The organism is Neorhizobium alkalisoli, from assembly GCF_002968635.1.
Classification (GTDB): domain Bacteria; phylum Pseudomonadota; class Alphaproteobacteria; order Rhizobiales; family Rhizobiaceae; genus Neorhizobium; species Neorhizobium alkalisoli.
Genome location: NZ_PVBN01000009.1, coordinates 1 through 56,329 on the forward strand (window position 1 = coordinate 1; position 56,329 = coordinate 56,329).

Here is a 56,329-nt window from a genome sequence, read left to right on the forward strand (position 1 = left end):
CCGAACGGCAGTTCTCACCGGCCACAACCGCCGCCACAACACGCTCGCGAAGATCATTCGAAAGAGCTCGTGTCATCAGATGCTGGCCTCCGCCCAGCCAGCACCTTGAATCACAAAACCGGCCCACAGGGAATCCCATCAGATTCAGTCAAGCGATGAAACGCTCTAGAACGCAAAAACCGGCCGCTTGGGCCGGTTTTCTGCCGTCGATCGGTCCGCGTCACGGTCTGCGGAAGAGCACCAGGCTGCGGCCTTCGAGTTCGAAGTCCTTTTCCTTGGTGATCACCTGCCCGCGCCTTGCGGTATCGGAGGTCGTGAGCTCCAGCACCCAGCCGCCCTCGCCGAATTGCGGGATACGGAACGGCACATTGCCTTCGAACGGGTTGAAGAGCAGCAGGACGTCGTGCCAGATGCCTTCCTCTTCCCGAAGATCGGGCCGGCCGATATAGAGACCAAGTGTCGAACCCTCGTCCCATTGCTCCGGCGTCTGGAAGCCGCCGCCGGCATTGAACCATTTGATATCCAGGCCGTCGCGCCAGTTCTCGCGCCGCAGCAGCGGCTGCTCCTTGCGCAGCTTGATGATGTGACGTGTGAATTCCCGCAGCGCTTCGCAGGTTTCCGGCAGATCCTCCCAGTGGACCCAGGATATCTCGCTGTCCTGACAATAACCGTTGTTATTGCCCATCTGGCTGCGGCCGAATTCGTCGCCGGCAAGCAGCATCGGCGTGCCGTGCGAGAAGAACAGGGTTGCGAGGAAATTGCGTTTCTGACGGTCACGAACCGCGTTGATGCCCTCGTCCTCGGTGGGACCTTCCTCGCCGTAGTTGTAACTGCGGTTGTCATTGTGGCCGTCGTTGTTGTCCTCGCCGTTCGCCTCGTTGTGCTTCTCGTTGTAGGAAACGAGGTCATTGAGGGTGAACCCGTCATGGGCAGCGATGAAGTTGACGCTGGCCCAGGGGCGTCGGCCCCGCTGGTCGTAGAGGTCGCCTGAACCGAGCAGGCGGGCCGCAAAATCGGTGGAGACGTTCGTGCCCTTCCAGTATTCACGAACCGTGTCGCGGTACTTGTCGTTCCATTCGGCCCAGCCCGGCGGGAAACCGCCGACCTGATAGCCGCCTGGACCGATATCCCAGGGCTCGCCGATCAGCTTCACCTTCGAGAGAACCGGATCCTGCGTCACGGCATCGAAGAAGCCGCCACGCTGGTCGAAACCCTCCGGCTCGCGGCCGAGGATCGTTCCGAGATCGAAGCGGAAACCGTCGACATGCATGTGTTCCGTCCAGTAGCGCAGCGAATCCATGATCAGCTGCAGCACCCGCGGATGGGACGTGTTGACCGTGTTTCCGGTTCCGGTGTCGTTGATATAGTAACGGTGCTGGTCCGGCATCGTGCGGTAATAGGAGAAATTGTCGATGCCCTTGAGGGAGAGCGTCGGCCCGAGTTCGTTTCCTTCGGCGGTATGGTTGTAGACCACGTCGAGAATGACCTCGATACCGGCGTCGTGGTAGGCGCGCACCATGTCGCGAAACCCCTGGATGCCTCTTGGGCCATAATAGCGGGAGGCGGGCGCAAAGAAGCCGAGCGTGTTGTAGCCCCAGAAATTCTTGAGCCCCTTGTCGAGCAGATGCTGGTCGTCCGGGAAGTCGTGGACGGGCATCAGCTCGACGGAGGTGATGCCAAGGCTTTTGATATATTCGACCGAAGCCTTGTGGCCCATGCCCTCGAACGTGCCGCGCAGTTCTTTCGGGATGGCCGGATTGAGCTGGGTGAAGCCCTTCACATGCGTTTCATAGATGACGGCGGCGGGCCAGGGAATGTTCGGTCGGTTCTGGTCCTTCCAGTCGAATTCGCCGGGATCGATCACCCGGCATTTCGGCATGAACGGCGCGCTGTCGCGCTCGTCGAAAGTGAGATCCTTGTCCTCGTGCAGGAGGTCATAGCCAAAATGGGCTTCATTCCATTTGACGTCGCCGACCAGTTCCCTTGCATAGGGATCGATCAGCAGCTTGTTCGGGTTGAAACGGTGGCCGTTTTCAGGATCATAAGGGCCGTGGACGCGGTAACCGTAGAGCGTGCCGGGCTTGAGGCCCGGCACGTAGCCGTGCCAGATCTCGTGGGTATATTCCGGCAGCTCCAGCCGCGCGATTTCGATCTTCCCGCTGTTGTCGAACAGGCAGAGCTCGACCCGCTCCGCATGGGCCGAGAAGATGGCGAAGTTAACCCCGTCGCCGTCGTAACTGGCTCCCAGCTGATGCCAGTATCCCGGCTCCACTGTGAAATGGTTCGATTTCGTGTCCATGCGGCACCCTTCCAAGTTTTCGCTTGATAATGGTGCGGCACAACAAATCGTTCCCTAGAGCTTTAAAATCTACGGATTGCCCGTTCCTGGCGGGGGAGGGGTTACGGGCGGATTGCTGGTTGTCCCGGACGGCGAGGTGGCGGGACTCTGGCCGCCGGTGCTTGTCTGAGGCGTGGGGTCCTTGTCCGCGGGTGCCGTGTTGTTGGATTGCTGCGGCGGTGTGTTGTTGATCGGGTCGCTCTGTTTTTCATTGCTGTCGCTACAGGCGCCCAAAAGAACCACGGTCGAAAGGGCGAGGATCAGACGTTTCATTTCTTCTCTTCTCCATCGGATTTGCTGGCGGCGGCGCGCCGCCGATGGGCGTCGAGCGCGATGACCTTTTCCACCGCAGCCACGTCTTCCGCCGCCGCAACGGGAACCGGATCGCTGGCGATCGCTTCCAAGACCTCGGGGGAGATCGCGCCTTCGCGGATCACATATTCGAGCGCTTCCCGCGTCTGCCGCTCCGCCTTCAGCTGGGCATAAAGGGCGAGGATCAGGCGATCGCGTACGTCCCGTTCTCCGTGTCCTGTCCCTGATCTGACGAAGTCTGCCATGGTCTTCTCCATATCCTTGTTGAGGGGTGAACTTTCGGTCCCGCCGATTGTTCCCTCCGTCGAACGGTCCCCTATCTCCCTGAGCAATGGAAATTCGCCAGGAGGATTAAGATGTCGGCGCTGACACCCGAGGAACTGGAAGGACGCCTGAACGCGCACCGAGAGCTGATGATCGAGCTTTTGGCGGCCATGATCGGCGGAGAGGTCACCATCTCCTCTTTCCTGAGACGGCTGAGGGATGATGCCACATTCAAGGACAACGAGGAGGACCCCGGTGTGATGCCTGAAGAAGCCTTCGCGATCGAGAACTCCGCCGCCCGCGAAGTTCGCGCGATCCTCGAAGCGGCCCGCGCCCGGGCCGAGGCGGACGACCGTTGAGACGCCGTTAACCGTAGCACTTCACATTTATGGCAATTCCGCCACGTTTATGGCCATTTCGTGGAACTAGAATGGTGTTTTCTCGTTCACTTGATAGGGAAGCGATGGAGGCGTCTATGGTCAGGGAATGGGTGGAAGCGGCAGGCTTCGTTCTCGTGATCGCGGCATGCTACATGCTGGTCATTCCAGTCTGATTTTTGAGAGCTCCTGGGGAGGAGAGAGTGGCCTTGAATTCAAAGGCCCCTGCTCTCGCGGCTTGCAAAAAAGGCCGCGAGAGCGGCAAAGTCCTCGTCCTTTAGACTTCTGGCTGCCTCGGTCATCAGGTGACTGAATGGGCCGCCGCCTCGGGCACCGGTATGAAAGAGGCGAAGTTGACGCTCCAGGTAAGGAGCGGTCTGACCCGATAGGCGCGGATAGGCCGGGTTGCCGCCGGCCTTTTCATGACAGCTCAGACAGGCCGGCACCTTGTCAGCCGGCCTTCCTCTTTCCGCCAGCTCCCGCCCCCTTTCGATCAGTTGCGGATCGGCTTCCCCTCGCTGCCGGACAGGCGGCGTCTGCTTGGCATAATAGCTCGCAAGCTCCGGCAGGCTTTCCTCCGAGAGCGTACCGATTGCGACCTGCATGATGCCGCTCGGGCGCTTTTCCTCCGCATATGCCTTGAGGCTGTTGAGCAGATAAGCTTCCGACTGGCCCGCGAGCCGCGGAACGATACTGTGTGGGGTAAGCCGCTTTTCCGCATGACAGCTCTCGCAGGTGATCGGCAGCGGCGAGACCTCGCCCGCATGGCCTATGCCGTGCAGGCCGGACACCTGCAGATAGGCGTTCGTGTCCATCTCCGGCAGCTTGCGCAGGAAGGCGACCATCGCCCAGATCTCGTCGTCCCGAAGCTCGGTCGGCCAGGCCGGCATACCTGTGAAGCGCACTCCGTGTTTGACGATCTCGAAGAGCTGGGCGTCGGTCCATGTCGGAGCGACCATCTTCAGGTCGGGCGGCTGCGGCAGCATGGCGAGCACGGCATCGGACCGCCCCTGCGCCGGCGAGCCGTGACAGATGGCACAGCCGGTCTCGTAGTGGCCGGCAGCGGGTGGCAGGAGCGCCGGATCGTCGAGCGGCGGAACCTCCACGAACAGTGCGGCGGTACGCACCGAATTCTTCATCACCCAGTGCAGGAACCAGTCCGTGACACCCCAGTGGCCCGTGCTGGCCCTGACGCTCATCAATCCCGACCAGGCGAAAACCATGCCGAGCAGCGGCAATATGACGATCAGGGCAATCAGATATTTCCGCGGGATCGTCATTGGCCTCTCCTCCCCAAAGGCTTTGGCGCATCAATGTTCAGCGTGCGCGCCAGGAGCGCTATGCCGCCGGCCAGATAAACCACCGCGCCGACGAGCAGCATCACCACGCCGCCTATCTGCTGGTCCGCCCCCGCACTCAGCACGACGCCGAAACAGCTTACCTCCTCGCCACCGTAAAGCGGTCGTGGCGAAAGCGCCAGAAGCGCGCCGAGCAATGTCATGTGCATCGAGGTGAAGAGAAGGCCAAACGTGCCCGCGAGCCGCCGCTCTTCCCGGCCAGCGACGGCGCCGCCGAGGCAGGTCAGCCAGAGCGTCAGCCCCGCAACCAGGAAGACGAGCTGTTCCAGCACCGTGACGAAGGTAGAGGTTTCCGAGAGAGCCCGCACTGCTGGCACATGCCAGCCCCATACGGCGAACAACTCGATCAGCGAGGCGAGCAAGGGGGTGAGCCAGGCCCGCCCGGCAGTGAAATCGAGGCGGGTTCCCGAAAGGCCGACGGCGATCAGTGGCGCACCACCTGCCACCACGCCCATATGCGCGATCATGTGGACGGAGAAGGAACCACGATCGGCAAAGGGGAGGATCGCCCAGAGCAGGAGAAGCAGGACAAGACCGAAAACGAGGGCGGTCCGCTTCACGGCTGGCACTCCGCGATGAAGATCAGCGGAATGGCGGCATAGACGACGGCCACGAAACTGAGGCCGGAGAGAAGCAGCGTCGCAAAACCTTGAAAATACTTGCGATCCTCCCGCGTCGCCGCGTCGTGTGGAGGATCTCCCGATCCGAAACCCCATTGCCTCCACGCGAGATAGGACGACAGCACGATCATCGCGAGCGCCAGCAGCGTGAAGATCCCCAACCCCAACCGCAGGGTGCCGAACGCGATCTCCTCGGCCATCCCCTTGGCGCAGAAGATTGCGACCGCCGCATAGCACACGACGAAATGCAGCGCCCAGACAGTGGGCGCGGTAAACAGCGTCCAGAGGGTTTCGACTTCGCGCGGAATGAAGCTCTTCATTCTGTTACCATCGGAAAGAGGCCGATCACGCCGAAGGTCACGACGGCGGTCACGGCCATGAAGTGCCAGTAAAGCGTGACGTTGCGGATATCCTGGTCATATTCGGACGTCATCCTGCCAGCAAAACTGCGCGCCAGGCAGTAGAGATGCATGATCCCGCCGACAACCGCATGCGTCACCGTCCAGATGACCAGGACCCAGACGATGGCGGGATAGACATTGGCGGTCGGATCCATGGCGTGGAAATAGGGACCTGCCAGGCCCGCAAGCAACGCCGCGACGGTGACAATGAAGCACGCGACGAGCGCCAGCCGCGCCCCGACCGTTCCCTTCTCGTTGAGCTCCCGCGCAAGCAGCGTCAGCACCCAGGCGACAACGAAGAGCACCAGGGCCACGATCGGCCACAGAATGCCCGGCCCTTGCGCTGCGGCGGTGAAGTCCTCGTGGATCGTCCAGTAGAAGAAATAGCCGAAGATCAGGCTGGCAAATGCCGTACCGTCGCCCACCATGGTGATGAACATCGCCCACCAGCCGACCGACGCCGGACCCGAGACATAGATCGGCAATTTCAGGCCGAGCCCGACATCGATCTCAGGCTCCTCCGGGATCGGCGCCGTCCCCGTCCACAGCCAGACGATGATGGCGACGAAGGTGATGACGGCACAGATGATGGTGGTGATCCACCAGTGGAAGGTGAGCGCGATGAAGACGCCGCCGAGCCCAAGAGCCGAGATGATCGTCACATAGGAGGTGCCGCCGACCCGCAGGCACTGGATCGGATCGGCATCCAGCACCGAAGTGACCAGCGTCTCGCGTTCGCCGGACGTCGCATCCGGCAGATAAAAGCGGCCGGCCTCCATGTCGCGCTGCAGGTTCGGCTGGTCCCAGAGCGGATAGCGGCTGGTGATGATCGGTACCGAGCGCATGCCCCAGCTTTCTTCCGGATCGTTCGTCCATTCCAGCGTGCCGGAATTCCAGGGATTGAGATCGCGCGCCGCCGGCTTGGGCTTTGGCCTCAGAATATCGATGACGACAGTTGCGACGCCCGAGGCGAAGATGAAGGCGCCGATCGTCGAGACGAGGTTGAACCAGTCCCAGCCGATGTCTCCGGGATAGGTGAAGACGCGGCGCGGCATGCCGCGCAGGCCGGAAAAATGCATCGGGAAGAAGGCGATGTTGAAGCCGCAGAACATCAGCCAGAACGCCACCTTGCCCCAGGCGTCGCTGAGCTTCTTGCCCCTCACGAAGGGGAAATAATAATAGATGCCGGCGACGATCGGAAACAGCATGCCGCCGATCAGCACATAATGGAGGTGCGCGACGACGAAATAGGTGTCATGCGCCTGCCAGTCGAAGGGGACCAATGCCACCATCACCCCGGTCAGTCCACCGACCACGAAGATGATGACGCCGCCGGCGCCGAACAGCATCGGTACCGAAAAGATCACGCGGCCGGCAAGCATGGTGGCAATGAAGACAAAGATCTGCACGCCCGTCGGGATCGCCACCGCTTCCGACGCAGCGGAGAAAAAGGCGAGCGAAATCTGCGGCAGGCCAGTCGCGAACATATGGTGCACCCAGAGGCCGAAGCTCAGGAAGCCGGTGCCGACCGCCGCCAGCACGATCCAGGAATAACCGACGATCGGCCGCTGCGAAAAGGTCGGCACGATCATCGCCATCAGCGCGATCGCGGGCAGGAAGATGATGTAGACTTCAGGGTGGCCGAAGATCCAGAAAAGGTGCTGCCAGAGCAGCGGATCTCCGCCCCGTTCCGCATCGAAGAACGGCCAGTCGAACATCCGCTCCATCTCGAACAGGATGTCGCCGGCAATCAGCGGCGGGAAGGCGAACAGGATCATGCCCGCGACGATCAGGAGATACCAGGCGAACATCGGCATGAGATTGATGCGCATGCCGGGCGCCCGGCATTTCATGATGCCGACGATAATCTCGACGGCAGCCGCGATCGAGGCCACTTCGATGAAGGAAAGCCCGAGCAGCCAGATATCCGCACCTATGCCCGAAAACTCCTCGCTGGTGGCAAGCGGCGGATACATGAACCAGCCGGCACTCGGTGCCGCGTTGAAGAAGATCGAGCCGCAGACGAAGATCCCGCCGAGCACAAAGCTCCAGAAACCGAAGGCCGACAGCCGCGGGAAAGGCAGCTCGCGAGCGCCCAGCATCGACGGCAGCAGGAAAATCGCGATCGCCTCGAAAATCGGCACCGCAAACAGGAACATCATCACCGTGCCGTGCAGAGTAAAGGCCTGGTTGAAGAGGTCCGCGGAGATGAGATCGTTGTTCGGCACCGCGAGCTGCAGGCGCATCAAAAGCCCGAGCAGGCCGGCAAACAGCATGAAGACAAACGCCGTCACGCCATACCAGAGGCCGATCTCGCTGTTGTTGACCGATGTCCAGTAACGAAGCCCCTTCGGCGTCTCCCATACCTTGCGGAGCCGTTCTTCCTGGGCCGCCCTTTCTTCCGCTGAGAAATTGCCGAGCTCTGCGGTCATCGTAGCCCCTTCAGGTAAGCCGCGATCCGTTCGACATCCGCATCCGCCAGCATGGAGAAATGAGGCATCCGGACCTCCGGCTTGACCCCGTCCGGGAAACGGATGAACCGCGCGATATGTTCGGCCGTATTGGCGAGTGTGCCGGCGCCGACGCTGCCGCGCTCCCCGAAGCCCGTGAGGTCGGGACCGATCGTGCCGCGCGCTTCCGTGCCTGAGATCGCATGGCAGGCGGCGCAGCCGTGTCTGAGAAAAAGCGCCAGGCCCTCCGCGTCCCCGGCTCCCGAGGATGTTTTCCGCGCCGAAAGCCAGGCCTCGTAATCCTGCCTCTCCATGACATGCACCGTGAAGGCCATCAGCGCGTGGGACGGGCCACAGAATTCGGCACAGACCCCGCGATAGGTCCCCGGCTTCCCGGCGACAAGCGTCAACCGGTTTTCACGCCCCGGAATCATGTCCATCTTGCCTCCGAGAACAGGAATCCAGAAGGAATGTATGACATCCGGGGACTTGAGCAGGAAGGCCACCCGCTCGCCGACGGGGATGCGCACCTCATTTGCCGTTTCGAAGACCGGCTTGCCGTCTTCGCCAAGATACCGGACCCGCCACCAGAATTGCTCGCCGGTTACTTCGATACGACGCATGCCGCGTGCATCGTCCTGAAACCAGGGCCGCATGGCCGGCATCAGCCAGACGCCATAGCCAAGAAGTGCAGCAAGCACGACGGTCGGGAAAACGGCTCCACCCCACAGGATCAGCCGACCCGCCGTCTTCGTCGAGTGGACCTTCCTCTTGCGCACGGCGTAGAAGAACAGACCGACGACGCCGGACCAGATGACGACCCCGCCGATCAGCATCGTGTAGAAGAGCGTCGCGACGCCCGCCGCCTCCGGCCCCGCCGGATCGAGCACCGACTGCACCCCCGAGCAGGATGCCAGCAGAGGAAAGACGAGAAGGAGGAGATAATCGTGGCGGCAGATGCCGTTGTGGCCCGGGCGTGGTCCTGATCGAATTGGCTGGCCGGAGGCAGCCAAGCGGTCATCATTCATTCGGCCAACACCTGGCAAGTGTTTTGCGGCAGCGCCGCGAACATCCGGCCGAAAACGCGGTATGCCGAGTTTTGTTCCAAGCCCCTCGATAACTTTACGTAACGCTCTGAGAAAAACTTGGAACGATTCCCGACCGCATGGGTTTGCCATTCGTGAGAGGGCAGAATGCCCTTGCTTCGCGACGGGAGAAATGAACATGCGACACTTTTTCAAAATGCTTCGGAACAGGCTTACCGGACTCCAGCACGAGAAGAAGACATTTGCTGTGGCACATCCCGAGGAACTTCAGGTGGTTGTGCCAGAAGCGGTGATCCTGCCTCTACCGAAGTCGCCCCGCGACGAAATCAGCGTTCCGGCCTCCATCAACGGCCGCGACCTCTCCACCGGCAGATTGTAAGCCGCCCCAACGAAACTCGTAAGGAGTAACGAATGACCGCTATCGATTCCGCTTCCATCCTTATTCTCGCCACCGACGGCTACGAACGGTCGGAACTGCGCGTTCCCCTGGAGGAGTTGAAAAAGCGCGGCGCCAACGTCAAGATCGCATCGATCAAGATGGGCGAAATCAAAAGCTGGGACGAAAAGGACTGGGGCGATACCGTGTCGGTCGATCTCGAGGCGAAGGACGTGAAGGCCGAGGAATTCGACGCTCTCGTCTTGCCCGGCGGCCAGATCAATCCCGATCTTCTCCGCGTCAATGAGGAAGCCGTGAAGGTGGTGCGCGACTTCGTGAAGAGCGGCAAGCCGGTTGCCGCGATCTGCCATGGCCCCTGGCTGCTGGTGGAGGCGGATGCGCTTCGCGGCCGCCAGGCGACATCCTATCATTCCATCCGCACCGACATCAGAAATGCCGGCGCGTCATGGAAGGACGAGGCGGTCGTCGTCGACAACGGTATCATCACCTCTCGGTCCCCAAAGGATCTTCCCCAGTTCATCGACAAGATTGTCGAGGAAGTCCAGGAAGGCCCCCACGATCGCCGCGCGGCCTGATCTTAAGCCAATTCTGCAACGGCCGCCCGCAGTGCTTCGCGGGCGGTCATTGGCGGGTTCTCCCGGGAAGCCTCTCTCAGAAATGTCACCAGACGGTACTCGCTCGCCCTCAAGCCTCTCGGTCCATTCATGACCGTCTTATCCCTCATGACCTTTTCCAGCAGCGCCGGGTTTTCAGAAAGCCCCAGAATGCTCGGATGGATATAGCTGGAGCGGCAAACCGCAGGCGTATTGTGCAAGGCGTCCGACGCCGCCTGCGCCATCATTTTTATCTTCGGAGGCTTTCCTTCCGCTTCCATGAAATCCCACGCAGCATTGAAGGCGGCAAGACTCCCTCCCCAGGTGCGGAACGTCTTTGCCGACACGGGAAAACCGGCCGCCTTGGCAAGGTAGGCGTTCAACCGGCCCGAATCCACCGGATGCGGCACACCCTGTTCATCCGGCCAAGAGAAGAGCTGCCGTCCGGGCAGATCCGCTATTTCTTCGAGGATTCGCTGCAGGCGCGGATGCTTCAGGGTATGCCGCACCCTCTTTCCGCCCTTGGCTGTGAAGCGCAGGAGGATCGCGTCGTCGGAGAGTGTCATATGGCGCTTCAAGAGGGTCGTTGCGCCGTAGGTCCTGTTCTCTTTTGCATAGGCGCGGTTTCCCACCCGCAGATGCGTCGCATCCAAGAGTGCGACCAGCGCAGCAATCACCGCATCGCTCTTATCAAGACCAAGCGCCAGATCCCGTTTCGCTCGGCTTCGAATCCGCGGCAGCGCCTCGCCGAACCTCAAGAGCTGGTCGAACTTCCGCTCGCTGCGGAAATTCTGCCAGTCGGGATGATATCGGTATTGCTTGCGACCCCGGGAGTCATAGCCGGTTGCCTGCAGGTGGCCGCGAGGATCCAGGCAGATCCAGACATTCTCATAGGCCGGCGGCAGCCCGAGTGCTGCTATCCTTTGCTGCTCCCGCTTGTCCGCCAGCAGCGCCCCATCGGGCAGGCGGTAGCAGAATCCCTTGCCGCGCCGAAGCCTGCGAATGCCCGGTTCCGTATCGCTGACATAGGTGAGGCCGATGGTGTGAAGGGTATCCTGATCGATGTCGATCGTGATGAGAGTCGCGTCCATGGCCGTTTTAACGACAAAGCAACACCTTCGTTCCGGCCCGCAGCTAAATCGCTATGTCCTTCAGGTCGTCGGCGCCCTCGCCCCGCTCGAAAGCAGCGCGCGGCGCGGTCAACCTCCAGCAAAGCCCCTGCGGATTGAAATCGATCTCGACCTGCCCGCCAAAAGCCGCCGCCGCGTGACGCTTGACGATGGTGGTGCCGAAGCCTGTGCGTGACGGCGCATGAACCAGAGGCCCGTCCTTTTCCTCCCATACCAGGCGGAGCTTCACCTCGTCGGCTTCGTCCTCGAGCAGGTCCTTCCAGGCGATCCGCACCTTGCCGTGCGGCGTCGAAAGCGCACCATATTTCACGGAATTCGTCGCGAGCTCATGGAGGATGAGGCCCAGATTCTGCACGGCTTCGGCCTTGAGGGTGAAATTCTCTCCCTGAACTTCGACCCGTTCGGCAACGTCGCCGAAGGTGCTCATATGAATTTCGACCACCCGGCGGATCGAGACCCCCGACCACTGCTCTTTCGCGAGCGCTTCGATGGACTTGCCAAGCCCCTGCAGACGACCGCTGATGGCCTTCTGGAACTCGTCCATGGTGGTGTCCTGCCGCGCCAGCTGGCGCATCATGGCCTGCACCAGAGTGAGGATGTTCTTCGTGCGATGCACGAGTTCATGCAGGATCAGATGGATGCGATCCTCCGCCTCGCTACGGTCGAAGGACGCATTCGACAGCGCCACCGCCACCTGATTGGCTTCCCGGATTTTGGTTTCGACGGGGGAAACGATCTCGCCCCTGCCCATGCGCTCAGCCATTTGCGCAAGCTGGCGGATGGGAATCCGAAGCTGACGCCCGACGAGCCAGGCGATCAGCATGGCGACCGCGAGAAAGACCGCGCCGCCCCCGATCAACTGCCGCCATGTGGTGAGAATGCTTGCCTGCGCCGTATCGATCGGGCCCCAGACGACCGCCTTCCAGGTCCAGCCGGTGATCTGCGAATAACCGTATATCTGCCTGCGATCGCCGCTCATGTCCTCGATCGTCCCCTTGAAGCCCGTCATCAGCTTCAGGGTGTGGGCCGGAAAAGCAGAGCCCGAGGCGAATGTATCCGCCCCGACGGACGTAACCACATTACCCATGCCGTCGACGATGGCGACGGACCAGCCCGCGGCAAGCCCTTCCGCCGAAACGAGCTTCTGCAGATCCTCGGCATTCTGGGTGATGATCATCGCTGCGCCGGCAGCAGAAACCTCCTTGGGCAGGGGCATCGTTATGTTGAACACATGCTTGCCGCTGGTTGCCCCGTAGAAGACACTGGACGCCTCTGTCACACCATTGCGCAACACCGACTGAAATTCGGACAGGTTCGACACCTTGGAGAGCGGCGTTCCGAAAGGCACACGTGTATTGAGCTTCTGCTGACCATCGGAATCGACCACCAGCACATAGAGCGAATTCGAGCGCAGACTGTTCTGCGTCCTGTTGTGGAATGCCTTCAGATCCCCGTTTTTGAGTTCCGGCGACGTCACGAGGATCCGCAGCGTCGTTGCCATGTCCTGCAATTCACGGTCGACGGAGCGGGCAATAAGCTGCGCGTCCTCGGCCGTCTCGTTGGCAAGAATCGCGCGCTCGTTCGACTCGAGTTCCGTCATCAGATAACCGACGAAAATCAGCAGGGGCAAAGCCACGCCGGCTGCAAGCGCAACCAGGTACGCGCCGATGGGCGCAATCGGGAAAAACCGCGAAATCTTCAACATTTCCTGGAGTTAGCCCGAAAAGACAGCGCACGTGCCGTGCCGCCCGCCCGCATGTTCATTCATATATCCGCCATTTACTAATATAAGTAACGCACGACTTCTAACTGGTTTTGAACGTCGGGCCAAGGATTGATTGCGGACAATATGTCTCTGCCGCGAGGGCTCGCCCAAGGGTTTTATCAGGGATCTGGAGGACTGGACCTCTCCGCAAAGCGGTCCAGTGGCGTCCGCTGAATCGGGTCAGATGGTCGTGGATCCCGTCAATGTGTCGGTCGGAGCGTTGTTAACGCGCAGGTTGTTCTGCACATGCCGGACACCCGAGACACTGTCCACCAGATCCTCCGCCCGGCGTTTGTCCCAGCGGCTCGAAACGAAGCCGTCGAGGGTGACTTCGGCGCTTTTCACCGTGACGGAGATGTTCGATGCATCCAGTACCGGATCGTCGCTCAGCCGATCGTTGACGTCCTCCTCGATCCTGCTGTCGGAACGCTGATAACCCTTCGGCCCCTTGCCGCGGTGTTCATCCATTGCGCGACGCTGTTCGGCCTCCTCGTCCCCGAACCAGGAAGCGACCTCGTCGCCCGCCCGTTCCATGAAGCCACGTTTGCGGCCATGGCCCTCTTCCTCGCGGAACCGGTGCTCCTGACCGTGGCCGGACCGACTCTCGCCGCCGTAACCATAGTCCGAACCGTAGCGCTCGCCGTAGGCCTGGTTCACGCGACCGTGGCCGGGCTCATAGCTGAATGAAGACGGCCTGCCCCGATAGGATTCGCGCGCCCAAATCCGCGAGCGGTCCGTATCGCCGTAGCCCGACTCATAGCCGTAGTCGTCGGTGGCCCATTGATCGGCCCGACCGTAGCGGGAGAAGCGCGAGCGATCGCCATCTTCCCGGCCATACTCGCGGTCTCCGGAAAAATTGTCGCCGCTTTGCTGATTGTCGCCAAAGCCGCGCACATAACCGGTGTCTCCCGGGCGGTAGTCACCGGAGGGTTCGCGGGGAAAATCACGTTCGCTGCGCATCCGGTCGTTTCGATACCGGCCGGACTGGGAATAGTTTCCGTTTGCCATTGTCTGTCTCCTCGACCTAGTGGATTGGTTCCGTACCGGACGGAACACAAACACAACCCGGCCTCCCCCGGATTGTTCCGGGTTTTCGAAGAGCTTCAGGGATTGAGCGCGGAAGACGACAACGGCGCGGCCTCGACGAAAACAGCTCCATGAGGAGCTGTGATCCATTGACCGCTTGAGGCAAGAATTCGGCTCACGCGGAGTGCCACGACGGACGTGCGTTAGCCGATGCGGCTGCCGCTCTCGGGATCGAAGACGACGGCCTTGTCCAGGTTGAAGGAGAAGGGAAACTTCTCGCCGAGCCTCACCTGCACGTCGGAACGGGTGCGGGCGGTAAAACTCGCGCCGTCCAGCTTGCCGGTCACGAATGTATCCGAACCGGTCGGCTCGACCATGATGACGTCGGCGGCGATCTGGGCCGTGGCGCGAGCGTCAGGGTCCACCAGACCGGCGTCGGTGATCGTCTCCGGACGCAGGCCGAGAATGACATCCTTGCCCTCAGGGAGAATTGTCGTGACCGACGGCGGCATGGTGACCTGGACGCCTTCGTTGCCAAACAGCGAAATGCTTTGCGCCCCGCCGGCGGACACGACCTTGCCCTTCAGCATGTTCATTGCCGGCGAGCCCATGAAGTCGGCGACGAACAGGTTGGCCGGGTGATTGTAGATCTCCGCCGGCGTACCGACCTGCTGCACCATGCCTTCCTTGAGAACGACGATCTTGGTTGCGAGCGTCATCGCCTCGATCTGGTCGTGGGTAACATAGACGATGGTCGCGTTGGTGTTCTGATGCAGGGCCTTGATCTCGGCACGCACCTCGACGCGAAGCTTCGCATCCAGGTTCGAGAGCGGCTCGTCGAACAGGAACACGCGCGGCTGGCGCACCAGCGCACGGCCCATGGCGACGCGTTGGCGCTGACCGCCGGAAAGCTGGCTCGGGCGGCGCTTCAGAAGGTGTTCGATCTGCAGGGTCTTGGCGACCTGCTTAACCGCGGCCTCGCGCTGAGCCTTCTCGACGCCGCGCATTTCCAGCGCGAACGCGATGTTCTGTTCCACCGTCATGTTCGGATAGAGCGCGTAGGACTGGAAGACCATGGCGATATCACGCTGCGAGGGATGCAGATCGTTGATCACCTGGCCGTCGATGACGATATCGCCGGAAGACGGCGGCAGGAGGCCGGCGATGGCATTCAGCAGGGTCGACTTGCCGCAGCCGGAAGGCCCGACGAGAACCAGGAAGCCGCCCTTTTCAAGATCGATGTTGATACCCTTCAGGATCTCGACATTGCCGATCTTCTTGCGAATGTTCTTGATTTCAAGAAAGCTCATTGACGGTTATCCCTAAGTCAGCCCTTGACCGCGCCGGCCATCAGGCCGCGCACGAAGTAGCGTCCGGCGACGATGTAAACGAACAGCGTCGGCAATGCCGCAAACACGGCGGCAGCCATGTCGACATTGTATTCCTTGACGCCGGTGGAGGAGGAAACGAGGTTGTTGAGCGCCACCGTCATCGGCGAGCCCTCACCGCCGGCGAAAGAAATGCCGAACAGGAAGTCGTTCCAGATATTGGTGAACTGGTAGATGATCGTGACGACGATGATCGGTCCCGAGCTCGGCAGCAGGATGCGCCAGAAAATACGGAAGAAGCCGGCGCCGTCGATCATTGCCGCCTTCACCAGCTCGTCCGGGAAAGCTTCGTAATAGTTGCGGAAGAACAGCGTCGTGAAGCCGAGACCATAGATCACGTGCACCATGACGAGGCCCGTGGTGGAGTTCGAAAGGCCGAGGAGGCCGAGAAGACGCGCCATCGGAATCAGAACCGCCTGGAACGGAATGAAGCAGGCGAACAACATCATGCCGAAGACCAGCTTGTGACCCGGAAAACGCCATTTCGTCAGCACGTAACCATTGAGGGCCCCGAGCAGTGTCGAGATCAGGACGGCCGGAACCACCATCTTGATGGAGTTCCAGAAATACCCCTTGATGCCGACGCAACTGACCCCGATGCAGGCCTCGCCCCAGGCCTTGACCCAGGCGGCGATCGACGGGGAGCCCGGGAGGGCCAGCATGTCGCCGCCGCGGATTTCATCGAGCGACTTCAGCGACGTGATCAGCATCACGTAGAGCGGCAGGAGATAGACGAGTGCGAGCACGATCAGGGCTGCATAGATGAAATAGCGGGCGACGCGGGCCTGGCCGGCGCTGACGGTTTCGTTGGCCGCGCTCATTGCTTTCTCTCCCGCAGTTCCGAATAGAGATAGGGCACGATGATCGCGGTAATGCCCATCAGCATCATCACGGCGCTCGCCGATCCGACATTCATCTGGTTACGGGTGAAGGTATAGGAATACATGAAGGTGGACGGCAGTTCGGTCGCATTGCCCGGCCCCCCGCCGGTCAGCGCGATGACCAGGTCGTAGGACTTGATCGCCATATGCGCGAGCACGATGAAGGCGGAGAGGAAGACGGGGCGCAAGAGCGGAATGATGATGCGGCGATAGATGGATATCGTCGAGGCGCCGTCGATCTGCGCAGCCTTGACGATCTCGCCGTCGATGCCGCGAAGGCCGGCGAGGAACATCGCCATCACGAAGCCCGAGGCCTGCCAGACGCCGGCGATGACGACGGTGTAGATCGCCATTTTCGGATTGACCAGCCAGTCGAACCTGAAGCTTTCCCAGCCGAGATTGTGCATGGTGTTCTCAAGCCCCAGACCGGGGTTGAGGAACCATTTCCAGGCCGTGCCGGTGACCACGAAGGAGAGCGCCATCGGATAGAGGAAGATCGGCCGCAGCACGCCTTCGGCGCGGATCCGCTGGTCCATCAAAATGGCGATGAAAAGACCGATCGCAATGCAGATGCCGATATAGAGAACGCCGAAGATTGCCAGGTTCTGCATGGCCACATACCAGTTCGGCTGCGACCAGAGGCGGAAATAGGCGTCGAAACCGCCCCATTTATAGACCGGCATGATGCGCGAGGTCGTGAAGGACAGATAGATCGTCCAGAGGATGAATCCGTAAACGAAAACCAGGATGACCGCGAACGACGGCGCCAGCACGATCTTCGGCAGCGTGTTGCGCAATCCGTCCGCAAAGGAGCGGCTTCGTCTCTGCGGCTCCACGAACGGAACCGGTTCGATTGTCGTCATCATGACCTCCGCTACACCATCGGCCCGAAAACGACTTCGAAAGCACGATGCGCAGATTGAACTAGCTGGAGCGCCCTTTGAGCCTTACGGGCACGCCGCGCTCCAGGAAAGATAGAATGGCGTAATTTGCAAAGTGGCCGGGAAAAGTCTCCCGGCCACTTGAACTTCGGATTTTCGCGTCAGGCGATCACTTGGCTGCAGCAACCGCTTCCGGCAGGCGCTTCAGCGCCGCGTCGGTGGTGAGCTGGCCGTTGAGATGCTGGGTGATGACGTCGAGCATGGCTTCCTTGATGGCGGCCGGCTGGGCATAACCATGGGCGAGCGAGCCCATCATCGTGCCCTTGGTGGCAGCTTCGGCCAGATCCTTCATGCCCTTCTTGCCGCAATCGTCGAACTTCTCGTCCGAGATGTCGGTACGGGCAGGCACCGAACCCTTGACCGTGTTGAAGGCGATCTGGAAAGCCGGATTTTCGACAGCCGACGCCATCTTGAGCTGCGCGGCGCGCTGGTCGTCACCCACGTCGAACATCATGAACTGGTCGGCATTGAAGAGCACCGAGCCCTGCGTACCGGGGAAGCGGATGCAGACGAAGTCCGTGCCCGGCTTCTTGTTGGCACGCAGCCATTCGCCCTTCGACCAGTCGCCCATCTGCTGGGCGCCGGACTTGCCCTCGATGACCATGGCCGTCGAGAGGTTCCATTCGCGACCCGAGAAGTTCTGGTCGAAATAGGTGCGCAGCTTCGACATGGTGTCGAAGACCTTCTTCATCGTATCGCCGGAAAGCGAAGCCGGATCGAGGTCGAGGACGGCCTTCTTGTAGAAGTCCGGACCGCCGACGGAAAGAACGACCGCTTCCCACAGTGTGCCGTCCTGCCACGGAACGCCACCATGAGCGAGAGCCGTGAGGCCCTGGCCCTTGAAGTTGTCGAGCAGGGCGATGAACTCGTCGATATTGGTCGGAACCTTGCCGCCGGCCTTGTCGAGGGCCGCCTTGTTGATCCAAAGCCAGTTGGTGGAGTGGATGTTCACCGGAGCAGCGATCCAGTGGCCGTCATATTTGGAAAAGTCCTGAAGAGCGGTCGGAATGACCTTGTCCCAGCCTTCCTTGGTGGCGAGCTCGTCGAGGTTTGCGGCAACGCCCATTTCCGCCCAGTCGCGGAGGTCGAAGCCGAGAAGCTGCACGGCGGTCGGCGGATCGCCGGCCGTAACGCGGGCACGCAGCGCGGTCATGGCCGCAGAACCCGCGCCGCCGGCAACCGGCATGTCCTTCCAGGCGACGCCGTCCTTCTGGAGGTTTTCCTTCAGCACGTTGAGCGCCGCAGCTTCACCGCCGGACGTCCACCAATGCAGGACTTCGACGCTTTCCGCTGCCTTGGCGGCACCGGCCGTCAAAGCGATGATCGCCGCGCCGGCGGCGAGTTTGCTGATCATTCGAATATTCATTGAGAATCTCCCTTTGCATCCGGGCTCCTCTCCGGATATTTCGATTTATAACGATATAAATGCCGTGGGTGTCAACCCGGACATGGAGATTTTTGCACAAGGCGGAAATTCACCTAGTGCATTGAATTCCATGTTATTTTTCGCAACCGACGAAATTTTTCTCTGGAATCGAGAAAAAAATCTCGCCAGCTCCGAAAAATTTGTAACGATGTAGATGAGGCTCGCACCCGGTTTTCGGGCGGGAACGGAGAAAGAGGAGATGTCGCTGGAGGACATGGAGGAGAAGGGGCGGCGGGCGATGCCGGAGCGGGAAACCGGGAGAGCCGGCGGAAACGCGAAGCCGACCTTGAAAACCATCGCCGAGTTGACGGGGCTTGCCGTCACCACCGTGTCGCGCGCGCTCGCCGATGCGCCCCAGATAGCCTTGGAAACACGTCAGCGCGTGCGGCAGGTGGCAAGCGAGATCGGTTATTTGCCCGACCGTGCGGCCCAACGCCTGCGTACGGGCCGCACCAATGTCATCAGCCTGGTGCTCGATCCCCATGAGGAAATTCTGAGCTATGCCACCTCGATGATCAAGGGACTGACGGAGGCTCTGCGCGGCACACCCTACCACCTCGTCATCACGCCGCACTTCTCCGACACGCCGCAGGTCGACCCGGTCCGGCATATCATGCGCAACCGCATGGCCGACGGCATCGTCTTTACGCGGACCGAACCCTCCGACGAACGCGTAAAACTGCTGATGGAAAACAATTTCCCGTTCATCTGTCACGGCCGGACGGAACTGGGAACCGCGCATCCCTATGTCGACTACGACAACTATGGTTTCGCCTATCTGGCGGCGCGGAAACTGATCGCGGCCGGCTGCAGAAAGCTGTTCATCATCCTGCCGCCCGAGCGCTTCACGTTCGCCCATCACATGCGGCACGGTTTCATGACTGCGGTGCGGGAGGAAGGGGTGGCGTTCGAGATCGCCATGGACGTCACGCTCGACAGCGAATCGGACGATATCCGCGATTACCTTTTCCGCCGCATGGGCGAAGCGGAACGGCCGGACGGCTTTATCTGCGGCGGCGAGGTCTCCGCTCTTTCGGTCATGGCCGCAGCCTATGACCATCATCTCGAACTGGGGAAGGATGTACGCCTGGTGGCGAAGCAGACATCGGGGCTCTTCGACCAGATCAGGCCGCGGGTCGAAACCATCTACGAGGACCTGGCGGAGGCCGGACTGCTGATGGGCCGCCTGCTTCTGAAGCGTATCGGCGGCCCCCAGCCTATCGACGAAATGCAGGTGCTCCAGACCGTCTGAGATCCGGAGCACCCATGATATCTCAATCTTCTTCGACGAAGACTTCCTCGCGTTTCTTCTTGACGCTCGGCAGGAAGACGACGACCAGGACCAGCGCTGCGATAAAGAGAAGGCCGGCGCTGATCGGACGCGTGACGAACGTGGTCGGATCGCCGCGCGACAGGATCATTGCACGCCTCAGATTCTCTTCCAGAAGCGGGCCGAGCACGAAGCCGAGCAGAAGCGGCGCGGGCTCGCAGCGGAGCTTGACCAGCACGTAGCCGATGAAACCGAAGAAGGCCACGGAGTAGAGATCGTAGACGTTCGAATTGACGCTGTAGACCCCGATCGAGCAGAAGGCCATGATGATCGGGAACAACACGTAATAGGGGATGGTCAGCAGCTTCACCCACAGCCCGATGAGCGGCAGGTTGAGGACGACGAGCATCAGGTTGCCTATCCACATCGAGGCGATGATGCCCCAGAAGAGGGCCGGCTGCTCGACCGCGACATTCGGACCCGGGACGATGCCCTGGATGATCATCGCGCCGATCATCAGCGCCATGACCGGATTGGCCGGAATGCCGAGGGTCAGCAGAGGAATGAAGGAGGTCTGCGCACCGGCATTGTTGGCCGATTCGGGGCCTGCGACACCGGCGACTGCGCCTTTGCCGAATTCCTCGGGATTTTTCGAGACCTTCTTTTCTACCGTGTAGGAAGCGAAAGCCGCAAGGATCGCGCCACCGCCCGGCAGGATGCCGAGGATCGAGCCGATGGCGGTGCCGCGCAACACCGGCGCGATCATCGCCCTGAAGTCCTCCTTGGTCGGCAGCAGGCCGCTGACCTTGGACACCAGCACCGACCGGCTCTTTTCGTTTTCGAGATTGCGGAGAATTTCCGCGATACCGAAGACGCCGACCGCAACGGCCACGAAGTTCAGCCCGTCCGCATATTCACGGATGCCGAGAGTGAAGCGCGGCGTTCCGGTGTAAATGTCGGTGCCGACGAGCCCCAGCAACAGGCCGAGCGCCACCATCGCCAGCGCCTTGACGATCGAACCGTGGGCGAGCGCGATCGAGGACACCAGGCCGACGACCATCAGGGAGAAATATTCGGCAGCGCCGAACTTCAGTGCGATTTCGGTGAGCGGCGGCGCGAAGATCGCCACCAGGAAGGTCGAAACGGTACCGGCGAAGAACGAACCGATCGCCGCGATCGCGAGTGCTGCACCCGCCTTGCCCTTGCGCGCCATCTGATAGCCGTCGATGGCCGTGACGGCGGAGGAGGATTCACCCGGCATGTTGATGAGGATTGCCGTGGTGGAGCCACCATATTGCGCGCCGTAATAGATACCGGCGAGCATGATCAGCGAGGAGACCGGCTCCAGTTGGAAGGTGATCGGCAGCAGCATGGCGATCGTGGCAGTGGCGCCGATACCCGGCAGCACGCCGATGAGGGTGCCGAGCAGCACGCCGATCAGGCAGAAGAACAGGTTTTCCAGAGAGGTTGCGGTCGCGAAGCCGAGCGCGAGATTATTAAACAGATCCATCACTCACACCTCAAAGACCGAGCCAGGGGCCGAAACTGCGGAACGGGAGGCCGAGGCCATAGATGAAGACCGCGACGGCGAAAACCGTCAAAGCGGCAGAGAGAACAACCGCCGTCAGGGGCTTCATGCGGCCGGATGCGAAGGCCGCGATCAGAGCGGTGAAGAACAGTGCCGGAACGAAGCCGAGTCCTCTGACGGTCAGCCCGAAGAAGATCGGCGCCGGCAGGATGAAGAGCATGCCGCGCCAGGCGATATGGCCGATCGGCTCACCATGGACGCGTGCGGCCTGAACGACGATGATCGCCCCAAACAGCATCAGCGCGCAGGCGAGAATGAACGGGAAGTAGCCCGGCCCCATCCTCAGCGCCGTACCGAGTTCGAGTTCGAACGCCTGATAGGCGAAATAGATGCCCGTCAGGATGAACAGCAGTCCGCAGATCAGATTGGTGGTGTCGAATTTCAGCGAATTCATGGTGTCTCCGTATGGATCGAAGAGCGGGATACCCAAGATCACTTGGTCAACGGATCCTCTTGGACGAGGATGACGAAGGCTGGCTTCAAATCATTCGGGCTGCCTTTAGAGAATCCCTCCCCTCCAAGATGGAGGAGAGGGATCGAAAGACGGCAACCGATGATAGGGAGCCGACAATGCGGCTTAGTCGGCGTATTGTCCAGCGGCCTCGATGATCGGCTTCCAGCGAGCGATTTCGCTTTCAAGCTTGGCCTTCAACGCTTCCGGGGTTGCATCCTGTTCGGACGACGGCTTGGTGCCCAGTTCGGCGAAGCGAGCGGCGACGTTCTGGTCCTTCAGCGCGACCTTCAATGCGGCGCTGAGCTTGTCGATCGCTTCCTTGGGCGTGCCCTTTGGCGTGTAGAGGCCGTGCCAGATGCCCACGGTCAGGCCCGGCAGGCCGGCTTCGGTGACCGTCGGAAGGTCCTTCAGAACGTCAAGGCGTTCCGGCGACGTGACGGCGTAGGCCTTCACCGTGCCGCCCTGGATCTGCTTGGTGGTGTTGGTCGTCTGGTCGCACATGATGTCGACCTGTCCGCCGAGAAGATCGGTCATGGCCGGACCGGTGCCCTTGTAGGGAACGGTCACGAGCGGTGTTTCGATCGCACTCATGAAGAGCATGCCGCAAAGATGCGAGGCGGCGCCGATGCCGGCATTCGCAACGGTAACCTTGTCGGCATTGGCCTTGGCGTATTCGATCAGGCCCTTGAGGTCTTTGGCTTCCATGTCCTTGCGGGCGAGCAGCGTCATCGGAACTTCGGTGACGAGACCGACATAGTCGAAAGCGTTCAGCGTGTCGTAGGAGAGCTTGCGGTAGAGGGTCGCGCTGGTCGCCATGCCGATGTGATGGAGCAGAACCGTGTAGCCGTCCGCGTCGGCGCTTGCCACGCGTCCCGCGCCGAGCGAGCCGCCGGCGCCGCCGACGTTTTCGACGATGATCTGCTGGCCGAGATTCTTCGACATGGATTCAGCCACAAGGCGGGCAACCGTGTCGGTCGGGCCACCGGCCGCGAACGGAACGATCATGGTGATCTGCCGCTCCGGATAACCGGCTGCGTTGGCGGAAGCGGAAAAAAGCGAAAGTGCCGCAAGAGCGGTTGCGCCGATAAAGGCGTTCAGGGTTTTCATCGGGGTCCTCCAGGATGAAATATAGAGCACAGTCGACGCTCAAATCTCCTCCGGCGCCAACCTGTTCGAAATCTGCGCCAATGCGCTTGGCAGGCGCAATCGTTTGGAAAGTACTAAATCGTTTTTTCTAGCCTTGATGCGTTGCAGCATGGGTGGATTAGGACACAAGGCACCCAAAGCGTGGGTGGATTTCCACCCATTACGCTCGACATCAGCCGTCGCGGTCGTCCTGCAGCAGGTGTTCCACGCCCAAGATTTTCTTGTCGAGCCCGTATTTCTGCATCTTTTCGTAGAGCGTCTTGCGCGAAATCCCGAGAGATTCGTAGACCGGCCTCAACGCACCGCCATGGGCGGCGATCTCGCCGGCGATGATATTTCGCTCGAAAGCCGCGACCTTGTCCGCCAGCCGCCCTGCTCCGTCCCGTCCCGGCGCGGCGGTCTCGCCGGGCCTCGGGTCGAGGCCGAGCACCAGCCGGTCGGCGGCATTGCGCAGTTCCCGCACATTGCCCGGCCAATCGCGCTGGGCGATCGCCGAGATCATGTCGGCGGGCACATCCGGATCCTCCCGGCCGTAGCGCGCCGCAGCCTCCCGGACGAGCTGCAGGAAGAGCAGCGGAATATCCGCGCGCCTCTGAGCCAGAGACGGCACGTGGATGGTCGCCACATTGAGACGGTAGAAGAGGTCAGCACGGAAGCGCCCTGCCGCAACCTCCGCCTCCAGGTCCACTTTGCTGGTGGCGATAAAGCGCACGTCGAGCGGCACGGTTTCGTTGGAGCCGAGCCTGGTGATCACCCGTTCCTGGAGGACACGCAGGAATTTTGCCTGCAGATCGACCGGCATCGAACCGATCTCGTCGAGCAGGATCGTGCCGCCCCGACCGTGCTCGAACTTGCCGTATCGAGGGCGCAGTGCTCCGGGAAAGGCGCCGGCCTCGTGGCCGAAGAGCTCGCTTTCGATCAGGTTTTCCGGCAGCGCTGCGCAGTTGATGGCGATAAACGGCTTATGGGTACGCGGGCTGACATCGTGCAGTGCCCTCGCCACCACCTCCTTGCCGACGCCCGTCTCGCCGATAACCAGCGTATCCGCATCTGCGGAGCCGATCGCGCGGATCTGGTAGCGCAGGTCGACCATGACCTGGGTACGCCCCGGAAGCCGCGCCTCGACATCGTCGCGCTTGCCGGCGACCGCCCGCAGCCGCCGGTTTTCGAGCACGAGACCGCGCCGGTCCAGTGCCCGGCGGATGATGCCGGCGAGATGCTGCGGCGTGAACGGTTTTTCGAGAAAATCGTAGGCCCCTTCCCGCATCGCTTTTACCGCGAGCTGAACATCGCCGTGGCCCGTCACCAGGATGACAGGGATTTCCGCATCCAGCTCTCGGATGCGGTGAAGCAGCGTCATGCCGTCGATGCCGGGCATGCGGATATCGCTGACGACCACCCCGTCGAAGCCGAACCCCGTAAGCTCGAGCACATAATCGGCATGGGAAAAGGTCTGGACCGAAAGACCGAAGAGTTCCAGCGCCTGCGCGGTCGAACGGCGCAATTCCTCCTCGTCGTCGACCAGCAGCACCCTTTGCGCGTTCACTCCGCAGCCTCCAGAAGATTGCCGTCGGCAGCGTCGAGCTCGATGATGAAGACCGCGCCGCCATCGGGATGCTCGCCGACGCTCAGACTGCCGCCGAAATCCTTGATGATATTGTAGGAGATCGAAAGGCCGAGCCCCAAACCCTTGCCCACGCCCTTGGTGGTGAAGAACGGATCGAAAATGCGCTCGCGGATGGCCGGAGGGACGCCAGGCCCGCGATCGCGAACCGACACGATCACCTTGTCGCCCTCCTTCGCCGCGGAGACGGTGATACGCCGGTCCTCGAGCCCTTCCACCGCATCGGCCGCATTGGTGATGATGTTCACCAGGACCTGCTGCAGGCGCACGGCCCCCGCCTTCACGGCCGGCAGCATCGGATCGATCTCCACGTCGAGGACGGCATCGGCGGTCTTGAGTCGCGCCGCGACGATCTCGAGCGTATCCCGCATCACGTCCTCGATGAGCACGGGGCCGAGCTTCTCGTTCGGCTTGCGGGCGAAGTTGCGCAAGTGCTTGCTGATCGACGCCATGCGGTCGATCAGCGCCGAGATGCGCCGGACATTGTCCCTCGCCTCGTCCGTACGGCCGAGATCCATCAGCACGCCGCTCGTCTCGGCATAGGTCTTGGCGGCTGCCAGGGGTTGGTTGAACTCGTGGGAAAGGGCCGCCGACATCTGGCCGAGACCGGCGAGCTTGCCGGCCTGGATGAGGTCCGCCTGCGTCTGCCGCAACCGTTGCTCGGTGAGCCGCCGCTCGGCGATCTCTTCCTCGATGCGGCTGTTGACGCGGGCAAGGTCGGCAGTGCGCTCCGCCACGCGCCGCTCCAGCTCGTTGCGGGCTTCGGCCTGGAGCTGCATGCGCTCGTCGAGCCGGGCCCGACGCTGCATCAGAACGGCAAGGGCCAGCCCCGCGAGACAAAGCGTCAAAAGAGCCGCGACCGTCGCGGTTTTCGCCTGGGTGCGCACCGAATTCGTGTCCATCAGGACGTTGACCGTCCAGCCCGCATCCGGCATCGGCTGGGAAACGACGAGATATTCCTTTTCGACGCCGGCGTCGGCAATGGTCATGACGTTGCGATCGGCAAATGTTCCGCGCTTCACCGGCAATTCCCGCAGCTTCGCATCCGCATATCGCCTGGAAGCCTCGGTATGCGCAATCCGGTCAGGCGTCAGCGGCAGAATGCTCGCATAAAGCCACTCGGGACTGCCGGTCATGAAGATGATGCCCTCTGGATCGGAGACGAAGATCCGGTCGTCGCCGCCGCCCCAGCTGTCCTCTATCGAGTCGATATCAACCTTGAACACGATGACACCGCGGATGACCCCGCCGACTTCGATGGGGGATCCGAAGTAATAGCCCCGTTTGAGGGACGTGGTGCCGAGCGCATAAAAGCGCGATTGCCGGCCAGCGGCTGCATCCTGGAAATAGGGCCGGTAGGTGAAATTCTCGCCAATGAAGCTGATCGGAGTGTCATAGTTACTCGCAGCGACGGTCTGCCCATCCATCGTCATCACGTAGATATCGGAGGACGTGAGAAGAGCATTGACCTCCTTGAGATAGGCATTCGTGGTCGACCGCAGCGTGTCGTTTCCCGGATCGAGGATCAGCGCCTCGACATTCTCCTGGTCGGCGATCAGCGCCGGCAGAGCCTCGTAGCGCTTCAGGTGACCGTCCAGCGCCGATACCGCCAGGCGCAATGTCGTGGCGGCCTGCGTCTCGGCTTCGCTCATATAGCCGCGCGCCGCGATATCGTTGCCCTTGAAGATCAAGGCCAGCCCAAGTGCCGCGAGCACGGCCAGGGGCAAAAGAAGGCGATATCTCAACAGGCCGGGTCCTCCGATCTCTCCACCCCGCCGAAAGGGGCGCGGCTATTGTAGTCCGTGGTGGAGCGATTTCCATCTATTCCTTTTGCGAACCTGAAGGTCCGACCGCAGCCGTCAAACGCATAATCGGAGACATGCTCGGTTTTATGGAAGTTTCACTTGACCTGCCGCTTGGGCGGGAACAATCTGGCAAGCGGGTATCGGCAGCCGGTTTCGGCGTTCAGGGGGTTCTTCATGGTCTACGTGCTTGCGCTTCTTATCGGCATTATCGCTGGCCTTCGCGCCATGACGGCGCCTGCCGCCATCGCCTGGGCCGCTTATCTCGGCTGGCTCAATCTTTCCGGCTCCTGGCTCGCCTTCATGGGCTCGGTCTGGGCAGTCGGCATCTTCACCATTCTCGCCGTCGTGGAGCTCGTCACCGACCAGCTTCCCTCGACGCCCAGCCGCAAGGTGCCGCAACAGTTCGGCGCCCGTCTCCTGATGGGTGCCCTCACCGGTGCCGCGATCGGCACGCCCTATGGCGGCTGGATCGTCGGGCTCGTCGCCGGCATCATCGGGGCGGTCATCGGCACCTATGGCGGCGCAGCCGTGCGCGCCAAACTCGCCGCGAACTTCGGCAAGGATCTGCCCGCAGCCCTGATCGAGGACGCCGTCGCCATCATCGGCGCCTATCTGATCGTTGTGTCCTTACCAATTCCGGTCGCCGCATGACGGCTTTCGACGCGATCATCATCGGTGCGGGACAGGCCGGCCCTTCGCTTGCCGGACGTTTCAACGATGCCGGCAAACGGGTCGCCATCGTCGAGCGGAAGCATGTGGGCGGTACCTGCGTCAACACCGGCTGCAAGCCGACCAAGACGCTCGTCGCCAGCGCCTATGCCGCCCATCTCGCCCGCCGCGGCAGCGAATACGGCGTGATGCTCGACAGTTCCGTAAAGATCGACATGCCGACGGTGATGCGCCGTTCGCACCAGGTGACGCTCGATTCCCGCCACGGCAACGAGAGCTGGCTGGAGGGCATGCCGAACTGCACGCTGATCCGTGGCCATGCCCGTTTCGAAGACAAGAACACGGTACGGGTCGGCGACGAAGTGCTGACCGCACCGCAGATCTTCATCAATGTCGGTGGACGCGCCGCGATCCCGGATTTTCCGGGCATCGGCGACGTGCCCTTCATGACCAACAGCGACATCGTGATGCTCGACCGGGTGCCGGAACATCTGGTCGTCGTCGGCGGCAGCTATATCGGCCTGGAATTCGCGCAGATGTATCGCCGCTTCGGTGCCGAGGTGACGGTCGTGGAGAAAGGTCCGCGACTGGTCGGACGCGAGGACGAAGAGATTTCCGAAGCCATCCGCGGCATTCTGGAGGCCGAAGGGATCAAAATCCGCGCCGGTGCCGAATGCATCCGCTTCCGCAAGGATGAGGCGGGCGTCGCCGTCGGCGTCAACTGTACCGAAGGCGACCCGGAAGTGATCGGCTCCGATATCCTGCTTGCTGTCGGCCGGCGACCCAATACCGACGACCTCGGCTTGGACAAGGCGGGCGTCGAGACCGATGGAAAGGGCTACATCAAGGTCGATGACTATCTGGCGACCAATGTCGAGGGCATCTGGGCGATCGGCGACTGCAACGGCCGGGGCGCCTTCACCCATACCGCCTATAACGACTTCGAGATCGTCTCCGCCAATCTGTTCGATGGCGAAAACCGCAAGGTCTCCGACCGGCTGCTCGGCTACGCGCTTTATATCGACCCCCCGCTCGGCCGCGTCGGCATGAGCGAAACGGAAGCCCGCAAGACTGGGAAGAAGGTTCTCGTCGGGCATCGGCCGATGACGCAGGTTGGCCGCGCAGTCGAAAAGGGCGAGACGCAAGGCCTGATGAAGATCGTGGCCGACGCCGACACCAGACAGATTCTGGGAGCTGCCATCCTCGGCACGGGTGGCGACGAATCCATCCATGGCGTCCTCGACATGATGAATGCCGGCGCCACCTTCGACACGCTGCGCTGGGCGGTTCCCATCCATCCGACGGTGTCGGAACTCTGGCCGACGGTGGTCCTCGGCATGCAGCCGACCTGAACCTCTTTTGGACACATCTAAATTTTTACCAACCGCTTAAGGAGAGCCTCAAGCATTTCCGTCTATGACCGGCATTCCAGGTCCTGTTCATGATGGAAACAGATGTGCGGTTTTGCTGGCTTCGTTGGTGAAGCATGTGGCTCCGGTAATCCGGAAGCTCTCCTGTCGTCCATGGCGGCCGCGATTGCCCATCGCGGACCGGACGGACAAGGCGTCTTCGCCGCGCCCGGTATCGGGCTTGCCCATGTGCGCCTGTCGATCGTCGGGCTTGCCGACGGCCAGCAACCGATGACGAGTGCCGACGGCCGTTTCGCCATCGTCTTCAACGGCGAGATATTCAACTATGTCGAATTGCGCGACGACCTGAAGGCCCGTGGCGTTGCCTTCCGCACCGGCAGCGATACGGAAGTGCTGCTGCAGCTTTATGCGCTCCATGGCGAGGACTGCCTTTCACGCCTCAACGGCGACTTCGCCTTTGCTATCTGGGATGCCCGCGACCGTCGACTGATGCTTGCCCGTGACCGGATGGGCGTGCGGCCGCTCTTTCATACCCGACACAAGGGCGCACTCTATTTCGGTTCCGAAGTGAAGGCCCTGCTCCAGGTGCCGGGCATCGAGGCGGAACTCGATCCTTTTGCGCTCGACCAGATCTTCACGCTCTGGGCGCCGATCCCGCCACGCACGGCTTTCAAGGATATCTACGAACTCGAGCCCGGACATCTGCTGATCGCAGAGGGCGGACGCACCGAAGTCAGGCCCTATTGGTCGCTCGACTTTCCCGACGCCGACGACCGGACCGAAACGGACCAGGCGGCAATGGAAGAAGAGCTGAGGGCGATCCTGACGGACGCCACGCGGCTTCGTATGCGCGCCGACGTGCCGGTCGGCGCCTATCTTTCCGGCGGCCTGGACTCCTCGCTGATCACCGCTCTGGCCGCGCCGATGGCGCCGAGCGGATTGAACACTTTCTCGGTGACCTTCGACGACGCCGAGCATGACGAAAGCGCGTTCCAGATGGAAGTTGCCCGCGCGCTCGGAACGCATCATCGAGCAGTCCCAAGCGGCTCGGCCGATATCGCGGCGAGCTTTCCGGATGTGATCAACTTCACCGAGCGGCCGGTGCTGCGCACCGCGCCTGCCCCGCTCTATCGCCTTTCCAGCCTCGTACGAGATGCCGGCATGAAGGTCGTGCTGACCGGCGAAGGCGCCGACGAGATCTTCGCCGGTTACGATATCTTCCGGGAGGCCCAGGTGCGGCGCTTCTGCGCCCGCCAGCCGGGCTCGAAGATCAGGCCGCACCTCTTCCGCAAGCTTTATCCCTACCTGCCCGGCTTGAAACAACAGTCTTCAGACTATCTTGCCGCGTTCTTCGGCGCCTCCAGCGACATTGCCGACGATCCGCTTTTCTCGCACCGGCCGCGCTTTCGCTCGACGGCTTCGGCGAAGATCTTCTATTCCGACGATTTGCGCGCCACCCTTGGTACCTATGACGCAGCGGAAGAGCTTGCCTCGCGCCTGCCCGGAAACTTCCGTCGCTGGCATCCGTTGCATCAGGCTCAATATCTCGAAGGCCGTTTCCTGCTGCCCGGCTACATTCTCTCCAGCCAGGGAGATCGTGTTGCGATGGCGCATGGCATCGAAGGCCGTTTTCCCTTTCTCGACCATCGCCTCGTCGAATTTGCAAGCCGCCTGAGGCCGGAGATGAAGCTCAAGGGCCTGGAGGAGAAACATATCCTCCGACGGGTGGCGAAAGACCTGCTGCCGGACGTGATCAGCAAGAGACCCAAGCAGCCTTATCGCGCGCCGGACAGCCGTTCCTTCGCCGGCAACGATGAACAAGCCTATGTCGGCGAGATGCTCGGCGAACAGGCGATCGCCGCCGCGGGACTGTTCAACGCCCGCGCGGTCGCCAAGCTGCATCAGAAGTGCCGAACGCAGACGGTTTCCGGTTTCCGCGACAATGCCGCCTTTGTCGGCATTCTTTCGACGCAGCTCTGGCTGCAGAATTTCACGGCCCGTGACGCAGCCGGTGCCGATCACATTGCCATGGCGGCAGGAAGCAAAGCATGACCGTGCCCGGATCGATCCAGAAAATGGCACGCCTTCGCGGTTTCCTGCCGATGTTCATGTCCTATGCGGCCTCGGGCGGCAGCCTGATCGTCAGTTCCTTTGCCCAGCTCCTGACCTTTGCCATCCTCGCCCGCTTCCTCGGCGTCCACGAGTTCAGCCTGTTCGTGGCGATCACTGCGGTCTCGGCGATCGCAGTTCATCTCTGCGGCCTCGGCGCCACCGAATGCCTTGTGCGCCGCGTCGCCCGCGACCACGCCATCTACCCCCTGATGCTCGGGCACAACCTGATCCTGATTTCGGCAAGCGGCGTGGCTCTCATCGTGGTCGGCGCCGTGGCACTGCCCTTCTTCTTCGAAATCTCCACAGATCCGGTGGTGAACGTCGTCGAGATCACCCTGATGCTCGTCACGAATATCGTGCTCGTCCGCTGCATCCTGTTTGCGGAGCAGGTATTCATCGCCTTTTCGGACTTCGGCTCGGCCAACAAGGTGGTGATGGGTTTTGCGCTGATCCGCACCGCCGCGGCCGTGCTCGCCTGCCTCGCCTTCGGCGTATCGACGCTTTCGGGCTGGATCCTCTGGCAATTCGCGGCCCATCTCCTCATGCTGGCTTTCTGCGTCCAGGCGCTGCGCCCCCTCGGCCGGCCCCGATGGGGGCTTGTCCGCGAGGAACTTCGGCTCGGCCTGTTCTTCAGCATCCCCTTCATTCTCAAGGCGGCGCGCCAGAATGCCGACCTCCTGGTCCTGAGCCTGGTCACCACAGCCGAGATCGTTTCGAGCTACAGTGTCGCGCGTCGCATCATCGAAAGCAGCTATCTTTCCGTCGATGCGCTGAACCGCATCGTTTATCCCGGCACCGCAAAGGCGAGTCAGGCCGGGCTTCACCACGCGGCAGAACGGGTATCGAAAATCTTCGCCGTGGCCTTCACGATCAGCGTTGGCGCCGGTGCCACCGTCTATGTATTCGCACCGCTGCTGCCTTTTCTGTTCGGGCATGATTACATCTCGCTCGTGAGTTTCGTCCGCGTCCTCTGCTGGGTCGTGGTGCCGGTCGCCTGCTGGGCGATCGCGCTCGAGGCGCTCGGCGCAGCCGGCCATCAAGGCGCACGCGCTTCCGTTCTCGGAACCGGCAGCCTGCTCGGCGCAGGTATTGCTGCATGGGCCACCTGGTATGCCCCGCCCCTCGGCACCTTTGTCTCCTATTACGTGATCGAGACGGCCATGGCGGTCGCCGCCTGGGCCGTTTATCTAAGCGTCGTGGCGAGGAGCAGGCAGACGAGTTTTGCCGTGAGCGAGCCCGCCGAATGAACCTGCCGTCCAGCCATCTGGCCGCGGAGGCTCCTCCTGTCCCCCTCATCCGCAATGCGTCCCATGGCGTGCGTCCGATGGAAGCCGCCGACCTTCAGGCCGTCGGCCGGCTCTTCAACAAGGCGTTCCGGAACAGGGACGAGGCGCCGCAGCAGGATCTTCTGGATTATCTCGACCGCGTTTTTCTGAAATGTCCGGGTTATGCCCCCGACAACGGCAGCATCGTCCACGAGGATCATCACGGCCGGATCGACAGCGCGTTGCTGGCGCTTCCGATGCCCTTCCTCGTTTGCGGCCGGCGAATTACCGCGCGCCTCCTATGCGCCTTCATGGCGGACAAAAAGACCGGCCTTGCCGGTGCCGCAAGACTGGCGCGTGCGATCCGCCTCTCGCAACCGGACCTGTGTTTCTCCGACAATGCCTCTCCCGTCAGCGCCGATCACTGGACGACCGGCGGCGGCTTCATGCTTCCCGTTCAAAGCCTCGAATGGCGCCGCACCTTCCAGCCGTTTCAGGCAGGATTCGATCGACTGAGGGAAAAACTGCCGGCCGGCAGCCATCTTCCACTCTCGATGTCGCTCAAGGCGGCAGATTTTGTCGCCCGGCGTTTCTTCGAGGCGTTCACGCCGCCGGAACCCGCCGGAGTGACCTCGATCGAAGCGGATTTCGATGATTTCTTCACTTGCGCCGCAACGATGACCGAGCGCTTTGCGATCCGCCCCGACTGGTCGCGTGACGATCTTCTGTGGCTGATGGATACCGCCGCCTCGAACATGTCGCTCGGCCGGCTCCGCTGCAAACGGGTCTTCAACGCGAAGGGCACGACGATCGGCTGCTACCTGTTCTTCGGCAGACCGGGCAGGATGGCGCACGTCCTTAATATCCTTTGCCGCGAAGGACACGAATTCGACGTGGTCGGGCATATGTTTTCAGACCTTTCGGCCTCCGGCTATTCAGCGGCCCACGGAATGGCGCAGCCCTTCCTGATGAACGCGTTGATGCGCCAGCGACAGATGAATTTCCGGCACCGCGGCTATTTCTGCATGGTAACCCGGCATCAGGACATCCGCGCGGCTGCAACCGGAAACGATATTTTTGTCGGAGGCCTCGCCTCCGAGAGCTGGAGCCGTCTCCTTACGGACTTCGCATAATGAGAGATTAACGCGATATTCACCGTACTGACCTAGTGATGAAGCCTGATATTGGCGAAATGCGGCGCGTTCGATGCTTCGGCCGCATGGCTGGAGGTGTGCATGTACCGGCCGAGGGAGCCTGAGAACCGACGACCGGCGTCATCGTCCGTGCCTGCAGGCCAGCGCGGCGGCATGCCCTATCGCGGCTCGCTTCTTGATCGGCTGGACGACGAGCGCTTCCAGGAAACCTACCAGGACGAGAACGATCCCCGCGCGGGCGACAGGGACGACTACTGGCGTCGTCCGAGCCGGCAACCGCAGCCCGCCCCGCGCCATGCGGAGGAACCGGCCGCGACCTACTCTTCCTCGTTCAACGGGGTCATAGAAGCGCAGATCCGTAGCCTGTCCGAGATCGGCGTCGGCGACATCCTCTCCTGGCTGCGCAAAGGGCTGCCCTGGATCATTTTCTTCGTCGTCCTCGGCGTGATTGCAGCCTTTCTTTATTCGGCGACCGCCACGCCGCGCTACACCGTCTATACCGATATCATCATCGATCCTCAGAACCTCAACGTCGTGACCGACGACGTGTTTGCTTCGAACCCGCAACGGGACTCCCAGCTTTTGGAGGTGGAAAGCAAACTGCGCGTGCTGACGTCCCGCAATGTCCTGAAACAGGTCGTCGCGGACATGAACCTGACGCAAGATCCGGAATTCACGAAGCCTAGCGCGCTGGAACCGATGTTCCGTCTGTTCTCCCCCGGCCGTCCGGCCGGCGATAGGGAGCTCGGCGTGCTGATGGAACTCGGCGAGCGGGTCAAGGCCGCCCGTGAAGAGCGGTCTTTCGTGGTGACGCTTTCCGTATGGTCCGAGGATCCGGAAAAATCGATCCGGCTCTCCGAGGCGATCGTCCGCGCCTTCGAGACCGAGCTCTTCGAATCGTCCGCCGACAGCGCCGGTCGTGTCGCCGCCACGCTCACCAGCCGCCTCGACGAACTTCGCGCCCAGGTGACGGACGCCGAGGAAAAGGTCGCCCAGTTCAAGCGCGACAACAATATCCAGGAATCCAATACCGGCGAGCTTGCGAGCAGCCGGATTTCCAGCGCCCTCGACACCCAGGTCCTCGATGCGCAGCAGCGCCTGATCCAGGCTGAAGCGCGCTACAACCAGATGCGTTCGGCCGTTGCCGACCGGCGGACGGCGACGGCGACCGTTTTCGATTCTCCCGGAATGCAGACGCTTCGGACCAGCTACAATACTTTGCAGCAGCAGATCGGCTCGCTGACGCTTACCTACGGCGCGCGCCATCCGCGGCTGGTCTCGCTGCAGTCCGAAAAAGCCGCCATCGACAAAGCCATAGCCGACGAGGCGAGCCGCATCCTCGAGACGGCCAAGACCGACGTCGACCAGGCGCGCGTGACGCTGAACCAGCTCCGTGGCAAGGCCGACGCCGAACGTTCCACCGTCTTCACCAACAACGATGCGCAGATACGTCTGCGCGAACTGGAACGGGATGCGCGCGCCAAGGCGGCGGTCTACGAAACCTATCTCGGCCGCACGCACCAGATCACCGAACGCCAGCAAATCGATACCAGCAACGTCCGGGTCATCTCGCCGCCCGTGCCGCCCAAGGCGAAGAGCTGGCCGCCGCGCACGGTCATCCTCCTTGCGGGCGGCGGTGTCGGCGGCTTCATGCTCGGCACCGGAGTGGCTCTTCTGCTCGGGCTCGCACGACATCTGGGCGATGCCCGCCGCCGCTTCGCTTACACGCAGAGATACGCTTAAGGGGTTGAGCATGCGCAACCCGACAGCCGTAGCGACAGGCCCCGCCGATATCGATCACCGCAACATGATCGGCTCGATGCTGTTCCTCGGCCTGTTCCTGTTCTTTGCGATATCGATCGACCCCTTCTACGATCTGACCTTGCCCTCGTCGGCGAGTATCGAGACCGACAATTCCAGCCGGCTGAACCAGATCCTGTTCATTTTCCTGCCATTCGGTGCGGTTTTGTGCACCATGGCGACCTCCATGCGCAGCACTTTCCTGCAGCCGCGGTGGCTGATGCTGTCGATCTTCCTCTGGTTGCTGTTTGTTTCGCTCTTCTCGAACCACGGTTCCAACAGCTTCAAGGCGCTGGTTCTCACCTCGCTGGTGGTCATCGGCGCCAACGCCAGCGTGCTGCTGCCGCGTTCCGAGACACATTTCGCCAAGCTGCTGGCGATCGGAACGCTCGCCTGCATCGGGCTCTGCTATTACGGCATCGTTTTCCTGCCGTATCTTTCCATTCACTCGGCGGCCGAGGTCACAGAACCCATGCACGCCGGGCTCTGGCGCGGCTATTTTCCCCACAAGAACAATGCCGCCGCCGCCATGGTGCTGTTTGCCTTCTGCGGCATATTCGTCATGCAGGTCTGGTCGCGGCTCGTGGGCCTCGCCATCTTCGCAGGCGCCGCCTGGTTCCTGATGCACACCGGCGGCAAGACGGCGTCGGCAATGCTGCCGGCAGTTATTCTGCTCTCCTGGCTGTTCGAGAAATTCCGCTTTCTTCGCATCCCGCTTTCGATAGGCGGCGTCGCAGCGTTCAACCTGCTTGCCGTCGGTGCCGCAATCTCGCCGGGCCTGAGCGAACTGGTGAAGAGCTTCGGCGTGGATGCCACCTTCACCAACCGCGCCGATATCTGGCGGATCGCGATCAATGCGATTTCGGAATTCCCGATGACGGGTTTCGGCCTGAAGTCCTTTTGGCGCACCGAGGAACTGGTTTACGGCGGCCAGGGAATGGCAACCTGGGCAATCTCGGCTTCGCACGCTCACAATTCCTATGTGGAGATCCTGCTTATCGGCGGGATACCCGCCCTCGTGTTTTCGCTGATCTGGTTTTTCGCCGTACCGCTGCGGAGTTTTTCGAAGATCACCGCTCAAGGAAAGATGACCCATAGCGGCCGGCTTTTCCTGCGCATCTGGCTTTACATGATATTCACCACCTGCCTCGAAAGTCTCTTCTACGAAAGTTCCTCGGGCTACATTGTCGGCTGGTTCCTGTTCTGCATGGCACTCTTCGGAATCCGCTACGAAGCCAATGCCGTCCATATCGAGGAGAGATCGTTGGAAAGAGGAAAAGAGGCCCATGCCTGACGCATTCAAGGCAATGGAGGGATTGATCGATCGGATAAGCAATCGGCTTATCTGGAAGATGGCCCGGCGGACGCGTACCGTCGCAACCGACGTGCCGATCATCTCCTTCACCTTCGATGACGTACCGGATACCGCCTTGACCAACGGCGCCTCCATCCTCGAAAAATATGACGCTTCCGGCACCTTCTACATCGCCGGCGGCCTTGAAGGGCGCGTGGAGCCGGACCGCAGGCTGATCAGCGGCGACGGCTGTCTCGAACTCTTCCGGCGCGGCCACGAGATCGGCAGCCACACCTTCACGCACCACCCGCTCCGTTCCTACGGCAAATCGCTTTCGGCGGATCTTGAGAGAAATGCCGACTACCTCCGCGACGCCGGCATTACCCGCCCCGTCAGCAATTTTGCCTTTCCCTACAATGCCGCCTGGCCGCCTGCCCGCCGCGAACTCGCCAGGAGATATCAGACCTGTCGCGGTGCCGGCGAGGCCATCAATCGCGGTCCGGTAGACCCATTGATGCTGCAGTCGGTGGAGATCCGCCAGCCCGAGGACCATGTGCGCGGACTGACGGCCTGGATAGACGATGCCGTGAAGAACCCGGGATGGCTCATTTTCTTCACCCATGACATTGCCGAAACCCCGACCCCTTACGGCTGCACGCCGGGGGCTTTCGAGCATCTGGTGGGCTATGCCCGCAAACGCGGCTGCAGCATCCTGACCGTCGAGGCGGCGACGCGCACCCTCGGTTGGGAGGCCTCTGCCCAATGAATGTCCATACGACAGCCGTGGCGGTGCCTCGCCTCCTGAACATCAACAACTACTTCTACCGGCGCGGCGGTGCAGAAACCGTCTTCTTCGACCATACGGCGCTCTTTGAGGAAATCGGTTGGGATGTCGTGCCTTTCGCCATGCAGCACGAGAATAACCTCCCCTCGCCCTGGTCCGACTATTTCGTCTCGGAGATCGAATATGGCCGCGAGATCGGGCTGAAGGACAAGGTCCTGCAGGCGACCAAGGTCATCTATTCCTTCGAGGCCCAACGGAATCTGAAGCGCCTCATCGACAAGACACGGCCCGATGTGGCCCACGCCCACAACATCTATCACCACATTTCGCCCGCGATCTTTTCCACCCTGAAAGATGCCGGCGTGCCGGTGGTGATGACGGCCCACGACCTCAAGCTCGCTTGCCCTTCCTACAAGATGCTGCGCGACGGCCGCATCTGCGAGGACTGCAAGGGCGGTCGGATCCATAACGTGGTGGTTAATCGCTGCGTCAAGGATTCGCTGCAGCTGAGCGCAGTGGTCTTCGCCGAGACGCTCCTGCATCGGTCGCTCGGGCTCTATCGCAACAAGGTCGACCGGATCGTGGTGCCGAGCCGCTTCTACCGCGAAAAGCTGATCGAATGGGGCTGGCCGGCCGAAAAACTCGTTCATGTCCCGAATTTCGTGGACGTCGACCGGTTTTCCACGACATGGCACGAGAGCGATTATTTCGTGTTCGCCGGACGCCTGGCCCCGGAAAAAGGCATCGCCACGCTGATCCGCGCCGCAGCCAAGGCACGGCAGAAGCTGATCATAGCCGGAACTGGGCCGGAAGAGGCCGCTCTCAAGGCGCTTGCCCGATCCGCTGGGGCGGAGGTCGTCTTCGCGGGCCATCTGTCGGGAGACGTCCTGTTTCGCCTCATCGGCCAGTCTCTCGCGCTCGTCCTGCCTTCGGAATGGTACGAGAATGCACCGATCAGCATCCTGGAAGCCTATGCGCTGGGACGTCCGGTCATCGGCGCTGCGATCGGCGGCATCCCGGAAATGGTCCGCGAAAGAGAAACCGGGCTCACCGCCGCCCCCGGCTCGGTCGATGACCTGGCAAGAACACTCGCCGACCTCGCCGCTCGGTCGGTGAAGGAACGGGCACAGATGGGACAGGCCGGTCGTGCCTGGATTTCCAACGAATTCTCGCGCGCGGCCTACCGGCAACGGATGTTTGATCTTTACCAATCCCTTATCCGCCGCTGAACGGGAAAAGCCCGATCCCGAAACCGGTCAGCCGTCCAAAAATTTTTTCGCCGCTTTGCTCAAGAACCGCACAACTCCTTTAAAATCTTAACTTTTTTCTTACCGGTATGAGAAGGTTCCTTCCATAGAACGGCATCAGGAAATGAATTTCTGGTGCCGGTGATGGACGAGAACACCAATACTCCGCAGAAGCGGCATGCGCAGTCCGCCCGGACGCGCCCGGGCGACATCACGTCGCTCGAACACATCCCTGCGCAGCTGCTGCAGGCCCAGGCTGTTTCGCACAGCGATCAAGCCGGGCAGAGCCGCATCGAGCGCGTCGTTCTGAGCCAGACGCCCCGGCTGTCGCCGGTGCTGCCGGACATCGGATCCACTCCCGGCATTCGTATCGGCCGGGAATCCGTTCGGCGCCGCGTCATGATGCTTGGCCTTCGGGGCATACCGAATGTGCAGGGCGGCATTGAAAAGCATGTCGAAATGCTGAGCCAGGAACTCGCGGCCCGCGGTTGGGATGTCGAGGTGCTTGCCCGCCGCCAATACCTGCCCGACCCGACCGTGGCGGGCTGGCGCGGCATTCGCGTAACGCCTCTCTGGGCGCCGAAGTCGATGCTTCTGGAGGCCTTCGTTCACACCCTGGCCGGCGTTCTCTACGCCGCCATCCGCCGCCCCGATATTCTTCATATCCACGCGGTTGGCCCGGGCCTGCTCGCACCGCTCGCCCGTCTGCTCGGGCTGAAGGTCGTCATGACCCACCACGGATACGATTACGACCGCGAGAAGTGGAGTATTACGGCAAAGCGGGTGCTGAAGCTCGGCGAACGGCTCGCCATGCGGTTCGCGAACGCCAGGATCGCAGTGTCGCGCGACGTGACGGAAACCATGAAAAGCCGCTATGGCGCGGATGTGGCCCATATTCCGAATGGCGTGACGGTGACGCCGAGCCTGGTCGGCAAAGCGACGCTGGACCGGTTTGGCCTGCAACGCCGCCGCTACATCGTCATGGTCGCCCGTTTCGTGCCGGAAAAGCGCCAGACGGATCTGATCGCCGCCTTTGGAAAATTGAAGCAGACCGACTGGAAACTGGTCCTGGTGGGTGGCGCCGATCACAAAGGCATGGCCTATGCCAAGGAAATCGAGGCGGCCGCGGCCCGGGTGCCCGATGTCGTGCTGACCGGGTTCCAGAGCGGTGAAGACCTTGCCGCGCTCTTTTCCCAGGCCGGCCTCTTCGTTCTGCCCTCGCTTCACGAGGGCATGCCGATTTCGCTTCTTGAAGCCATGAGCTATGGATTGCCTGTGCTGGCAAGCGACATCGTTGCCAATCACGAGGTCGATCTGCCGCCCGAGGACTATTTCCCGCCCGGCGATGTCGACGCCCTTGCCAGAGCCCTGGAGCGCAAGATGGCCGAGCCTTTCGGTCAGGAGGTCGCCCTGTCGCGCATCCGCAAGGTGGAACAGACCTATGCCTGGCCATCCATCACCCGAAGCACGTTGGCGATCTACCACTCGGTTGCGACGCGGAAGAAGGTGAAGGAACTGCTGTGAGCGTATCGGTCATCATCAAGACGCTGAACGAAGAGAAACGGATTGCCCGCACGATCGAATTCGCACTCGCCGGTCTGCCCGGCGGGCAAGGCGAGGTGATCGTTGCAGACAGCGGCTCGGCGGATTCAACGATAGAGATTGCATCCCGTTATCCGGTTCGGATCGTCCAGATCCAAAACCCTGCCCGCCCGAGCTGCGGCATCGGCCCGCAGCTGGGCTTCCAGTATGCGCGGCATGAGTTCATCTGCCTGCTCGACGGCGACATGGATCTCGATCCCGCATTTCTGTCCGCAGCGACCGCCTATCTGAACGCCCACACCAGAGCGGGCGGTGTGACCGGCCATGTCGAGGAAATGATGCTCGACAATCTGGAATATACCCGTCGGGTCCAGCGAAACGCCCCGGAAAACCGCATCGGCACCATCGACAGGATGAACGGCGGCGGGCTTTACCGCTGCACTGCGATCGAAAGCATCGGTTATCTGACGGACCGCAACCTGCACGGTTACGAAGAGTTCGACCTCGGCATCCGGTTGCGCAACGCCGACTGGGACCTTTACAGGCTCGACCGCCGCTTCGTCCGCCACTATGGCCACAGCGTCAATTCCTACCGCCTTCTCGTCCGGCGCTGGAAGACCAAATATCTTTTCGGGGTCGGGGAACTGCTGCGGGCCTCGTCGGGAAAACCCTATTTCCGCCAGATGCTGCGGGAATTGCCGGAACTGAAACTCTGGGCGCTGGTCGCGGGCTGGATTCTCTTCTCGCTCGGATTGATGATTGCCATCCCGGACAAGCTTGCCGCGCTTGCGGTGGTGCTGGGCCTGTTCGCAAGCGTCGTCGCGCTGATGTCCTGGCGAAAGGGAGGGCTGTCGCTCGGGCTTTACACCGTCGTCGCCTGGCTGTTCCATACGGCAGCGGTGCCCTTCGGCTTTTTCGCCCCGCGACGCGATCCTCGTGGATGGGTGGAGAGCCGTGAGTTCGGAGACACTGATGAAAAGACTGATCCGCGCCCTGGCAGCGACACTCGCGCTCACGGCTTCGGCGCCCGTAGCCTGGCCGGCTGACTGGCTTCCTGTCCGCGAGATATCGCTGGCCGTTGAGCCCGGTAGTCCACTCGATTTTTCCGGCCTCCTCCCGAACGGCTCCATCGACGCAAACAGCCGCCTCGTCGTCGGCACGGACGGCCATCTGGCGACAGCCGGCGCACCGGATGCACAGGCCCGCATGCTCTGCGCTTCGCTCGCCTGGAGCCCGGCATCCGGCGGCTTCCCGAACCATGCGGACGCCGATGCCTATGCACGGCAGCTCGCCATGCATGGCTATAATATCGCCCGCCTCCATTTTACCGATGCGGCCCTGATGTTCGGCCGGCAGAAGGATTTCGATTTCGATCCGGAGACCCTCGACCGCATCCACTATCTGATGGCCGCGCTGAAGAAGAACGGCATCTACTGGATGGTCGACGGGCTGACCTCCTGGCGCGGCGGTTCCGGCGCCTACGACGATCGCTGGGATCCGTCGGAAGGCCTCAAGCTGGAGGTGAGCTATGAGGAAAAGGCCTTTGCCCACTGGAAAAGGCTGGCCACGGATTTCCTCACCCGGGTCAATCCCTATACCGGTATTGCGCCGATCCGCGACGAGGCCCTCGGCCTCGTAATCCTGGTCAACGAAAACAGCATGGAATTCGAGACGGTCGTCCATGACAGGATCGGCCGGCCTTACCCGGACAGCCTGCGCCAGCCGTTCAACACCTGGCTGCGCAAGCGCTACGGCTCGACGCAAGCGCTACGGACCGCATGGCCCGACCTTCGGGCTAACGAGCGACTGGAAAACGCCTCCGTACGCCTGCCCACCGACCGGTATGTCGACAGCCCCCGGCTGCGCGACCTGCAGGCCTTCTTCGTCGAGACCGAGCGCGGGACCATGGCCCGCATGACGGAGGTGCTGCGGGACCTCGGCTATCGCGGCCTCATCAGCGACTACAACAACTGGCCGACGGTGCAGACGGGCCTGACCCGCCAGAACCTTCAAGCCGTCACCATGAACACCTATCACGATAGCGTAAACAGCTACGAACCCGGCGCGAAGATCGAAAACAGGAGTTCGCTTGCCGACGCCGGCGCATATATGCGCGTCGCCGCCGCGAGCCGCTGGCTCGGCAAGCCTTTCGGCATCACGGAATACGATCACCTGTTCTGGAGCAGATATCGATACGAGGCCGGACTCGTGATGCCGGCCTACGCGGCGTTGCAGGGCTGGGATATGCTTTGCCGCCACGGCCATGGCCCGATCGCCTTGCAATATGGCGAACCTTTTCCTCACAAGCGCGCGATGTTGCCCTATGCGATCGCCCTCGACCCGGTCGCCCGCGCCGGCGAAACACTTGCAGCACTCCTTTTCCGGCGCGGAGATGTCAAAGCCTCGTCCAACAGCATTCCTTTCCTCGTCCGGGGCGAGGAGGATCTGAGCGACGACATGCAGGCGGCCGAGCCGGATACCCTGACCATATTGTCGCTGGTCTCCCGTATCGGCCTCCGACAATCCGATGGGCTGCGCGAGCCCCTTGCGGTCAATCAGCCACGGAGCGAGACGGATGCAGGCAAGCTGCTGGCCGCGCTGGCCGACGCCGGCCTGCTGCCGAAAAACAATCGCACCGATCCATCCGCCGGAATTTTCCAAAGCGATACCGGCGAACTGCTGCTCGACAGCAAGAAACTCCGCCTGACATTGTCGACGCCCCGCACGGAAGCGGCCGCTTTCGCTACCCTGGAAACCCCTGCCGATCTCGGAACCGTGCGGATCGAACGCGGCGACGGAGGTGCGCTCTTCGCCGCCTCCGCTCTCGATGAAGCCGCTTCGCTCGCGGCAAGCAAACGCATGCTGCTGATCTTTGCAACCGACGCCCGCAACAGCAACATGCGCTTCAGGGATCCGCAGGAGAAGGTGATCGAGGACTTCGGGACTTTGCCGGTATTGATCCGCAAAGGTGTGCTATCGGTCGAGTTCAGGAACCGGTCCGGCCGCTGGCGGCTTTCCCCGGTGGGCCTTGACGGCGTCCTACAGCCGCCGCTCCGCAGCGGAAACGGACCGATGCATTTCGACCTCACGAACGACGCGCCGGCAGGCCCGACGACATTCTTCCTGCTCGAGACGGACTGACCCTCACCAATTGTCGAACCTCAAGGATCAAAAACGCATTTCGCAGGTTAGTCTCTTGACCCCAGGAGAGATCAGGAGAACCTCATGCCCAACGCCAGTTCGAAACACATGGGTTCCGGGACGCATGGAAAAAGCAGCGGGAATGGCGCCATGACGGATATCGACAAGAACATCCTTCCGGAGAACATGGTGCTTTCCAACCGCGACAAGGCGCAGCATTCACGAGAGCGCGGATTGGACAGCAAAACCGTCCAGACCGAGCAATTTCACGACCATGAGGCCAACCATCTGGATGATTGAAAAACGCTTCCAGTTCACGTCTCGTTGAGGGCGGCCACCGGCGGGCATCCCTCGAAAGATTGACTGTTCTTTTCTTGAAAAGAACGGAAGAAAGAGTAGTCTTGAGTTATTGCCAGCTATTAATAAGGGCGCTGGCGACTGGAAGACAGGAAGCGCTTTCGCCCCCCTTAGTGGAGGCTGAAAAGATGAATCCGGCAGTCCTCACAAATACACTCGAGCCAGGCGACCTGGCCTTCCTCAAGCGCTTTTTCGACGGCATTTGTGCCGAGCGCGGCTTGACCGGCGAAAGCGTCGCCGCCAACAATCTTGCCGCTCGGATTATCCACCTCTATCAGCAAGGTGTGAGAAACGAGAGAGAACTCGAGATTCAGCTCGATGGCGGCGAGATTACGAAAGTCTGATCGGATGCCGCCGTACGTGGCGGGCCGTTATCTCTTAGCCATAAGATCCCGCTCGTCGCGCATCAGGAAGATGCGCGTCAGCGGATCGAGATGAGCGCCCAGCCAGTCCGCCATCGCTATTTCCTCCTCCAGTATCCGCTCAAACACGGCTTTGGCCTCCCTCTCCTCCAGTTCGTCGGCCGCAGCGATCAGGACGCGATAGCTGGCAATTTCCAGATGCTCGAAGGCATAGCCTCCCATCGCTCCCTTGACGACTTCGTCACTGATCAGCATGCCGCCGACGCCCTGAGCCTTTGCCGCAAGCTTGGCCGCCACATCCTTCAGCGTCAACACCCCGCCCGCACCGGAAAACTGGTCGAGCAGGCTCTTCACCGCCTGTGCGTGACCTTCGGTCTCATGGAGGTGCCGGATGATCTGGGCCTTGAGATCCGGATAGCTTTCGATCCGCCGTGACTGATCGGTCAGCATTGTGATCGCCTGCTCCTCCATCGCGTGCGCGGCGCGAAGCCAGACGAGAAAATTGTCCCGGGCATGTGTCATTCGCCTCTCCTCCAAAAGATTGCCGCCCGGAAAGCATTGCTTTTGGGCCTGCGGACAATCAGGGTTCGGGCAGCGATCCGCGAAGGAACATTCGCAGATCCAATCCTGCATGAGGAAAACATGGTGCAGGTTCGCGAATTGTCCAAAGGTATATTTCCCGACCATAGAGGCGAGACCATGACCTAAAAATGCCACGCTGGACGTGTTGGCTCGAGCACTCATCGCCGCACGTCCGCTACTTTTGACCGACGGCCCACGTGATGGCACGCGGTTCCGTGCCGGTCGTTTGCGAGGAACAATCTTCATGCGGATCGGTTGTTCAGTGAGTAACAGGGAATGCAATCATGACACCTGCCCCTCGCGAACCCAGCGAACAGCCGCCGATGCCGGCGCCGATCTGGACTCCCGAACCGCCCATCGACGAACCGGAACCCGATCGCCTGCCGGACGAAGCTCCGTTGCCGAATCCGGACGAAAACCCCAACCCGCCCGCCTATATGCCGCCTGGCAGAATGGTCTAAATCGAGGGAATGGCGCGCCTACGGCGCCGCAAGGAAACTCATGGATATTCGAAGCCACACCAACCTGAACCACCGGGAAATGGAACAGACACGCCACCAGGCACCGGTAAAGGCCGGTCTATGGAAGCTGTTGGTCGCTGCCGTTCTGATCCTCCTGGGCCTGATCGCCGCCATTGAAATATTCGGCGATGCAGGCACCGAACTTGTCGCACCCAATCCGCCGGGAACTGTGACGGCCGAGTAAATCCGAGCCTGCGACGCTCGTTCGGGGCGTTGGAACAAACGGCAGAAATCTCGCGTTTCTAGTCACCAAAATCATCAGGTGGCGCAGGTGGACGTGAGAGCACAATCCGATCAAGCGAAGCGAACCGCTTCCAAAGTGGAGCCGATCGTTCGGCCGGGCCGTAACGCATGGGGCAGCGCGCAGGCGAAGAAGCTCGCGTTTCTCGTGGACGGGGAGGAGTATTTCCGCCGGCTCGATCAGGTGCTTCGACAGGCGGAGCATTCGATCTCGATCGTCGGCTGGGACTTCAACCCGGATATTCGGCTGCGGATACGGGAAGGCGACGAAGAAACTCTGGGCGAACTGCTTCGCAGGCTGGTCGTGGAAAAACCCGGACTGCAGATCCGCATCCTCGTCTGGGGAATGGGCCCGTTCTATTCCAGCAGGAGCCTGAGGATGTTCGGCAGGATGACCTGGAGCGATCATCCGCGCATTCGTGTTCACCTTGACTTCGAGCATCCTTTGCGGGCGAGCCACCACCAGAAGATCGTCGTCATCGACGACAAGACCGCCTTCCTGGGCGGCATCGACCTTACAGCCCGGCGTTGGGACGATCGCAGCCACGCCGCCGACCATCCGCTGCGGCAGTCGGCTGACGGTACGCCCTATGGACCGGTCCATGACATTCAGACGATTGCCAGCGGGGATACTGCCAGGCTGATCGGCGACGTGGCTCGCCGCCGGTGGAGGAAGGCAACCCGGGAAATCCTGGAGCCTCTGGATATTCCCGGCGAGGAGCCGTGGCCCGCGGACCTCGAGCCGGCGCTGACGCATTGCAATACCGGCCTGGCGCTCACCGAGCCCTGGAAATGGAAAGGCCGCCGCGGCCACCGCGAGGCGATCCGGTTGACGCATGATGCGCTCAAAGCCGCCAGACGCCATCTTTACATCGAGACGCAATACCTCGCCTCCTTCGGCCTGGCGCGGACGCTTGCCAAACAGCTTCGCAAAACAGACGGCCCCGAGATTATCGTCGTCGTGACGCGCGAATCCCACGGCTTCCTGGAAAAGCTGATGATGGGCCACAACCGTAACCGCCTGATCCGCCGCCTCAAGCGTGCCGACCGTTATGGCCGGCTGCGGGTCTTTTATGCCGTCGTGCCGGACGGCAAGGGTGGCGATTTGGAGGTGATCGTCCATTCCAAGGTCATCATCGTCGATGACTGTTTCGTTCGGGTGGGCTCGTCCAATCTCAACAACCGTTCCGAGGGACTCGACACCGAGTGTGATCTGGCCGTCGAGACCTACGACCCGGCGGGCCAGGCAGCGATCGCCGCGCTGCGCAACGACCTCCTGGCCGAGCATCTGGACGCGGAGCCGAAAGAGGTGGCGCGCCTGATCGAGGAAACAGGATCCATGGTTGATACCGTGGACCGGCTTAACGTGAAGCCGCGCGGCCTCAGGCCATTCGAGGTGGACGCTCAGAAGGGGGAAACCGGGTCTCTGGTCGGCACCGGCCTCATCGATCCGAAACAGCCGTTCTGGCCGATCCCGGAAATCAAAAATGCCCTGCGCCGACTTTTCCTTCGCCTGTCACACCACCGTCTGCTCTGAGAGCTTTCCGGCGCGATGTCGATAGTAGGCTTCCGTCACGAGCAGGGTCGGGATCCCGATCGCCAGCGGCACGAAAAAGTAGAGCACCCGGAAGGCGATGAGAGCCCCGATGGATGCCGTCGACGGCAGGATGCTCAGCATCGTCGCTTCCAAAACGCCGAGCCCGCCGGGCACATGGCTGATCAGGGCTGCGATGTTGGCCGTGACATAGGTCGTCGCCACGGCAAGATAACCGACATCGGTAAAGGTCGCGAGGAGCTGATGAATTGCTGCCGCGACGCAGGCGAAGTTGAGCGTGCCGATAAGGATCTGGCCCAGCGCCAGTTTCAGAGCCGGGGGCTCGAATCTCCAGGTTTTCAGGTGGAGAGGCCGGTGCACGAAGGCACATACCAGCAGATAGGCGGCCGGAACCGCCAGACACAATATTCCGACGGCGCCTTTCATCCAGCCATCGAGCCCCAAGAGATCCGTCGCTCGAGGCTGCAGCAGAAGCGCCAGGCCGCCAAGGGTAGCAAGCCCGAGACCGACGGTAATGCCGCAGAAAACGATGACCTTCGCCACGTCCTCGGCTGTCAGTCCCCAGCGCGAATAGAATCGATAGCGCACCGTGCCGCTGCTCAACGCAGCCATTCCGACATTGTGACCGATGGACAGGGCGGTAAAGGAGGTAAGCGCCGTTTGCCGGTAGGACAGCCTCCGGCCCGTATATGCGACGGCGAGCGTGTCGAAGCCCGTCAGGCACAGATAGGAAAGGATGACGAAGAAAAAGGCGCTCATCAGCCGGATGCCGCTAATCGACTGGAGGGATTCCTCTACTTCGTCGAGAGTGTAGCGACCGAGGCTTCGGTAAAGCAGAAAAACCGCCACGCAGATCGCTGCACCGACAAAGAGCTTCAGCAGATGGCGTTTCGCGGGCATAGATCCTCCCCTTGCAGTTCTCCGACATCGGGAACGAAAACATGGCAAAAGGTGTTCCCAGCGCTATGAACGATCGGACAACCCCTCCGCCTCACCGCAGGCGCCGCCTGAAAATCCTCAGTTATAACGTTCACAGCTGCGTCGGCACCGACCGCAGGCTTGATCCGGCACGGATCGCCGAGGTCATCGCTGCGGCGGAACCCGATATCATTGGGCTGCAGGAACTGGATGTCGGGCGTGTCCGCACCGGCGGTGTCGATCAGGCCCACGCAATCGCTTCCCTGCTGCAGATGGAGTACCACTTCCATGCCGCCCTCAGCGTCGCGGAAGAGCGGTATGGCGATGCCATCCTGACGGCGCTGCCGGCAAAAACGATCAAGGGCGCCGGCCTTCCTTCGGTGGGCGAGCAGCGGGGCGCCGTCTGGGTCGAGATCGCGGTGGGCGATCACCGCCTGCACGTCTTCAACACGCATCTCGGCCTGCGTGGACGCGACCGCATCGGCCAGATCAACACCCTTCTCGGCCCGTCATGGCTCGGCAGTCCGGCCTGCCACGACAGGCCGACGATCCTGATGGGAGACTTCAACGCGATTCCCTCGACTGCCACGTATAAAGCGGTGGCGCGCCGCCTGGCCGATGTGCAAGTTCGCTCGGGGGCGAAGCCTCAGGCTACGTTCCCCTCGCGCTACCCTCTGTTGAGGATCGATCACATCTTTGTCTCCCGGGACGTCAAGCCTGTAGAAACGCAGGTCATCTCGGCACCGCTCGCCCGCCGCGCCTCCGATCATCTGCCTCTGCTGACGACGGTCGAAATCTGATCGTCAATGGATCATGCGCGTAAGTCGCCGGGCATCCTTGAGGAGGCGCACGACATCCTGATCGGTGGTTTCGGTGAAATCCTGGTAGTAGCGCCTGACGGCATCGAGATGTTCCGGCGTGGACAGGCAGATGATCTCGTCGACCTCGTCGCGCAGAATTTCCAGAAAGGCCCGCGGGGCAACCGGAACGGCGACCCGGATGGAGCGAACGCCCATCTCTTTCAACGCATGGATACCGGCTCGGATCGAGCCTCCGTTGGCAATGCCGTCATCAACGAGGATGACGTCCTGGCCCGCATGATCGTGATCCTCCGGTTCGTCTTCGCCGAAATAGATCCGGTGACGACGCTCGATCTCGGCGAGCTGATGGTCTTTTTCGGTCACCAGATAACCGGGTGGGATATGGAAATGCCGCGCCGCCTCCTCGTTGACCACGACATAAGGTTCCTTGCCGTCTACCACGGCGCCTATGCCGTATTCGGGATGACCGGGAGCTGCAATCCTGCGGACGATCAGAAGATCGAGGGGAGCTCCGAGCCTCTGAGCGATCTCGAAGGCGACAGGCACGCCGCCACGGGGCAGTGCCATGACGACAGGAGCGCGCAGCGGCATCCCTTTCATCGCTTCCGCCAGCTGCCTGCCGGCATCCTCGCGATCGGAAAAAGTTGCGCCTGAACCGAACATGTTATCCTCCCACAACATGTAGGCACGGCCAGCAGCCGCGCCTTCCGTTTCTTCCAGCCCGACTTCATCATGACATCGGACGGGCGTCCGTCAACACTGAGGATGCCATTCGGTTCCATTCATGGAAAAGTCAGGAGCCGCTGCCTTTGTGATGTCCGCTTTCCTGATTGCGGCCGCGGACGATGGCGGGATCGTCCTTCATCGAAACATCGGCTGCGCGCATGTCGAGATTGTCACCCCGTCGGAAGGCCTCGCGGGCCGCATCACTGCGGCCAAGGTCGGCCTTGGGATCGAAATCCTTGCCGGCGTTTGCGGTGTTGACGCCTTTTTGAAGAATATCCCGCTGCTGCTGATGGGTCTTGTTGCCTTGCATGGTCGTTTGCTCCTGACCTGGCTATTTGTTGGCGCGACCGCGCTGATTGGGATCGATGCCGCCAAAACGGTTGGTGTCGTTACCGACATCACCCTCGTCGGTGTTTTCCCCGGCGATCTCATCGTTACCGGCGAAGCGGTTCAGGCCTTTCGACTGGCCGATGCCGGGATCGGTCCTAAGATCGGCGTCGGTCGGCTTTGCGGTCTTGAAGTGCTTGGACTTTCGCGCTCCTTTCGGGCAATCGGTCGCAGCATTCCAGCTACGGACCGTCAGTGCTTCGTGCGAGAGACGAACTTGTTGAAACGGCTGGTTTTGCCCGCTTCCGTTTCTTCCTGGTACAGGAAGGCGAGCTTGTTCTCGTCGAAGATCGAGAAGAAATCGTCCCATGCGATTTCCTCAAGCGATTCTTCCGGCTTACCGAAGTCGACACGCAGGACGCCGCCTTCCTCGGCGCCCTTCACGCGGGCCGGATGGCCGCCGCGTTCCTCGATCCACTGCCGGATTTCCTTGTGACTCGTGGTTTCTACGGCTTTGCTCATAGGGTCGTTCTCCCAGTGGTCTCATTGCAAAACCGATCCCCCCAGAGATTGTTCCTCGCAAAGGCCGATTGAAAAATCGGCGGAACAAAACTCACGATTACGTGTTCATGGCCTGTCGGGCGCCAAACCTCCACGCGGCCGACAGCGTCATAAGTACCCTCCCCACTTGGCGCCTCCCCCGCGGGAGGCGCCTCTTTCGCTTCTAGGTCGTTCAACGCCAACCGGTTCGCTAACGACGCGTCAGCGCGACGACATAACGGGTCGGTTCCGTTCCGGGATTGAAGAAGGTGCAATCGGCCGGCGATCCGAGAAGCAGGCAGTCCCCTTCCGAAAGATGATGCAGCACTGTCCCTTCCTGGAAATCGAGCCTGCCGGAAAGAACCCAGATCTGCTGGTGCTGGAAGGCGAAGGCAGATGCCGGATAGGGTACCCGCACATGGGCTGGCAGGAACACTTCGATCAGCTCCAGCACCGAATTCGGCGGCGACACGGCACGACGGGTATAGCCCGTCTCCGGATCTGTCCAGACCGGCTGCTCGCGATGCGAAGCCACCCGTTCCTGTTCCCTTTCCGCCAGTGCCAGCAACACCGAAAGCGGCAGGCCGAACGCGCCGGAAAGCCGGCCGAGCACCGTGGCCGTCGGGCTTGCCTCGCTGCGCTCGATCTTGCTGATCATCGCCTTCGAGACTCCGGAACGCTCCGCCAGATCGGCCAAAGACCAAGTGCGCGACTCCCGCTCCATCTTCAGTCTTTTCGCGATCGCCTGAACCGGATCCTGTTCCATCTGCCCCATACCCGCTTGCCTTCCCAGATTCGTCTTCTATAGTGGATAAAGAAACCATATAAGAGACAAGCAAGGACTGCAACGAGAATAGGGGAAGTTCCGTGGCGCGCGAAATTCGTTTCAATGCCTTCGACATGAATTGCGTCGGCCACATCCAGCAAGGGCTTTGGGCGCATCCCCGCGATCAGTCGCATCGCTATACGCAGCTCCGCTACTGGACGGATTATGCAAAAAGGCTCGAGGCCGGGCTGTTCGATGGCATCTTCCTTGCGGATGTCGTGGGCGTCAACGACGTCTATGGCGGGAGCGGTGCGGCGGCGCTCAAAGGCGCCGTGCAGGTGCCGGTCAACGACCCGATGCTGCTGGTGCCGGCGATGGCGGCGGTCACCGATCATCTCTGCTTCGGCATCACCGCCAATCTCACCTACGAACCGCCTTTCCTCTTCGCCAGACGCATGTCGACGCTCGACCACCTGACCGGCGGCCGCATCGGCTGGAATATCGTCACCGGCTACCTCGACAGCGCGGCACGCGCGATCGGCCTCGACGGCATGGCTGGCCATGACGACCGCTATGACCTCGCGGACGAATATATGGAGGTAATGTACAAGCTGCTGGAGGGAAGCTGGGAAGATGATGCGGTGGTTTTCGATCGGCGGAACCACGCCTACACGGACCCAGCCAAGGTCCATAAGGTCCATCATCGCGGCAAGCAGTACCACATCGACGCGCTGCATCTTTGCGAACCTTCACCGCAACGCACGCCCGTCCTCTATCAGGCCGGCTCATCGACCCGCGGCCGGCAATTTGCCGCGACCCATGCCGAATGCGTCTTCGTCAACGGCCAGAAGATCGAGGGGGTGAAAGGCATCGTCGATGACATTCGTGCCCGCGCAGCCGATTATGGCCGCGGCCCGGACGACGCGAAGGTCTTTGTCGGCGCCACCATCGTCACCGGCCGCACGGAGAAGGAAGCGCAAGAGAAGTTCGAGGACTATCGCGCCTATGTCAGCCCCGAGGGTGCGCTCGTGCACGCTGCCGCCTCGCTCGGCATCGATTTTGCCAAATACGATATGGACGAGCCTATCGATACGGGCAAAAGCTCGGCGATCGTCTCCAACGTAGAGGCGATGACCCGGACTGCCGGACCTCAATGGACCAGGCGCAAGCTGCTGGAACAGATGGTGCTCGGCAGCCGGCAGGCACCCATGGTCGGTTCGGCGGAACAGATTGCCGACAATCTCGCCGCCTGGATGGATCAGGCCGGCGTCGACGGCTTCAACCTGTCGCGCACCGTAGTGCCGGAATGTTTTGACGACATCATCGAGCTGGTAATCCCGATCCTGCAGGAACGCGGGCTCTACAAGACAAGTTATCGCGAAGGCACATTCCGTGAAAAGCTGTTCGGCTCCCCACGGCTGCCGGACAGGCATATCGCTGCCAGATATCGAACGACTGGGTGAGATGAGTACGGGAACGTCTCCTGAACCGCAGATAAGGAGCCGCTGGGGCATGCTGGCAGTCCTCTGCCTGGCAGTGGTGCTCTCCTTTTCCACCTGGTTCTCGGCAAACGCCATCGCACCGGAATTGAGACGGGCCTGGTCGCTGTCGGAAGGCGCTGCCGCGTGGCTCACCAACGGCGTTCAGATCGGCTTCGTCATCGGCGCCCTTTCAGCGAGCTTTCTCAACCTGCCGGATCTCATCCGCATGAACCGGCTGATGGCGGCATCCGCTCTGCTCGCAGCCCTCTCCAACGCCGCCATGCTTCTGGAACCCGGCCCTGCAGGCGCCGTCTTCTGCCGAGTGGTGACCGGCTTGGCGCTCGCCGGCGTCTATCCACCGGCGCTGAAGCTGGTGGCGACCTGGTTCGTCTCGGGCCGTGGCCTGGCGCTTGCCGGCGTCATCGGAGCGATCACCGCCGGTTCGTCCATGCCGCACCTCTTCCGCGGTGTGTCTTCAGCGGTCCACTGGCAGAATGTTGTTCTGCTTTCGAGCGGCGCCACGCTGGTCGGGGCTGCCGTTTTCCTTCTCTTCACCCGCGAAGGCCCCCACCCCTTCGGCAAGGCGCTGTTTAATCCGCGCCAGACCGGCCGGGTGCTGAGGGACCGCAACCTGCTGCTGGTGAACGGCGGCTATCTTGGGCATATGTGGGAGCTCTATGCCATGTGGGCATGGCTTCTCGCCTATCTCACCGTAGCGCTCGACAACGGCGGCAGCGGGATCAAAAGCGAGGCGTCGCTTCTGACTTTTGCAGCCGTCGCCTCCGGCGTCGTCGGCTGTTTCGCCGGAGGCGTGTTTTCCGATCGTTTCGGCCGCACCGCAACGACCGCAGGAATGATGATCGTCTCCGGCTCCTGCGCGCTTCTGATCGGCTTCGCTTTTGACGGGCCATTCTGGCTGCTGACGTTGGTCGTCGTCGTCTGGGGCATCTCGATCATCGGAGATTCCGCGCAGTTTTCCGCCGCGGTCACCGAGCTTGCCGACCCCAACTATATCGGCACCGCGCTGTCGCTGCAGATGGGGATGGGGTTTGCGCTGACCATCTTCATGATCTGGCTGATGCCGCATGTGGCGGACTTTTTCGGCGGCTGGCGGTGGGCCTTCGTCATCCTTGCGATCGGGCCGATCTTCGGCGCGGCGTCCATGCTCGCCTTGCGGCGCAGGCCCGATTCCTTGCGTCTTGCCGGCGGCCGGCGTTGATCAGGCGCTGCGGGTAGGTATGCGGCGTTCCAGAAGGCGAAAACCACCGACGAGAATGCCCGTCAGACAAAGATAGATCAGCGCAAGCAAGAGCAACGGCTCATAGGTGAGAAAGGTATCCTGCCGAATTTTCGATATCACCGCATAAACGTCGATCACCGTGATGGTGGCGACCAGCGGTGTCGCCTTGAGTTGCAGGACTGTTTCCCCCGTGAGCGTCGGCAGCGCCCGGTGGATCGCGCGTGGCAGCCAGATGCGCCGGAACATCGTCCATCGGCCCATGCCGAAGGCCCGCGCCGCCTCCAGTTCGCCGCGAGGCACGCCGGCAAAAGCGCCCCGCATCACCTCGCCCTCATAGGCAGCGAACGACAGCATCAGCGCCGTAAAACCGTACGGCCAGGCCTGTCGCAGATAGGGCCACAGGAACGAGGAGCGGACCTCCGGATATTGCGCAAAAAGCGAACCCAGGCCGTAATAGAGAAGCCAGATCTGCAGCAGGAGCGGCGTGCCGCGGATGATGGTACAGAAGCCCTTCGCAAGCCAGGCGAGCGGACGCGGCCCCGTCACCTGCACCAGCCCGATCGGCAACGCCAACAGGAAGCCGATGACGGAAGTCCAGAACAGCATCACCAGCGTCTGCCAGACGCCGTAGGCGAGTCTTGGTCCATATTTCGGCAGCCAGTCCCAGCGCAAGAACCAGACCGCGCAGAAGACGATCACCAGGAACACCGCCATCAGGAACAGCCGGTGCGGCTCGAACAGGCTGCGGGCCTTCGGCGGAACATAGGCGGACAGCGTGACGGTTTCCTGGTTCATGCCGTCACACCGTGCGAGGCATGCCGCGTCGCGCATGCCGTTCGATGAAGGAGATGACGACGTTCGAAAAGAGCGTCACCAGGAGATAGAGCGCACCTGCCGCGAGATAGAACGTCATGTAGGCCTTGGTGGAACCGGCGGCCTGGCGGGTGACCAGCGCCAGCTCGCTGAAGCCGACCACCGCAAGCAGCGCAGTATCCTTGGTGGCGATCATCCAGAGATTGGAAAGCCCTGGAATGGCGTAAGGGAGCATGGCGGGCAGCGTCACGCGCCGGAGTGCCAGGAAGGGCGACATGCCGTAGGCGCGCGCCGCCTCGATCTGACCTGGCGGCACGGCCTGGATCGCGCCGCGCAGCACTTCGGTCGAATAGGCGCCCTGCACGACGCCGATGACGAAGATGCCGGCCGCAAGCCCGCTGATGTCCACCGCCGGCAGGCCGATCAGCAGAAAGAGCTGGTTCACGGCATCCGTCCCCGCATAATAGAGCAGCAGGATCAGCACCAGTTCCGGCACGGCGCGGATGAGCGTCGTGTAGATTTCGAGCAGGTCGCGCAGGATCGGCCCGCCATAGAGCTTGCCGAAGGCACCCCCGACCCCGATGACGAGGCCGAGCAGATAGCCGCCCACGGCAAGTTCAAGAGAGGCCAGCAGCCCGCCGAGAAGAACGCCGCCCCAGCCGGGCGGCGAGAGAGCGAGGATGTCGAGGTTGAACGGCATGGGCCGTCGCTACCGCTCAGCCGCCGTAGATGTCGAAGTCGAAGTATTTCTTGGAGAACTTGTCGTAGGTGCCGTTGGCGCGGATCGCCTTGATCGCGGCATTGATCTTGGTCTTGAGCTCCGTATCGCCCTTACGCAGACCGACACCGACGCCGGCGCCGAGGATCGCCGGATCATCCTTCACATTGCCCTTGAGGTCGCAGCATTTGCCGGCATCGGAAGCCAGGAATGCATCGAGCGCGATGGCATCGGCCTGAACCGCATCCAGCCGTCCGGCGGCGAGATCCTGGTTCGCCTCATCCTGCGTCTGGTATTCCTTGATCTCGGCGGCTCCGGAGCCGAAATATTTGTTCACGTATTCCTGATGCACCGTCGAAACCTGCACGCCGATGATCTTGCCCTTGAGGCCTTCCGGCGTAGCGTCGAACTTTTCGGCCTTGGGCCCGACAATGCCGGTAGGCGTGTTGTAGTATTTGTCGGAAAAATCGATCGTCTTCTGGCGTTCCTCGGTGATCGACATGGAGCCGACAATCACGTCGATCTTCTTCGCGGTCAGCGCCGGGATAATGCCGTCCCAGGCGATCGGCGTCGGAGTGCATTTCAGTTTTGCCTCGGCGCAGATCGCCTCCATGAAATCGATTTCCCATCCGACCCATTTGCCGCTCGCATCCGGTGAGGTGAACGGCGGATAGGGTTCGGCGGCAAAGCCGACCTTGACTTCCTGCGCCTGGACGACGCCCAGAGCCGCTGCACTCACGGCGATCGCCAAGGTAACCGTCTTGATGATGTTCTTCATGATTTTCCCCTGTTCTTGTTTTGGTCAGTGAATGGAGCTGATGAATTTTCTGAGCCGATCCGACTTGGGAGCACCGAAGATGGCCTCGGGCGGTCCCTGTTCCTCGATGATACCGTTGTGCAGGAAGACGACGTGGTTCGAGACCTCCCGCGCGAATTTCATTTCATGGGTAACGAGGATCATCGTCCGTTTCTCGCGGGCCAGGTCCCCGATGACCGACAGCACTTCGCCGACCAGTTCCGGGTCGAGCGCCGAGGTCGGCTCGTCGAACAGCATGACCAGAGGCTGGATGGCGAGCGCCCGGGCAATCGCCGCGCGCTGCTGCTGGCCGCCGGAGAGGAAAGCGGGATAAGCATCGCGCTTCTCGTAAAGCCCGACCCGGCGCAGCAACGTCTCGGCGATCTCGACCGCCTTGTCCTTCGGCTGCCCCAGCACGTGCACCGGCACCTCGATGACGTTCTGCAGCACCGTCATGTGCTGCCACAGATTGAAGCTCTGGAAGACCATGCCGAGCCGGGAGCGGATCCGCTGCACCTGCCGCCGGTCGGACGGCGCCAGCCCGCCGTGACCATCCTTCTTCATGGCGATCGTTTCGCCATGAATGGT

55 protein-coding genes (1 of these 55 cut by a window edge) are annotated in these 56,329 nt (G+C 61.6%); 25 read left to right on the forward strand and 30 right to left on the reverse strand.

The genetic code is table 11. The annotated features are described in order from the left end of the window. Nucleotides 1-220: 220 nt before the first annotated feature. The 3 genes from glgX to C5L13_RS18885 form a co-directional block, all read right to left on the reverse strand. Nucleotides 221-2,299, reverse strand: coding sequence for a glycogen debranching protein GlgX (gene glgX, locus C5L13_RS18875; RefSeq protein WP_105384819.1), 2,079 nt, complete (start codon nucleotides 2,297-2,299; stop codon nucleotides 221-223). A 69-nt stretch (nucleotides 2,300-2,368) separates the two neighbouring features. Beyond that, a complete protein-coding gene (locus C5L13_RS18880; protein ID WP_105384820.1) occupies nucleotides 2,369-2,611 on the reverse strand; it encodes a hypothetical protein in 243 nt (80 codons plus the stop codon). Next, nucleotides 2,608-2,895, reverse strand: a complete 288-nt coding sequence (locus C5L13_RS18885) for a hypothetical protein (RefSeq protein ID WP_105384821.1) — start codon at nucleotides 2,893-2,895, stop codon at nucleotides 2,608-2,610. Before C5L13_RS18885 ends, C5L13_RS18880 begins: the two co-directional genes overlap by 4 nt. A gap of 111 nt (nucleotides 2,896-3,006) precedes the next feature. Here C5L13_RS18885 and C5L13_RS18890 point away from each other — a divergent pair, with 111 nt between their 5' ends. Continuing rightward, a complete protein-coding gene (locus C5L13_RS18890; RefSeq protein WP_105384822.1) occupies nucleotides 3,007-3,273 on the forward strand; it encodes a hypothetical protein in 267 nt (88 codons plus the stop codon). 71 nt (nucleotides 3,274-3,344) lie between these two features. Further along, nucleotides 3,345-3,467, forward strand: coding sequence for a hypothetical protein (locus C5L13_RS29480; protein ID WP_280952630.1), 123 nt, complete (start codon nucleotides 3,345-3,347; stop codon nucleotides 3,465-3,467). A 39-nt stretch (nucleotides 3,468-3,506) separates the two neighbouring features. On the opposite strand, the gene C5L13_RS18895 is transcribed toward C5L13_RS29480, so the two are convergent. From C5L13_RS18895 to coxB, 5 genes are read right to left on the reverse strand one after another with little or no spacing between them, the layout of a single operon-like run. Beyond that, entirely contained in the window at nucleotides 3,507-4,571 is a 1,065-nt protein-coding gene (locus tag C5L13_RS18895) for a c-type cytochrome (RefSeq protein WP_105384823.1), read from the reverse strand. Beyond that, nucleotides 4,568-5,209 carry a cytochrome c oxidase assembly protein gene (locus tag C5L13_RS18900; RefSeq protein WP_245571350.1) on the reverse strand — a complete coding sequence of 214 codons (642 nt, stop codon included), beginning with the start codon at nucleotides 5,207-5,209 and terminating at the stop codon, nucleotides 4,568-4,570. The genes C5L13_RS18895 and C5L13_RS18900 overlap by 4 nt, the downstream gene beginning before the upstream one ends. Beyond that, on the reverse strand, nucleotides 5,206-5,589 hold the full coding sequence (locus tag C5L13_RS29305) for a hypothetical protein (protein WP_245571352.1): 384 nt from the start codon (nucleotides 5,587-5,589) through the stop codon (nucleotides 5,206-5,208). The genes C5L13_RS18900 and C5L13_RS29305 overlap by 4 nt, the downstream gene beginning before the upstream one ends. After that, nucleotides 5,586-8,102, reverse strand: coding sequence for a cytochrome c oxidase subunit I (gene ctaD, locus C5L13_RS18905; protein ID WP_105384825.1), 2,517 nt, complete (start codon nucleotides 8,100-8,102; stop codon nucleotides 5,586-5,588). The genes C5L13_RS29305 and ctaD overlap by 4 nt, the downstream gene beginning before the upstream one ends. Then, nucleotides 8,099-9,148, reverse strand: a complete 1,050-nt coding sequence (gene coxB / locus C5L13_RS18910) for a cytochrome c oxidase subunit II (protein WP_105384826.1) — start codon at nucleotides 9,146-9,148, stop codon at nucleotides 8,099-8,101. The genes ctaD and coxB overlap by 4 nt, the downstream gene beginning before the upstream one ends. A 196-nt stretch (nucleotides 9,149-9,344) precedes the next feature. On the opposite strand from coxB, the gene C5L13_RS18915 reads away from it, so the two are divergent. After that, nucleotides 9,345-9,545, forward strand: coding sequence for a hypothetical protein (locus C5L13_RS18915; protein ID WP_105384827.1), 201 nt, complete (start codon nucleotides 9,345-9,347; stop codon nucleotides 9,543-9,545). Between the two features lie 32 nt (nucleotides 9,546-9,577). Then, nucleotides 9,578-10,138, forward strand: coding sequence for a type 1 glutamine amidotransferase domain-containing protein (locus C5L13_RS18920; RefSeq protein WP_105384828.1), 561 nt, complete (start codon nucleotides 9,578-9,580; stop codon nucleotides 10,136-10,138). Between the two features lie 2 nt (nucleotides 10,139-10,140). On the opposite strand, the gene C5L13_RS18925 is transcribed toward C5L13_RS18920, so the two are convergent. From C5L13_RS18925 to C5L13_RS18955, 7 genes are all read right to left on the reverse strand, one after another. Continuing rightward, a complete protein-coding gene (locus tag C5L13_RS18925; RefSeq protein ID WP_170117293.1) occupies nucleotides 10,141-11,220 on the reverse strand; it encodes a DNA topoisomerase IB in 1,080 nt (359 codons plus the stop codon). 70 nt (nucleotides 11,221-11,290) lie between these two features. After that, nucleotides 11,291-12,991, reverse strand: a complete 1,701-nt coding sequence (locus C5L13_RS18930; RefSeq protein ID WP_105384830.1) for a sensor histidine kinase — start codon at nucleotides 12,989-12,991, stop codon at nucleotides 11,291-11,293. Nucleotides 12,992-13,231: 240 nt separating this feature from the next. Beyond that, a complete protein-coding gene (locus C5L13_RS18935; RefSeq protein WP_342588187.1) occupies nucleotides 13,232-14,059 on the reverse strand; it encodes a BON domain-containing protein in 828 nt (275 codons plus the stop codon). Nucleotides 14,060-14,280: 221 nt separating this feature from the next. Continuing rightward, nucleotides 14,281-15,387 carry an ABC transporter ATP-binding protein gene (locus C5L13_RS18940; protein ID WP_105384831.1) on the reverse strand — a complete coding sequence of 369 codons (1,107 nt, stop codon included), beginning with the start codon at nucleotides 15,385-15,387 and terminating at the stop codon, nucleotides 14,281-14,283. A 17-nt stretch (nucleotides 15,388-15,404) separates the two neighbouring features. Beyond that, nucleotides 15,405-16,286, reverse strand: coding sequence for a carbohydrate ABC transporter permease (locus tag C5L13_RS18945; RefSeq protein WP_105384832.1), 882 nt, complete (start codon nucleotides 16,284-16,286; stop codon nucleotides 15,405-15,407). Then, entirely contained in the window at nucleotides 16,283-17,209 is a 927-nt protein-coding gene (locus C5L13_RS18950; RefSeq protein ID WP_205836854.1) for a carbohydrate ABC transporter permease, read from the reverse strand. Before C5L13_RS18950 ends, C5L13_RS18945 begins: the two co-directional genes overlap by 4 nt. Nucleotides 17,210-17,396: 187 nt before the next feature. Then, entirely contained in the window at nucleotides 17,397-18,653 is a 1,257-nt protein-coding gene (locus C5L13_RS18955) for an ABC transporter substrate-binding protein (RefSeq protein ID WP_105384833.1), read from the reverse strand. A gap of 259 nt (nucleotides 18,654-18,912) precedes the next feature. Between C5L13_RS18955 and C5L13_RS18965 the strand changes: the two genes are divergently transcribed. Further along, entirely contained in the window at nucleotides 18,913-19,965 is a 1,053-nt protein-coding gene (locus C5L13_RS18965; RefSeq protein ID WP_105384835.1) for a LacI family transcriptional regulator, read from the forward strand. A gap of 22 nt (nucleotides 19,966-19,987) precedes the next feature. Here C5L13_RS18965 and C5L13_RS18970 read toward each other — a convergent pair whose 3' ends face one another. The 5 genes from C5L13_RS18970 to C5L13_RS18990 form a co-directional block, all read right to left on the reverse strand. Continuing rightward, nucleotides 19,988-21,493 carry a tripartite tricarboxylate transporter permease gene (locus C5L13_RS18970; protein WP_105384836.1) on the reverse strand — a complete coding sequence of 502 codons (1,506 nt, stop codon included), beginning with the start codon at nucleotides 21,491-21,493 and terminating at the stop codon, nucleotides 19,988-19,990. 10 nt (nucleotides 21,494-21,503) lie between these two features. Continuing rightward, nucleotides 21,504-21,965 (reverse strand): tripartite tricarboxylate transporter TctB family protein, encoded by a 462-nt coding sequence (locus C5L13_RS18975; RefSeq protein ID WP_105384837.1) that lies wholly within the window; start codon nucleotides 21,963-21,965, stop codon nucleotides 21,504-21,506. A 183-nt stretch (nucleotides 21,966-22,148) separates the two neighbouring features. Beyond that, on the reverse strand, nucleotides 22,149-23,132 hold the full coding sequence (locus C5L13_RS18980) for a tripartite tricarboxylate transporter substrate-binding protein (protein ID WP_105384838.1): 984 nt from the start codon (nucleotides 23,130-23,132) through the stop codon (nucleotides 22,149-22,151). A gap of 211 nt (nucleotides 23,133-23,343) precedes the next feature. Beyond that, on the reverse strand, nucleotides 23,344-24,717 hold the full coding sequence (locus C5L13_RS18985) for a sigma-54-dependent transcriptional regulator (RefSeq protein ID WP_105384839.1): 1,374 nt from the start codon (nucleotides 24,715-24,717) through the stop codon (nucleotides 23,344-23,346). After that, a complete protein-coding gene (locus tag C5L13_RS18990) occupies nucleotides 24,714-26,540 on the reverse strand; it encodes a sensor histidine kinase (protein ID WP_407070449.1) in 1,827 nt (608 codons plus the stop codon). The genes C5L13_RS18985 and C5L13_RS18990 overlap by 4 nt, the downstream gene beginning before the upstream one ends. Before the next feature lie 234 nt (nucleotides 26,541-26,774). Between C5L13_RS18990 and C5L13_RS18995 the strand changes: the two genes are divergently transcribed. From C5L13_RS18995 to C5L13_RS28790, 14 genes are all read left to right on the forward strand, one after another. Continuing rightward, nucleotides 26,775-27,251 (forward strand): DUF4126 family protein, encoded by a 477-nt coding sequence (locus tag C5L13_RS18995; protein WP_105385030.1) that lies wholly within the window; start codon nucleotides 26,775-26,777, stop codon nucleotides 27,249-27,251. Then, nucleotides 27,248-28,621 (forward strand): FAD-containing oxidoreductase, encoded by a 1,374-nt coding sequence (locus tag C5L13_RS19000; protein ID WP_105384840.1) that lies wholly within the window; start codon nucleotides 27,248-27,250, stop codon nucleotides 28,619-28,621. Before C5L13_RS18995 ends, C5L13_RS19000 begins: the two co-directional genes overlap by 4 nt. A gap of 102 nt (nucleotides 28,622-28,723) precedes the next feature. Further along, nucleotides 28,724-30,691, forward strand: a complete 1,968-nt coding sequence (gene asnB / locus C5L13_RS19005; RefSeq protein WP_105384841.1) for an asparagine synthase (glutamine-hydrolyzing) — start codon at nucleotides 28,724-28,726, stop codon at nucleotides 30,689-30,691. After that, complete coding sequence (locus tag C5L13_RS19010; protein WP_245571353.1) at nucleotides 30,688-31,998, forward strand: lipopolysaccharide biosynthesis protein; 1,311 nt, start codon at nucleotides 30,688-30,690, stop codon at nucleotides 31,996-31,998. Before asnB ends, C5L13_RS19010 begins: the two co-directional genes overlap by 4 nt. Further along, nucleotides 31,995-33,149: a GNAT family N-acetyltransferase gene (locus C5L13_RS19015; RefSeq protein WP_245571354.1), complete on the forward strand. Its 1,155-nt coding sequence runs from the start codon at nucleotides 31,995-31,997 to the stop codon at nucleotides 33,147-33,149. Before C5L13_RS19010 ends, C5L13_RS19015 begins: the two co-directional genes overlap by 4 nt. A 102-nt stretch (nucleotides 33,150-33,251) precedes the next feature. Beyond that, complete coding sequence (locus tag C5L13_RS19020; RefSeq protein ID WP_105384842.1) at nucleotides 33,252-34,913, forward strand: GumC family protein; 1,662 nt, start codon at nucleotides 33,252-33,254, stop codon at nucleotides 34,911-34,913. Between the two features lie 10 nt (nucleotides 34,914-34,923). Next, entirely contained in the window at nucleotides 34,924-36,264 is a 1,341-nt protein-coding gene (locus C5L13_RS19025) for an O-antigen ligase family protein (protein WP_245571355.1), read from the forward strand. Continuing rightward, complete coding sequence (locus C5L13_RS19030) at nucleotides 36,257-37,030, forward strand: polysaccharide deacetylase family protein (protein WP_105384843.1); 774 nt, start codon at nucleotides 36,257-36,259, stop codon at nucleotides 37,028-37,030. Before C5L13_RS19025 ends, C5L13_RS19030 begins: the two co-directional genes overlap by 8 nt. Nucleotides 37,031-37,047: 17 nt before the next feature. Further along, nucleotides 37,048-38,277 carry a glycosyltransferase family 4 protein gene (locus tag C5L13_RS19035; RefSeq protein WP_170117295.1) on the forward strand — a complete coding sequence of 410 codons (1,230 nt, stop codon included), beginning with the start codon at nucleotides 37,048-37,050 and terminating at the stop codon, nucleotides 38,275-38,277. A gap of 417 nt (nucleotides 38,278-38,694) precedes the next feature. Next, nucleotides 38,695-39,819, forward strand: coding sequence for a glycosyltransferase family 4 protein (locus C5L13_RS19040; protein ID WP_407070451.1), 1,125 nt, complete (start codon nucleotides 38,695-38,697; stop codon nucleotides 39,817-39,819). Then, nucleotides 39,816-40,883 carry a glycosyltransferase gene (locus C5L13_RS19045; RefSeq protein ID WP_105384845.1) on the forward strand — a complete coding sequence of 356 codons (1,068 nt, stop codon included), beginning with the start codon at nucleotides 39,816-39,818 and terminating at the stop codon, nucleotides 40,881-40,883. The genes C5L13_RS19040 and C5L13_RS19045 overlap by 4 nt, the downstream gene beginning before the upstream one ends. Further along, complete coding sequence (locus C5L13_RS19050) at nucleotides 40,810-42,978, forward strand: glycoside hydrolase (RefSeq protein WP_105384846.1); 2,169 nt, start codon at nucleotides 40,810-40,812, stop codon at nucleotides 42,976-42,978. The genes C5L13_RS19045 and C5L13_RS19050 overlap by 74 nt, the downstream gene beginning before the upstream one ends. 84 nt (nucleotides 42,979-43,062) lie before the next feature. Next, on the forward strand, nucleotides 43,063-43,278 hold the full coding sequence (locus tag C5L13_RS19055; protein ID WP_105384847.1) for a hypothetical protein: 216 nt from the start codon (nucleotides 43,063-43,065) through the stop codon (nucleotides 43,276-43,278). Continuing rightward, nucleotides 43,275-43,679 carry a hypothetical protein gene (locus C5L13_RS28790; protein ID WP_158693480.1) on the forward strand — a complete coding sequence of 135 codons (405 nt, stop codon included), beginning with the start codon at nucleotides 43,275-43,277 and terminating at the stop codon, nucleotides 43,677-43,679. The genes C5L13_RS19055 and C5L13_RS28790 overlap by 4 nt, the downstream gene beginning before the upstream one ends. Nucleotides 43,680-43,706: 27 nt before the next feature. Here the strand turns inward: C5L13_RS28790 and C5L13_RS19065 are convergent, their stop codons facing one another. Then, nucleotides 43,707-44,219 carry a ferritin-like domain-containing protein gene (locus C5L13_RS19065; RefSeq protein ID WP_105384849.1) on the reverse strand — a complete coding sequence of 171 codons (513 nt, stop codon included), beginning with the start codon at nucleotides 44,217-44,219 and terminating at the stop codon, nucleotides 43,707-43,709. Between the two features lie 344 nt (nucleotides 44,220-44,563). Between C5L13_RS19065 and C5L13_RS29030 the strand changes: the two genes are divergently transcribed. The 3 genes from C5L13_RS29030 (at nucleotide 44,564) to C5L13_RS19075 (ending at nucleotide 46,577) form a co-directional block, all read left to right on the forward strand. Next, nucleotides 44,564-44,740: a hypothetical protein gene (locus C5L13_RS29030; RefSeq protein ID WP_170117288.1), complete on the forward strand. Its 177-nt coding sequence runs from the start codon at nucleotides 44,564-44,566 to the stop codon at nucleotides 44,738-44,740. A gap of 40 nt (nucleotides 44,741-44,780) precedes the next feature. Beyond that, the gene (locus C5L13_RS19070; RefSeq protein WP_105384850.1) at nucleotides 44,781-44,984 is read left to right on the forward strand and encodes a hypothetical protein; all 204 of its coding nucleotides are present in this window, start codon (nucleotides 44,781-44,783) and stop codon (nucleotides 44,982-44,984) included. Between the two features lie 87 nt (nucleotides 44,985-45,071). Next, a complete protein-coding gene (locus tag C5L13_RS19075) occupies nucleotides 45,072-46,577 on the forward strand; it encodes a phospholipase D-like domain-containing protein (protein ID WP_105385035.1) in 1,506 nt (501 codons plus the stop codon). On the opposite strand, the gene C5L13_RS19080 is transcribed toward C5L13_RS19075, so the two are convergent. Continuing rightward, a complete protein-coding gene (locus tag C5L13_RS19080) occupies nucleotides 46,557-47,495 on the reverse strand; it encodes a putative bifunctional lysylphosphatidylglycerol flippase/synthetase (protein WP_105384851.1) in 939 nt (312 codons plus the stop codon). The two genes, C5L13_RS19075 and C5L13_RS19080, sit on opposite strands and share 21 nt — an antisense overlap. Nucleotides 47,496-47,560: 65 nt before the next feature. On the opposite strand from C5L13_RS19080, the gene C5L13_RS19085 reads away from it, so the two are divergent. Then, a complete protein-coding gene (locus C5L13_RS19085; protein ID WP_105384852.1) occupies nucleotides 47,561-48,313 on the forward strand; it encodes an endonuclease/exonuclease/phosphatase family protein in 753 nt (250 codons plus the stop codon). Nucleotides 48,314-48,316: 3 nt separating this feature from the next. Here the strand turns inward: C5L13_RS19085 and C5L13_RS19090 are convergent, their stop codons facing one another. The 4 genes from C5L13_RS19090 to C5L13_RS19110 form a co-directional block, all read right to left on the reverse strand. Continuing rightward, on the reverse strand, nucleotides 48,317-48,997 hold the full coding sequence (locus C5L13_RS19090; RefSeq protein ID WP_105384853.1) for a phosphoribosyltransferase: 681 nt from the start codon (nucleotides 48,995-48,997) through the stop codon (nucleotides 48,317-48,319). 130 nt (nucleotides 48,998-49,127) lie between these two features. After that, nucleotides 49,128-49,370 (reverse strand): hypothetical protein, encoded by a 243-nt coding sequence (locus tag C5L13_RS19095; RefSeq protein ID WP_105384854.1) that lies wholly within the window; start codon nucleotides 49,368-49,370, stop codon nucleotides 49,128-49,130. Between the two features lie 269 nt (nucleotides 49,371-49,639). Beyond that, on the reverse strand, nucleotides 49,640-49,909 hold the full coding sequence (locus tag C5L13_RS19105; RefSeq protein WP_105384855.1) for a hypothetical protein: 270 nt from the start codon (nucleotides 49,907-49,909) through the stop codon (nucleotides 49,640-49,642). Nucleotides 49,910-50,138: 229 nt separating this feature from the next. Beyond that, nucleotides 50,139-50,702, reverse strand: coding sequence for a helix-turn-helix domain-containing protein (locus C5L13_RS19110; RefSeq protein ID WP_105384856.1), 564 nt, complete (start codon nucleotides 50,700-50,702; stop codon nucleotides 50,139-50,141). Nucleotides 50,703-50,794: 92 nt separating this feature from the next. Here C5L13_RS19110 and C5L13_RS19115 point away from each other — a divergent pair, with 92 nt between their 5' ends. Both C5L13_RS19115 and C5L13_RS19120 read left to right on the forward strand, forming a co-directional pair. After that, nucleotides 50,795-52,156, forward strand: coding sequence for an LLM class flavin-dependent oxidoreductase (locus tag C5L13_RS19115; protein ID WP_105384857.1), 1,362 nt, complete (start codon nucleotides 50,795-50,797; stop codon nucleotides 52,154-52,156). 49 nt (nucleotides 52,157-52,205) lie between these two features. Next, the gene (locus tag C5L13_RS19120) at nucleotides 52,206-53,393 is read left to right on the forward strand and encodes an MFS transporter (RefSeq protein WP_245571357.1); all 1,188 of its coding nucleotides are present in this window, start codon (nucleotides 52,206-52,208) and stop codon (nucleotides 53,391-53,393) included. On the opposite strand, the gene C5L13_RS19125 is transcribed toward C5L13_RS19120, so the two are convergent. The 4 genes in view from C5L13_RS19125 to C5L13_RS19140 are tightly spaced (at most 24 nt apart) and all read right to left on the reverse strand, a layout consistent with a single transcriptional unit that may run on beyond the window. Then, on the reverse strand, nucleotides 53,394-54,209 hold the full coding sequence (locus C5L13_RS19125; protein ID WP_105384859.1) for an ABC transporter permease: 816 nt from the start codon (nucleotides 54,207-54,209) through the stop codon (nucleotides 53,394-53,396). Between the two features lie 4 nt (nucleotides 54,210-54,213). Then, complete coding sequence (locus C5L13_RS19130; protein WP_105384860.1) at nucleotides 54,214-54,927, reverse strand: ABC transporter permease; 714 nt, start codon at nucleotides 54,925-54,927, stop codon at nucleotides 54,214-54,216. A 16-nt stretch (nucleotides 54,928-54,943) separates the two neighbouring features. Continuing rightward, nucleotides 54,944-55,723 carry a transporter substrate-binding domain-containing protein gene (locus C5L13_RS19135; RefSeq protein WP_105384861.1) on the reverse strand — a complete coding sequence of 260 codons (780 nt, stop codon included), beginning with the start codon at nucleotides 55,721-55,723 and terminating at the stop codon, nucleotides 54,944-54,946. A 24-nt stretch (nucleotides 55,724-55,747) separates the two neighbouring features. After that, nucleotides 55,748-56,329: the 3' portion of an ABC transporter ATP-binding protein gene (locus tag C5L13_RS19140; protein WP_105384862.1), read on the reverse strand. The gene runs 192 nt beyond the window's last position; only the last 582 of its 774 coding nucleotides appear in the window; the start codon falls outside the window, past its right edge; it ends in the stop codon at nucleotides 55,748-55,750.

Bases quoted from the DNA above. Each gene is read 5' to 3' on its own strand.
- glgX (WP_105384819.1), bottom strand. From the start codon at position 2,299: ATGGACACGAAATCGAACCATTTCACAGTGGAGCCGGGATACTGGCAT.
- C5L13_RS18880 (WP_105384820.1), bottom strand. From the start codon at position 2,611: ATGAAACGTCTGATCCTCGCCCTTTCGACCGTGGTTCTTTTGGGCGCC.
- C5L13_RS18885 (WP_105384821.1), bottom strand. From the start codon at position 2,895: ATGGCAGACTTCGTCAGATCAGGGACAGGACACGGAGAACGGGACGTA.
- C5L13_RS18890 (WP_105384822.1), top strand. From the start codon at position 3,007: ATGTCGGCGCTGACACCCGAGGAACTGGAAGGACGCCTGAACGCGCAC.
- C5L13_RS29480 (WP_280952630.1), top strand. From the start codon at position 3,345: ATGGTGTTTTCTCGTTCACTTGATAGGGAAGCGATGGAGGCGTCTATG.
- C5L13_RS18895 (WP_105384823.1), bottom strand. From the start codon at position 4,571: ATGACGATCCCGCGGAAATATCTGATTGCCCTGATCGTCATATTGCCG.
- C5L13_RS29305 (WP_245571352.1), bottom strand. From the start codon at position 5,589: ATGAAGAGCTTCATTCCGCGCGAAGTCGAAACCCTCTGGACGCTGTTT.
- ctaD (WP_105384825.1), bottom strand. From the start codon at position 8,102: ATGACCGCAGAGCTCGGCAATTTCTCAGCGGAAGAAAGGGCGGCCCAG.
- coxB (WP_105384826.1), bottom strand. From the start codon at position 9,148: ATGAATGATGACCGCTTGGCTGCCTCCGGCCAGCCAATTCGATCAGGA.
- C5L13_RS18915 (WP_105384827.1), top strand. From the start codon at position 9,345: ATGCGACACTTTTTCAAAATGCTTCGGAACAGGCTTACCGGACTCCAG.
- C5L13_RS18920 (WP_105384828.1), top strand. From the start codon at position 9,578: ATGACCGCTATCGATTCCGCTTCCATCCTTATTCTCGCCACCGACGGC.
- C5L13_RS18930 (WP_105384830.1), bottom strand. From the start codon at position 12,991: ATGTTGAAGATTTCGCGGTTTTTCCCGATTGCGCCCATCGGCGCGTAC.
- C5L13_RS18935 (WP_342588187.1), bottom strand. From the start codon at position 14,059: ATGGCAAACGGAAACTATTCCCAGTCCGGCCGGTATCGAAACGACCGG.
- C5L13_RS18940 (WP_105384831.1), bottom strand. From the start codon at position 15,387: ATGAGCTTTCTTGAAATCAAGAACATTCGCAAGAAGATCGGCAATGTC.
- C5L13_RS18945 (WP_105384832.1), bottom strand. From the start codon at position 16,286: ATGAGCGCGGCCAACGAAACCGTCAGCGCCGGCCAGGCCCGCGTCGCC.
- C5L13_RS18950 (WP_205836854.1), bottom strand. From the start codon at position 17,209: ATGACGACAATCGAACCGGTTCCGTTCGTGGAGCCGCAGAGACGAAGC.
- C5L13_RS18955 (WP_105384833.1), bottom strand. From the start codon at position 18,653: ATGAATATTCGAATGATCAGCAAACTCGCCGCCGGCGCGGCGATCATC.
- C5L13_RS18965 (WP_105384835.1), top strand. From the start codon at position 18,913: ATGTCGCTGGAGGACATGGAGGAGAAGGGGCGGCGGGCGATGCCGGAG.
- C5L13_RS18970 (WP_105384836.1), bottom strand. From the start codon at position 21,493: ATGGATCTGTTTAATAATCTCGCGCTCGGCTTCGCGACCGCAACCTCT.
- C5L13_RS18975 (WP_105384837.1), bottom strand. From the start codon at position 21,965: ATGAATTCGCTGAAATTCGACACCACCAATCTGATCTGCGGACTGCTG.
- C5L13_RS18980 (WP_105384838.1), bottom strand. From the start codon at position 23,132: ATGAAAACCCTGAACGCCTTTATCGGCGCAACCGCTCTTGCGGCACTT.
- C5L13_RS18995 (WP_105385030.1), top strand. From the start codon at position 26,775: ATGGTCTACGTGCTTGCGCTTCTTATCGGCATTATCGCTGGCCTTCGC.
- C5L13_RS19000 (WP_105384840.1), top strand. From the start codon at position 27,248: ATGACGGCTTTCGACGCGATCATCATCGGTGCGGGACAGGCCGGCCCT.
- asnB (WP_105384841.1), top strand. From the start codon at position 28,724: ATGTGCGGTTTTGCTGGCTTCGTTGGTGAAGCATGTGGCTCCGGTAAT.
- C5L13_RS19010 (WP_245571353.1), top strand. From the start codon at position 30,688: ATGACCGTGCCCGGATCGATCCAGAAAATGGCACGCCTTCGCGGTTTC.
- C5L13_RS19015 (WP_245571354.1), top strand. From the start codon at position 31,995: ATGAACCTGCCGTCCAGCCATCTGGCCGCGGAGGCTCCTCCTGTCCCC.
- C5L13_RS19020 (WP_105384842.1), top strand. From the start codon at position 33,252: ATGTACCGGCCGAGGGAGCCTGAGAACCGACGACCGGCGTCATCGTCC.
- C5L13_RS19025 (WP_245571355.1), top strand. From the start codon at position 34,924: ATGCGCAACCCGACAGCCGTAGCGACAGGCCCCGCCGATATCGATCAC.
- C5L13_RS19030 (WP_105384843.1), top strand. From the start codon at position 36,257: ATGCCTGACGCATTCAAGGCAATGGAGGGATTGATCGATCGGATAAGC.
- C5L13_RS19040 (WP_407070451.1), top strand. From the start codon at position 38,695: ATGATGCTTGGCCTTCGGGGCATACCGAATGTGCAGGGCGGCATTGAA.
- C5L13_RS19050 (WP_105384846.1), top strand. From the start codon at position 40,810: ATGAAAAGACTGATCCGCGCCCTGGCAGCGACACTCGCGCTCACGGCT.
- C5L13_RS19055 (WP_105384847.1), top strand. From the start codon at position 43,063: ATGCCCAACGCCAGTTCGAAACACATGGGTTCCGGGACGCATGGAAAA.
- C5L13_RS19065 (WP_105384849.1), bottom strand. From the start codon at position 44,219: ATGACACATGCCCGGGACAATTTTCTCGTCTGGCTTCGCGCCGCGCAC.
- C5L13_RS29030 (WP_170117288.1), top strand. From the start codon at position 44,564: ATGACACCTGCCCCTCGCGAACCCAGCGAACAGCCGCCGATGCCGGCG.
- C5L13_RS19070 (WP_105384850.1), top strand. From the start codon at position 44,781: ATGGATATTCGAAGCCACACCAACCTGAACCACCGGGAAATGGAACAG.
- C5L13_RS19080 (WP_105384851.1), bottom strand. From the start codon at position 47,495: ATGCCCGCGAAACGCCATCTGCTGAAGCTCTTTGTCGGTGCAGCGATC.
- C5L13_RS19085 (WP_105384852.1), top strand. From the start codon at position 47,561: ATGAACGATCGGACAACCCCTCCGCCTCACCGCAGGCGCCGCCTGAAA.
- C5L13_RS19090 (WP_105384853.1), bottom strand. From the start codon at position 48,997: ATGTTCGGTTCAGGCGCAACTTTTTCCGATCGCGAGGATGCCGGCAGG.
- C5L13_RS19095 (WP_105384854.1), bottom strand. From the start codon at position 49,370: ATGCAAGGCAACAAGACCCATCAGCAGCAGCGGGATATTCTTCAAAAA.
- C5L13_RS19105 (WP_105384855.1), bottom strand. From the start codon at position 49,909: ATGAGCAAAGCCGTAGAAACCACGAGTCACAAGGAAATCCGGCAGTGG.
- C5L13_RS19110 (WP_105384856.1), bottom strand. From the start codon at position 50,702: ATGGGGCAGATGGAACAGGATCCGGTTCAGGCGATCGCGAAAAGACTG.
- C5L13_RS19120 (WP_245571357.1), top strand. From the start codon at position 52,206: ATGCTGGCAGTCCTCTGCCTGGCAGTGGTGCTCTCCTTTTCCACCTGG.
- C5L13_RS19125 (WP_105384859.1), bottom strand. From the start codon at position 54,209: ATGAACCAGGAAACCGTCACGCTGTCCGCCTATGTTCCGCCGAAGGCC.
- C5L13_RS19130 (WP_105384860.1), bottom strand. From the start codon at position 54,927: ATGCCGTTCAACCTCGACATCCTCGCTCTCTCGCCGCCCGGCTGGGGC.
- C5L13_RS19135 (WP_105384861.1), bottom strand. From the start codon at position 55,723: ATGAAGAACATCATCAAGACGGTTACCTTGGCGATCGCCGTGAGTGCA.